The 55158-nt window shown below is 56.3% G+C and carries 59 protein-coding genes, 2 pseudogenes and 2 riboswitches (1 of these 63 only partly in view); of the genes and pseudogenes, 54 read left to right on the forward strand and 7 right to left on the reverse strand.

Features of this window, described 5'->3' with window-relative positions:
• On the forward strand, positions 1 to 16 hold the 3' portion of the coding sequence (gene lysA, locus NST29_RS06860) for a diaminopimelate decarboxylase (protein WP_033844954.1). 1304 nt of this gene lie to the left of the window's left edge; the window shows 16 of its 1320 coding nt (coding positions 1305–1320); the start codon falls outside the window, past its left edge; it ends in the stop codon at positions 14 to 16.
• A gap of 67 nt (positions 17 to 83) precedes the next feature.
• On the opposite strand, the gene NST29_RS06865 is transcribed toward lysA, so the two are convergent.
• On the reverse strand, positions 84 to 974 hold the full coding sequence (locus NST29_RS06865; RefSeq protein ID WP_033844109.1) for a DUF1002 domain-containing protein: 891 nt from the start codon (positions 972 to 974) through the stop codon (positions 84 to 86).
• 137 nt (positions 975 to 1111) lie between these two features.
• Between NST29_RS06865 and NST29_RS06870 the strand changes: the two genes are divergently transcribed.
• From NST29_RS06870 to NST29_RS06900, 7 genes are all read left to right on the forward strand, one after another.
• Positions 1112 to 1552 carry a peptidylprolyl isomerase gene (locus NST29_RS06870; protein WP_033023507.1) on the forward strand — a complete coding sequence of 147 codons (441 nt, stop codon included), beginning with the start codon at positions 1112 to 1114 and terminating at the stop codon, positions 1550 to 1552.
• Positions 1539 to 1667: a hypothetical protein gene (locus NST29_RS06875; RefSeq protein WP_255516077.1), complete on the forward strand. Its 129-nt coding sequence runs from the start codon at positions 1539 to 1541 to the stop codon at positions 1665 to 1667. Before NST29_RS06870 ends, NST29_RS06875 begins: the two co-directional genes overlap by 14 nt.
• 44 nt (positions 1668 to 1711) lie before the next feature.
• Positions 1712 to 1845: riboswitch (FMN riboswitch) on the forward strand.
• A 211-nt stretch (positions 1846 to 2056) separates the two neighbouring features.
• The gene (ribD, locus tag NST29_RS06880; protein WP_081917083.1) at positions 2057 to 3157 is read left to right on the forward strand and encodes a bifunctional diaminohydroxyphosphoribosylaminopyrimidine deaminase/5-amino-6-(5-phosphoribosylamino)uracil reductase RibD; all 1101 of its coding nucleotides are present in this window, start codon (positions 2057 to 2059) and stop codon (positions 3155 to 3157) included.
• The gene (gene ribE / locus NST29_RS06885) at positions 3157 to 3804 is read left to right on the forward strand and encodes a riboflavin synthase (RefSeq protein ID WP_033023506.1); all 648 of its coding nucleotides are present in this window, start codon (positions 3157 to 3159) and stop codon (positions 3802 to 3804) included. Before ribD ends, ribE (NST29_RS06885) begins: the two co-directional genes overlap by 1 nt.
• Before the next feature lie 27 nt (positions 3805 to 3831).
• Complete coding sequence (locus NST29_RS06890; RefSeq protein WP_033023505.1) at positions 3832 to 5025, forward strand: bifunctional 3,4-dihydroxy-2-butanone-4-phosphate synthase/GTP cyclohydrolase II; 1194 nt, start codon at positions 3832 to 3834, stop codon at positions 5023 to 5025.
• An 18-nt stretch (positions 5026 to 5043) separates the two neighbouring features.
• Positions 5044 to 5508 carry a 6,7-dimethyl-8-ribityllumazine synthase gene (gene ribE / locus NST29_RS06895; protein ID WP_033023504.1) on the forward strand — a complete coding sequence of 155 codons (465 nt, stop codon included), beginning with the start codon at positions 5044 to 5046 and terminating at the stop codon, positions 5506 to 5508.
• A gap of 111 nt (positions 5509 to 5619) precedes the next feature.
• Positions 5620 to 5976, forward strand: a complete 357-nt coding sequence (locus NST29_RS06900) for a GNAT family N-acetyltransferase (protein WP_033023503.1) — start codon at positions 5620 to 5622, stop codon at positions 5974 to 5976.
• Between the two features lie 40 nt (positions 5977 to 6016).
• On the opposite strand, the gene NST29_RS06905 is transcribed toward NST29_RS06900, so the two are convergent.
• The gene (locus NST29_RS06905) at positions 6017 to 6529 is read right to left on the reverse strand and encodes a DUF309 domain-containing protein (protein ID WP_033023500.1); all 513 of its coding nucleotides are present in this window, start codon (positions 6527 to 6529) and stop codon (positions 6017 to 6019) included.
• A gap of 209 nt (positions 6530 to 6738) precedes the next feature.
• Between NST29_RS06905 and NST29_RS06910 the strand changes: the two genes are divergently transcribed.
• Both NST29_RS06910 and scpB read left to right on the forward strand, forming a co-directional pair.
• Positions 6739 to 7494, forward strand: coding sequence for a segregation/condensation protein A (locus NST29_RS06910; protein ID WP_033023498.1), 756 nt, complete (start codon positions 6739 to 6741; stop codon positions 7492 to 7494).
• A gap of 142 nt (positions 7495 to 7636) precedes the next feature.
• Positions 7637 to 8263 carry an SMC-Scp complex subunit ScpB gene (gene scpB / locus NST29_RS06915; RefSeq protein ID WP_033023497.1) on the forward strand — a complete coding sequence of 209 codons (627 nt, stop codon included), beginning with the start codon at positions 7637 to 7639 and terminating at the stop codon, positions 8261 to 8263.
• 206 nt (positions 8264 to 8469) lie between these two features.
• Here scpB and NST29_RS06920 read toward each other — a convergent pair.
• A pseudogene (locus NST29_RS06920) lies at positions 8470 to 8810 on the reverse strand (hypothetical protein); the annotation flags it as partial.
• A gap of 133 nt (positions 8811 to 8943) precedes the next feature.
• On the opposite strand from NST29_RS06920, the gene NST29_RS06925 reads away from it, so the two are divergent.
• The 30 genes and pseudogenes from NST29_RS06925 to NST29_RS07070 all read left to right on the forward strand — a co-directional run bounded on the left by NST29_RS06925 (position 8944) and on the right by NST29_RS07070 (position 38145).
• A complete protein-coding gene (locus NST29_RS06925) occupies positions 8944 to 10203 on the forward strand; it encodes a superoxide dismutase (RefSeq protein ID WP_324699385.1) in 1260 nt (419 codons plus the stop codon).
• Positions 10204 to 10488: 285 nt separating this feature from the next.
• Positions 10489 to 11634, forward strand: a complete 1146-nt coding sequence (locus NST29_RS06930; RefSeq protein WP_235207623.1) for a D-alanyl-D-alanine carboxypeptidase family protein — start codon at positions 10489 to 10491, stop codon at positions 11632 to 11634.
• Complete coding sequence (locus tag NST29_RS06935; protein ID WP_033021080.1) at positions 11627 to 12223, forward strand: nucleoside recognition domain-containing protein; 597 nt, start codon at positions 11627 to 11629, stop codon at positions 12221 to 12223. Before NST29_RS06930 ends, NST29_RS06935 begins: the two co-directional genes overlap by 8 nt.
• Positions 12223 to 12756 (forward strand): spore maturation protein, encoded by a 534-nt coding sequence (locus NST29_RS06940; protein WP_033021081.1) that lies wholly within the window; start codon positions 12223 to 12225, stop codon positions 12754 to 12756. Before NST29_RS06935 ends, NST29_RS06940 begins: the two co-directional genes overlap by 1 nt.
• A 120-nt stretch (positions 12757 to 12876) precedes the next feature.
• The gene (locus NST29_RS06945) at positions 12877 to 13608 is read left to right on the forward strand and encodes a pseudouridine synthase (protein ID WP_033021083.1); all 732 of its coding nucleotides are present in this window, start codon (positions 12877 to 12879) and stop codon (positions 13606 to 13608) included.
• 264 nt (positions 13609 to 13872) lie between these two features.
• Positions 13873 to 14397, forward strand: coding sequence for a thiol-disulfide oxidoreductase ResA (locus tag NST29_RS06950; RefSeq protein ID WP_033021084.1), 525 nt, complete (start codon positions 13873 to 13875; stop codon positions 14395 to 14397).
• A 13-nt stretch (positions 14398 to 14410) separates the two neighbouring features.
• Entirely contained in the window at positions 14411 to 16069 is a 1659-nt protein-coding gene (locus NST29_RS06955) for a cytochrome c biogenesis protein ResB (RefSeq protein ID WP_033021086.1), read from the forward strand.
• Positions 16056 to 17243 carry a c-type cytochrome biogenesis protein CcsB gene (gene ccsB / locus NST29_RS06960; protein WP_033021087.1) on the forward strand — a complete coding sequence of 396 codons (1188 nt, stop codon included), beginning with the start codon at positions 16056 to 16058 and terminating at the stop codon, positions 17241 to 17243. The genes NST29_RS06955 and ccsB overlap by 14 nt, the downstream gene beginning before the upstream one ends.
• 94 nt (positions 17244 to 17337) lie before the next feature.
• Positions 17338 to 18063: a response regulator transcription factor gene (locus NST29_RS06965; RefSeq protein ID WP_033021090.1), complete on the forward strand. Its 726-nt coding sequence runs from the start codon at positions 17338 to 17340 to the stop codon at positions 18061 to 18063.
• Positions 18063 to 19856 (forward strand): ATP-binding protein, encoded by a 1794-nt coding sequence (locus NST29_RS06970; RefSeq protein ID WP_033021091.1) that lies wholly within the window; start codon positions 18063 to 18065, stop codon positions 19854 to 19856. The genes NST29_RS06965 and NST29_RS06970 overlap by 1 nt, the downstream gene beginning before the upstream one ends.
• 239 nt (positions 19857 to 20095) lie before the next feature.
• The gene (gene nagA, locus NST29_RS06975; RefSeq protein WP_033021094.1) at positions 20096 to 21316 is read left to right on the forward strand and encodes an N-acetylglucosamine-6-phosphate deacetylase; all 1221 of its coding nucleotides are present in this window, start codon (positions 20096 to 20098) and stop codon (positions 21314 to 21316) included.
• Positions 21288 to 22049, forward strand: a complete 762-nt coding sequence (gene nagB / locus NST29_RS06980; protein ID WP_033021097.1) for a glucosamine-6-phosphate deaminase — start codon at positions 21288 to 21290, stop codon at positions 22047 to 22049. Before nagA ends, nagB begins: the two co-directional genes overlap by 29 nt.
• On the forward strand, positions 22046 to 22777 hold the full coding sequence (locus NST29_RS06985; RefSeq protein WP_033021101.1) for a GntR family transcriptional regulator: 732 nt from the start codon (positions 22046 to 22048) through the stop codon (positions 22775 to 22777). Before nagB ends, NST29_RS06985 begins: the two co-directional genes overlap by 4 nt.
• Positions 22778 to 24141, forward strand: a pseudogene (gene nagE / locus NST29_RS06990) (N-acetylglucosamine-specific PTS transporter subunit IIBC).
• 169 nt (positions 24142 to 24310) lie between these two features.
• Positions 24311 to 24925 carry a PH domain-containing protein gene (locus tag NST29_RS06995; RefSeq protein ID WP_033021246.1) on the forward strand — a complete coding sequence of 205 codons (615 nt, stop codon included), beginning with the start codon at positions 24311 to 24313 and terminating at the stop codon, positions 24923 to 24925.
• A gap of 303 nt (positions 24926 to 25228) precedes the next feature.
• Positions 25229 to 25428: riboswitch (cobalamin riboswitch) on the forward strand.
• 141 nt (positions 25429 to 25569) lie between these two features.
• Positions 25570 to 26529, forward strand: a complete 960-nt coding sequence (locus tag NST29_RS07000; protein ID WP_033021111.1) for an ABC transporter substrate-binding protein — start codon at positions 25570 to 25572, stop codon at positions 26527 to 26529.
• 7 nt (positions 26530 to 26536) lie between these two features.
• Entirely contained in the window at positions 26537 to 27550 is a 1014-nt protein-coding gene (locus NST29_RS07005; protein ID WP_108209755.1) for an iron ABC transporter permease, read from the forward strand.
• A complete protein-coding gene (locus tag NST29_RS07010) occupies positions 27547 to 29022 on the forward strand; it encodes an adenosylcobinamide amidohydrolase (protein WP_033021115.1) in 1476 nt (491 codons plus the stop codon). The genes NST29_RS07005 and NST29_RS07010 overlap by 4 nt, the downstream gene beginning before the upstream one ends.
• On the forward strand, positions 29019 to 29990 hold the full coding sequence (gene cbiB / locus NST29_RS07015) for an adenosylcobinamide-phosphate synthase CbiB (protein ID WP_033021116.1): 972 nt from the start codon (positions 29019 to 29021) through the stop codon (positions 29988 to 29990). The genes NST29_RS07010 and cbiB overlap by 4 nt, the downstream gene beginning before the upstream one ends.
• Positions 29947 to 31017 carry a threonine-phosphate decarboxylase CobD gene (cobD, locus tag NST29_RS07020; RefSeq protein ID WP_033021119.1) on the forward strand — a complete coding sequence of 357 codons (1071 nt, stop codon included), beginning with the start codon at positions 29947 to 29949 and terminating at the stop codon, positions 31015 to 31017. Before cbiB ends, cobD begins: the two co-directional genes overlap by 44 nt.
• Positions 31014 to 31571, forward strand: a complete 558-nt coding sequence (locus tag NST29_RS07025) for a bifunctional adenosylcobinamide kinase/adenosylcobinamide-phosphate guanylyltransferase (RefSeq protein WP_033021121.1) — start codon at positions 31014 to 31016, stop codon at positions 31569 to 31571. The genes cobD and NST29_RS07025 overlap by 4 nt, the downstream gene beginning before the upstream one ends.
• Positions 31568 to 32356 carry an adenosylcobinamide-GDP ribazoletransferase gene (locus tag NST29_RS07030; protein WP_033021123.1) on the forward strand — a complete coding sequence of 263 codons (789 nt, stop codon included), beginning with the start codon at positions 31568 to 31570 and terminating at the stop codon, positions 32354 to 32356. Before NST29_RS07025 ends, NST29_RS07030 begins: the two co-directional genes overlap by 4 nt.
• Positions 32314 to 32964, forward strand: coding sequence for a histidine phosphatase family protein (locus NST29_RS07035; protein ID WP_339232853.1), 651 nt, complete (start codon positions 32314 to 32316; stop codon positions 32962 to 32964). Before NST29_RS07030 ends, NST29_RS07035 begins: the two co-directional genes overlap by 43 nt.
• Positions 32898 to 33314, forward strand: coding sequence for a bifunctional adenosylcobinamide kinase/adenosylcobinamide-phosphate guanylyltransferase (locus tag NST29_RS07040; protein ID WP_033844085.1), 417 nt, complete (start codon positions 32898 to 32900; stop codon positions 33312 to 33314). The genes NST29_RS07035 and NST29_RS07040 overlap by 67 nt, the downstream gene beginning before the upstream one ends.
• Before the next feature lie 18 nt (positions 33315 to 33332).
• Positions 33333 to 33911: a cob(I)yrinic acid a,c-diamide adenosyltransferase gene (locus NST29_RS07045; RefSeq protein ID WP_033844084.1), complete on the forward strand. Its 579-nt coding sequence runs from the start codon at positions 33333 to 33335 to the stop codon at positions 33909 to 33911.
• Positions 33908 to 34396 carry an ECF transporter S component gene (locus tag NST29_RS07050; protein ID WP_033021138.1) on the forward strand — a complete coding sequence of 163 codons (489 nt, stop codon included), beginning with the start codon at positions 33908 to 33910 and terminating at the stop codon, positions 34394 to 34396. Before NST29_RS07045 ends, NST29_RS07050 begins: the two co-directional genes overlap by 4 nt.
• Complete coding sequence (locus NST29_RS07055) at positions 34389 to 35105, forward strand: hypothetical protein (protein ID WP_033021140.1); 717 nt, start codon at positions 34389 to 34391, stop codon at positions 35103 to 35105. The genes NST29_RS07050 and NST29_RS07055 overlap by 8 nt, the downstream gene beginning before the upstream one ends.
• A 193-nt stretch (positions 35106 to 35298) precedes the next feature.
• Complete coding sequence (sigX, locus tag NST29_RS07060; protein ID WP_033021249.1) at positions 35299 to 35844, forward strand: RNA polymerase sigma factor SigX; 546 nt, start codon at positions 35299 to 35301, stop codon at positions 35842 to 35844.
• On the forward strand, positions 35813 to 36934 hold the full coding sequence (locus NST29_RS07065) for a GerMN domain-containing protein (protein ID WP_231559842.1): 1122 nt from the start codon (positions 35813 to 35815) through the stop codon (positions 36932 to 36934). The genes sigX and NST29_RS07065 overlap by 32 nt, the downstream gene beginning before the upstream one ends.
• 398 nt (positions 36935 to 37332) lie before the next feature.
• A complete protein-coding gene (locus NST29_RS07070; protein ID WP_061912302.1) occupies positions 37333 to 38145 on the forward strand; it encodes a histidinol-phosphatase in 813 nt (270 codons plus the stop codon).
• Between the two features lie 193 nt (positions 38146 to 38338).
• Here the strand turns inward: NST29_RS07070 and serA are convergent, their stop codons facing one another.
• The 3 genes from serA to NST29_RS07085 all read right to left on the reverse strand — a co-directional run bounded on the left by serA (position 38339) and on the right by NST29_RS07085 (position 41086).
• Entirely contained in the window at positions 38339 to 39913 is a 1575-nt protein-coding gene (serA, locus tag NST29_RS07075; RefSeq protein WP_061912304.1) for a phosphoglycerate dehydrogenase, read from the reverse strand.
• A gap of 203 nt (positions 39914 to 40116) precedes the next feature.
• The gene (locus NST29_RS07080) at positions 40117 to 40620 is read right to left on the reverse strand and encodes an inorganic diphosphatase (RefSeq protein WP_033021150.1); all 504 of its coding nucleotides are present in this window, start codon (positions 40618 to 40620) and stop codon (positions 40117 to 40119) included.
• Between the two features lie 217 nt (positions 40621 to 40837).
• Positions 40838 to 41086: a ferredoxin gene (locus tag NST29_RS07085; RefSeq protein ID WP_011231729.1), complete on the reverse strand. Its 249-nt coding sequence runs from the start codon at positions 41084 to 41086 to the stop codon at positions 40838 to 40840.
• Between the two features lie 305 nt (positions 41087 to 41391).
• Between NST29_RS07085 and NST29_RS07090 the strand changes: the two genes are divergently transcribed.
• The 5 genes from NST29_RS07090 to NST29_RS07110 all read left to right on the forward strand — a co-directional run bounded on the left by NST29_RS07090 (position 41392) and on the right by NST29_RS07110 (position 45576).
• Complete coding sequence (locus tag NST29_RS07090; protein ID WP_061912305.1) at positions 41392 to 42441, forward strand: helix-turn-helix domain-containing protein; 1050 nt, start codon at positions 41392 to 41394, stop codon at positions 42439 to 42441.
• Positions 42426 to 43934: an ATP-dependent DNA helicase RecQ gene (locus NST29_RS07095; protein WP_061912306.1), complete on the forward strand. Its 1509-nt coding sequence runs from the start codon at positions 42426 to 42428 to the stop codon at positions 43932 to 43934. Before NST29_RS07090 ends, NST29_RS07095 begins: the two co-directional genes overlap by 16 nt.
• Positions 43918 to 44502 (forward strand): CPBP family intramembrane glutamic endopeptidase, encoded by a 585-nt coding sequence (locus tag NST29_RS07100; protein WP_061912307.1) that lies wholly within the window; start codon positions 43918 to 43920, stop codon positions 44500 to 44502. Before NST29_RS07095 ends, NST29_RS07100 begins: the two co-directional genes overlap by 17 nt.
• 4 nt (positions 44503 to 44506) lie before the next feature.
• Positions 44507 to 45046, forward strand: a complete 540-nt coding sequence (locus NST29_RS07105; RefSeq protein WP_061912308.1) for a LysM domain-containing protein — start codon at positions 44507 to 44509, stop codon at positions 45044 to 45046.
• Between the two features lie 83 nt (positions 45047 to 45129).
• Positions 45130 to 45576, forward strand: a complete 447-nt coding sequence (locus tag NST29_RS07110; protein ID WP_061912309.1) for a YpbF family protein — start codon at positions 45130 to 45132, stop codon at positions 45574 to 45576.
• On the opposite strand, the gene NST29_RS07115 is transcribed toward NST29_RS07110, so the two are convergent.
• A complete protein-coding gene (locus NST29_RS07115) occupies positions 45551 to 45772 on the reverse strand; it encodes a manganese catalase family protein (protein WP_061912310.1) in 222 nt (73 codons plus the stop codon). The genes NST29_RS07110 and NST29_RS07115 overlap by 26 nt on opposite strands.
• 43 nt (positions 45773 to 45815) lie before the next feature.
• On the opposite strand from NST29_RS07115, the gene NST29_RS07120 reads away from it, so the two are divergent.
• The 9 genes from NST29_RS07120 to NST29_RS07160 all read left to right on the forward strand — a co-directional run bounded on the left by NST29_RS07120 (position 45816) and on the right by NST29_RS07160 (position 55109).
• On the forward strand, positions 45816 to 46208 hold the full coding sequence (locus NST29_RS07120) for a hypothetical protein (RefSeq protein WP_061912311.1): 393 nt from the start codon (positions 45816 to 45818) through the stop codon (positions 46206 to 46208).
• A gap of 159 nt (positions 46209 to 46367) precedes the next feature.
• A complete protein-coding gene (locus NST29_RS07125) occupies positions 46368 to 46958 on the forward strand; it encodes a genetic competence negative regulator (RefSeq protein WP_061912312.1) in 591 nt (196 codons plus the stop codon).
• Positions 46959 to 47296: 338 nt separating this feature from the next.
• The gene (locus NST29_RS07130) at positions 47297 to 48568 is read left to right on the forward strand and encodes a Glu/Leu/Phe/Val dehydrogenase (protein WP_033021167.1); all 1272 of its coding nucleotides are present in this window, start codon (positions 47297 to 47299) and stop codon (positions 48566 to 48568) included.
• 87 nt (positions 48569 to 48655) lie between these two features.
• Positions 48656 to 49636, forward strand: coding sequence for a YpdA family putative bacillithiol disulfide reductase (locus tag NST29_RS07135; protein WP_033021169.1), 981 nt, complete (start codon positions 48656 to 48658; stop codon positions 49634 to 49636).
• A 77-nt stretch (positions 49637 to 49713) separates the two neighbouring features.
• Entirely contained in the window at positions 49714 to 50682 is a 969-nt protein-coding gene (locus NST29_RS07140) for an asparaginase (protein WP_172418507.1), read from the forward strand.
• Positions 50683 to 50766: 84 nt separating this feature from the next.
• Entirely contained in the window at positions 50767 to 51444 is a 678-nt protein-coding gene (gene prsW / locus NST29_RS07145) for a glutamic-type intramembrane protease PrsW (protein WP_172418508.1), read from the forward strand.
• An 83-nt stretch (positions 51445 to 51527) separates the two neighbouring features.
• Entirely contained in the window at positions 51528 to 52322 is a 795-nt protein-coding gene (gene sleB / locus NST29_RS07150) for a spore cortex-lytic enzyme (RefSeq protein WP_172418509.1), read from the forward strand.
• 14 nt (positions 52323 to 52336) lie between these two features.
• Positions 52337 to 53680, forward strand: a complete 1344-nt coding sequence (ypeB, locus tag NST29_RS07155; RefSeq protein ID WP_172418510.1) for a germination protein YpeB — start codon at positions 52337 to 52339, stop codon at positions 53678 to 53680.
• 772 nt (positions 53681 to 54452) lie between these two features.
• The gene (locus NST29_RS07160) at positions 54453 to 55109 is read left to right on the forward strand and encodes a flagellar brake domain-containing protein (RefSeq protein WP_172418511.1); all 657 of its coding nucleotides are present in this window, start codon (positions 54453 to 54455) and stop codon (positions 55107 to 55109) included.
• The last annotated feature ends 49 nt before the right edge of the window (positions 55110 to 55158 follow it).

Below are 55158 nucleotides of genomic sequence, written 5' to 3' on the forward strand. Positions count from 1 at the left end.
GAAAGTGAAAAAGTGAAGGCCGCCGGTTTGGGAAGCGGCCTTGACAACCGATCGGCGCCCGTTGTCCTTGCGGGCGCCGATTTTCATTGCTGATCTTGGCTGTAGCTCGAGGAAAATGCTGATTTAATCGCGTTCCAAATCTCTTTCAAGATGTCGATCACGTTTTGAATGAACGTTTTTCCTTCTTTCGACTGCAAAAACGCTGACAGCTGTTCTTTCGCTTTGCTCAGCTGGTCATTGACTTGATCCCAGTTGATATTGGCGTTTTGCATTTTATGAAGGAGAGACATAAGGCTGTTGATTTCATTCTCGCTCAGCGTAATGCCGAGGTCAGCGGCGATTTTTTCGATCAGAGCCCGCAAATCGGCATCCGTTTGCGGCGGATTGGCGGCCATTTCTTCTTTGATTTTTGCCAGCAAAGCGACCGCCTTGTCCGGACCGATCGAATCAGCCAGCTTCGCCGTTTGCACCATTTCCTCGTTCGCCACTTTTTTGACATCATCAGGGATGGCTTGGTCCGAGGAAATTTCATACGCCTTCATCAATCCGGTCAGCGCCGCGGTGCCGGAAACGGGAAACGGAGCGGTGATGTAAATGTCCGCGTCTTTCACCCCGGCGGTAATCAAGGCGTTCGTATACATCTCTTTCGTCACCCATGTGATGTTGTGGGTTTCAACACGCAGCCCTGAGCCGGGTTCGCGAATCGTGATCATGGACGAAGAAATGGCGCGCGTTCCGATTTGGGCTTTCGGGATGAGCCCGCCCAAATATTTATGCTCTTCGGCGTTCGAGACGGTGATCGTTTGCGCCCCGTCCGGCGCTTTCATTTCTTCAAGCACTTTTTGCTTTTGGTCGCTTGTTAAATTTTCGCCGAGCGTCACAATGACGTCGCCCGGTGCCGCATCGGCCGCAGCGATCGCCGGCAACATCAGCATGATAACCGCCAGCAGCGATGAAGCGATCATTCGTTTCACCTAGCTCGCCTCCTGTTCATGGAACATGCACTATCATTATATCGTATCCCCGCCGTTTTTGTCTTTGACTTTCTTTCCCCCAATCATCCATGGTATGATAGAAGCGATTTAGGCACAAGCAAAGGAGCGAAAGCATCATGGCGAAAAAAGGGTATATTTTGATGGAAAACGGCGGGAAAATTGAATTCGAACTGTTTCCGAATGAGGCGCCGGTGACGGTGGCCAATTTTGAAAAATTAGCGAATGAAGGATTTTATGACGGATTAACCTTCCACCGCGTCATTCCCGGGTTCGTCAGCCAAGGGGGCTGCCCGCGCGGCAACGGGACGGGCGATGCCGGCTATACGATTCCGTGCGAGACGGACAACAACCCACACCGCCATGTCGCCGGGGCGATTTCGATGGCGCACCGCGGCCGCGACACCGGCAGCTGCCAGTTTTTCATCGTTCATGAGCCGCAGCCGCACCTCGATGGGATGCATACCGTCTTCGGCCAAGTAACGTCTGGGCTGGACGTTGTCAAGGCGATGAAAAACGGCGATGTGATGAAGGAAGTGAAAGTGTTTGACGAACAATAAGCGGCCGACGGGGGACGATGAGCGGACAAGGCGCAACAACTGGCGGCTGTTTTTCCTATTGGTAGCGGCCAGCCTGTTATGGGGGGCAGCGTATTGGATTTGGATTGTCAAATGATGACGCTTGGAAGCTGACATGGTATAATAAAAACAGCATGGTGATGCATCCTTCGGGGCAGGGTGAAATTCCCGACCGGCGGTGATGAGGCGACGCGCCTCTCAGCCCGCGAGCCTGATTGGCACGATCCGGTGCGATTCCGGAGCCGACAGTATAGTCTGGATGGGAGAAGGATGGCGATGTGCGCATGGTGGCTGATGGCGCTGTGCCGAAAGCGGGCAGCCCTCGGCGGCCAACAGGGCAACGGTGTCTAGACGGCACGTGCAGCCATAGGAGGCGAACGAATGTTTTGTTCGCTGTTATGCGCATCATGACTCATTCTCTCGCATCCCAAAGCCCCGGAGTCGTTCCGGGGATTTTTATTTTTGCGAAAGAAAAAGGTGAAAGCCGTGTATCGAGACGAAGATTACATGCGCTTGGCGTTGAATGTCGCGAAAGCCGGCAGCGGACAAACATCGCCGAACCCGCTTGTCGGCGCGGTTGTCGTCAACGGCGGGGAAGTGGTCGGGCTTGGCGCCCATTTGAAAGCCGGACAGCCGCACGCCGAAGTGCATGCGATTCGTATGGCCGGCGACAAAGCGCGCGGCGCCACGGTGTATGTGACGCTGGAGCCGTGCAGCCATTACGGCAAAACGCCGCCGTGCGCCGATTTGCTTATCGAAGCCGGCGTCCGCCGCGTCGTCGTCGCCACGACCGATCCGAATCCGCTTGTGGCGGGAAAAGGAATTGACAAGCTGCGCCAAGCGGGCATTCACGTCGACGTTGGCATCTTAAAAGAAGAAGCGGATGAACTCAACCGGATGTTTTTCCATTCCATTGCGACAAAGACGCCGTTTGTGACGCTGAAATACGCGTGCAGCCTCGACGGCAAAATCGCGACGGCGACAGGGGAAAGCCAATGGATCACATCGAGCGCGGCCCGTGAGGATGTCCATCGTCTCCGCGCCCAGCATGACGCCATTTTGGTCGGCGTCAACACCGTGATCGCGGACAACCCAAAGCTCACCGTTCGCATCGGGGAACAGCGGAAAAACCCGCTGCGCATTATTTTGGACACCCGCTTGCGCACCCCGCTTGACGCCCACGTCGTCACCGACCGTGAGGCGGAGACGTGGATCATCGCCGGCCGAGGCGCCAGTCGGGAAAAAGCGGCGGCATACGAGCGTCGGGGCGTGCGCGTCGTGTCGCTGCCGACCGATCGAGTGGAGGTCGGCGATGTGCTTCGCTTGCTCGGCGAACAGAAGGTGATGTCGCTGTTTGTAGAAGGCGGTTCGCGCGTCCATGACAGCTTTCTCCGCGCGGGAGCGGTCAATGAAGTGGTGGCCTACATAGCCCCGAAGCTGATCGGCGGGCAGGATGCCCCTACGCCGATCGGCGGCCTCGGCTTCCCGCGTCTCGCCGAAGCGCTCGAGCTTGACATCCGGCGGGTCGAAAGGATCGGTCCGGACGTGAAAATCGCCGCTGTTCCGAAGCGAAAGGAGGAAGCGTGATGTTTACCGGCATCATCGAAGAGATCGGCACGATCGAGCGGATGAACGCAACCGGGGACGCCATCGTCATGGCCATCAGCGCCAAGCGGGTGCTTGAAGATGTGCAACTTGGCGACAGCATCGCTGTCAATGGCGTCTGTCTCACCGTCACATCGTTTGACGACCGCCGGTTTACGGTTGACATCATGCCGGAGACGGTGAAAGCGACGGCGCTGAAGACGCTAAAGCCCGGATCGAAGGTGAACTTGGAGCGGGCGATGGCGGCCAACGGGCGGTTTGGCGGCCATTTCGTCAGCGGGCACGTGGACGGCGTCGGACGCATCATTCGCCAGTGGCCGAAAGCGAACGCGGTTTATTATGAAATCGAAGTGCCGGCTTCACTGCGCGCGTATATGATGGAGAAAGGATCGGTGGCGGTCGATGGCACAAGTTTGACCATTTTCGGGTTGAGCGAGCGCACGTTCACCGTTTCGCTGATCCCTCATACACGGGCGGCCACCATTTTAGGTGAAAAGCGGCCCGGCGACCTCGTCAATATTGAGTGCGACATGATTGGCAAATATGTCGCCGCTTTTCTTGCCGCCAAAGCAGCGCCGCCAGCGCGCGGGTTGACGGTTGACTTTTTAGAGCAGCACGGGTACAAATAAGCCGGAAAAAGGGGGGGCACTGGGCTGATGTTTGATTCCATCGCAGCGGCGCTGACCGCGCTTGCCAACGGAGAAGTGATCATCGTCTGCGACGATGAAGACCGGGAAAACGAAGGGGATTTTGTCGCGCTGGCCGAAAAGGTGACGCCGGATATCATTAATTTTATGATTACGCACGGTCGCGGGCTCGTCTGCGTGCCGATCACGGAAGAGTTGGCGGAACGCCTCGGCTTAGAGCCGATGGTTGCCCATAACACCGATGCGCACGGCACGGCGTTTACGGTGAGCATCGACTACAAAACGACAACGACCGGCATTAGCGCTCATGAGCGGGCGGCGACGATTCAGGCGCTGCTTGACCCGAATGTCAAAGCGAGCGATTTCAAGCGGCCAGGCCATATTTTTCCGCTCATTGCGAAAAAAGGCGGCGTGCTGCGGCGCGCCGGCCATACGGAAGCGGCTGTTGACTTGGCCCGGCTGTGCGGGGCGGCGCCGGCCGGCGTCATCTGCGAAATCATTAAAGAAGACGGAACGATGGCGCGCGTTCCCGATTTGCGGCAGATGGCTGACCAGTTTGGCTTGAAGATGATCACGATCAAAGACTTGATCGCCTATCGGAGCGAGCGGGAAAAGCTTGTCAAGCGCGAAGTGGACATCTGGCTGCCGACCGAATTTGGCGAATTCCGCGCCATCGGTTATACGAATGTGCTCGACGGAAAAGAGCATGTGGCGCTTGTCAAAGGAGAGATCACCCCGGACGAGCCGATTCTCGTGCGCGTCCATTCCGAATGCTTAACGGGCGATGTGTTCGGCTCTTACCGGTGCGATTGCGGACCGCAGCTGCACGCGGCGCTTCGGCAAATCGAGGCGGAAGGGCGCGGAGTGTTGCTGTACATGCGCCAAGAGGGGCGCGGCATCGGCCTTATGAACAAGCTGCGCGCCTACAAGCTGCAGGAGCAAGGCTATGACACGGTCGAAGCGAACGAAAAGCTCGGCTTCCCGGCCGATTTGCGCGATTACGGCATCGGGGCGCAAATGTTGAAAGACCTCGGCGTGACGAAAATGCGTCTGCTCACGAATAACCCGCGCAAAATCGCGGGCTTAAAAGGGCACGGGCTCGAGGTCGTCGAACGTGTGCCGCTCGAGATGCCACCGAAAAAGGAAAACGAACAGTATTTGCGCACGAAATACGAAAAATTAGGGCATATGCTTCATTTTTAGATGAAAGGGGAACGAATGATGAACGTCATTGAAGGCCATCTCGTTGGTACAGGACTGAAAATCGCCATCGTCGTTGCACGCTTTAACGAATTCATCACCGGCAAACTGTTGTCCGGGGCGATTGACGGTTTGACGCGACACGGCGTCAGCGATCATGACATCACCGTCGCCTGGGTGCCGGGCGCGTTTGAGATTCCGCTTGTGGCGAAAAAACTGGCCGAATCGAAGCAGTTCGACGCCGTCATTACGCTTGGCGCCGTCATCCGCGGCGCCACGAGCCATTTTGACTACGTCTGCAGTGAAGCGGCCAAAGGCGTTTCTCAGGCCGCGCTTGCGAGCGGCGTCCCGGTCATTTTCGGCGTTTTGACGACCGACACGATCGAGCAGGCGATCGAGCGGGCCGGCACCAAGGCAGGCAATAAAGGCTGGGAAGCGGCCGTGTCGGCCATCGAAATGGCAAACGTGTTGCGGGCATTTGCGTAAAAAAGCAGGAAACGGTTCACAATATCGGTGAGAATGTTTATAATACGTATAGAGAAAATGACAAAAACGTTTCCTGTTCGGAAGCATGTTTGTCGATAATGAGGGATTTTTATGTTCATCCGCTATCGAAAAAACTACGAGAAAATCGCCATGGGGTTGCTGTCGTTTATGCCGACGGAAAAGGACTTGAAACGGCTCCAGCAGACGATCAAACAGTATGAGACGAACGATGACTGGCAGCTGTTTTTATGGAAAGAGGACGAGGATATCGTCGGCCTGATTGGCGTCCTGTTGCGCGCTCCCGATGTGGTGGAAATTCAGCACATTAGCGTCAACCCATCGCACCGCCACCAAGGGATCGGAAAGCAGATGGTCAAAGCGTTGAAAGAGACGTATCCTGACCGTCGACTGTGTGCGAACGAGTGGACGGCTTCGTTTTTGGATAAATGCAACGCCTGCCATGAATAAGGGAACGAGTGCGGCGCGGCTGCGGGCAGCGGAGGGGCATCTATTTCCCCTCCGCTTTCGCCCGTTTTTTTCGTTCGCGCTCAGCGAGAATGCCCGAACGGTCACGACGTTGATGTTTGTTGACCACATCGACGTTGCCAAGGTCGCTTGGCTGCCCCCAAGCGAGCTGCTGTTTGGCGCAGGCGGCGAGGCATTGCTCGTAAAGCGAGCGGTCGCGAATCGGAAGCTCGACGCTTCGGTACGGTTCGCCGCGGACGATTCGCGCGGCGGTGTCGCCAAGGAGCGCTTCGAGCGCCTGATCATCGAGGCCGAGTTGGCGAATCATTCCGCGGGCCTCCTCAAGCAACGCCTGCGCTCGCCGAATGAGGCGGAGCGCCCCCGACATGTTGCCGCGCCGATAATGGTAGAAGGCGACGGCGATTTGAATGAGCACGAGCCATCCGTTTGGCCGTCCGTCTCGCTTCCATTGTTCTTCTAGCAGTTCATGACATTCAAAATAATCGCGGTCGCCGTGAAAATGGACCAAATAGTCGATATACGCTTTCGGGTACACGCCTCACCGTTCCTTTCCCCATCGCCGCCTTCGCCTTCCCTCGTTCAGCCGGGAAGCGCGGGCGCCGTTTTTCTTTCATTATACGCCGCATCGCTGCCGAGGGCAAAAAAGCAACCGATTTCTGCTCGCCCCGCCGCCTGATTATGATACAATAAAATGGGCTGTACGTACGGAAGCCGCTGAGGCGGCGCGCCGAAAAAAATGGTGGGATGGATGTGCAATTGTCATACAATGTGAAAATTGAAGCGTTTGAAGGGCCGCTCGATTTGCTTTTGCATTTGATTCATCGTTATGAAATTGATATTTATAACATCCCTGTGGCGCAAATCACCGAGCAGTATATGGCGTACATTCACGCCATGCAAGAGCTGGAGTTGGACATGGCTAGCGAATATCTGGTCATGGCGGCCACACTGCTCGCCCTAAAAAGCAAAATGTTGCTGCCGGCGCCGGAAGAGGAGGCTGGCGACGGCGAACTGGAGTTCACCGACGACGTGGATCCGCGCGAAGAACTGATGCAGCGGCTGCTCGAATATAAAAAGTTTAAAGAAGCGGCGCGTGCGCTGAAACAGCGCGAAGAAGAGCGGGCGCTCTTGTTTACGAAACCGCCGAGCGATTTGAGCGCCTATGCCGATGAAAAAAAGGCGGCGCCGCTCGATGTAAACGTGTATGATATGCTTGGCGCCCTGTCAAAACTGCTGCGCCGCAAGAAGCTGCAAAAACCGCTGCGGGCCAAAATCGCCCGCCAAGATCTTTCTGTTGAAAAGCGAATGGCAGAGATTTTGCAGGAGCTGCGAGAGACGAACGGGCGGAAAAACTTTTATGATTTATTTCCCGTCTATGACCGCGCTTATATCGTGGTGACGTTTCTAGCCGTTTTGGAGCTGATTAAGCAAAACGAAATCATTGTGGAACAAGAGCGAAATTTCAGCGATTTGTTTCTCGCGGCTAGGCCGAGCGGCTGAGACGCCCATCCGTCGCTTTCTGTTTACGGCTGCAGGCGAGACCGCACCGGATGGGGGCAACGCCGCTAGGTGATGACGGAGCGCAAACAACGGGAAAGGAGGAGGTTGCGCCGGCTCGACGGCCGGACGCGACGGACGAGTGATGGAAGAAAAAGAAGCAGGAAAAACGGGGACGGCTGGCTCACAGCCAGCGGCGCAAGCGATTGTGGAGGCGCTCTTGTTCGCCGCCGGCGATGAAGGGTTGTCGCTCGCCCAAATCGCCGCCGTGCTCGAAATCGACGAGGCGGAGGCGAAAGCGGTGCTCGCGAAGCTGCAAGAAGACTGCGAGCGCGAAGAGCGCGGCATCCAACTCATCGAACTGGGGGGCGTATTCTTGCTGGCGACAAAAAAAGAGCACGCCCCTTATTTAAAGAGGCTTGTCGAAGCTCCGGGTGCATCGCCGCTGTCGCAGGCCGCGCTCGAAACGCTGGCCATTATCGCCTACCGCCAGCCGATTACGCGCGCTGAAATTGAGGAGATTCGCGGGGTGAAAAGCGACAAGCCGCTGCAGACGCTGATGGCGCGGGCGCTCATTAAAGAAGTCGGGCGCGCGGAAGGAACAGGGCGCCCGATTTTGTATGGAACAACGGCCGAATTTCTCGATTATTTCGGGTTGAAAACGCTCGAGGAGCTGCCGCCGCTGCCGGAATGGGCGGACGATCACGAGCCGGAGCGGGAGGCGGATTTGTTTTTTGAAAAATTGACAGAACAATGGAGCGATGAACCATAGCCGTATGGTAAAATAAAGAAAAACAGCTGATCGAGGAAGGGGAGCGCTCATGGACGTTTGCCGCCTGCCGGAGTGAGCAGCGCGGCTTTTTGGTTTGACCGGAGAGAAACGTTCCGTTTGACGTGAGAGCGTGCGCTTTCGTTTTCGTTTGCGAACCGCTCTTTTTTTCTGTCTAACCGAGCCGCTGGAGAAACGGTTGCCGCCAGTTATTCGGTTCGCGGTTTGGTCGGATCGCACGTTGGCGGTTTCACTTCACCGGTCGTTTCCGCAAGTTTTTGTAAGTAGTAGCACTCTTCACGGGCCATATGGTCGGCCATGAGCTTGCATCGTCTTCCACGCCGAGCATGTGCCGATGAAAACTTTACGGGCCATATGGTATGAGCGGCGACAGCACGCCAAGCACTTCCCCTTGCCATGCCATTTCTTCGAGCTCATGAAAAAAGCGTTGGCAGATGGCCATCTCGAGTTCGATTTGATGGTGGAAGCGGGAGAGCGCCGGGAATTGGTGAATGTTAGCCCGCAAGTAGCCGGCCATGTCAATTGCTTTTGCGATGTCTTTGTTTGTTGCCTCGCTCCTATAGGTATGTGTGGCCGGGAATTTGGGTGAATGCGGACAAGAACGATTTCGATGAACCGGCATACGATATGGCGAAAAAAGAGGAGGAGGAGGTTTTTTCCAAATGGACGATCAAACGTTGTTGGCCCAGTATGTGGCCGAGTTGAGCGAATGGGGAGAACAAGTCAGGCAGGCGCTGGCGTGGCGCGGGGCAAGCACGGAGGGAGTCGCGGCGCTGCTGTCCGTAATCGCCGAACATGACGGGGCGTGGACAAAAGAGGAGGTTCGCGAGCTCCAGCGCCGCGCCGATGCGGTGTATGCGGCGGCGCTCCGCCATTACGCCTTCGAGGCGGCCGAGTGGGGAAAACAGGTGGAGCAGGCGCTGGCGTGGCGCGGGGCTGCCGGGGATATCGGGCTTTCCGCCTTGTCTGCTTACATTGACCAACACAACGATGCATGGACCGAAGAAACGATCGCTGCGCTGCAGCAGCTTGTCGATGAGGTGTACGAGCGGGCCGTCCGTCTCATTGGTGCGCCGTCCGGCGAACAAGGGCAAGCGGCGGGGCTAGCCGCTGCCCAGACAGCGGGGGTGATCGTGGCCGAAGCGCGGACGGAGGTGGACGGCGAACGGGAGGATGAACAACGATCAACGCTTGTCGATGAGAAGGAAGAAGCGAACGCGTTGGTGGCGGATGCTGGGAATCAAATCCTATTTCCGGATTCATCATGGGACTCTCTCGGGCGCGAACGACAGCCGGCCGTTCCTCCCGGCAAACATGTTTTGCCGCCGCTGCCGTACAAATATGATGCGCTTGAACCTCATATTTCCGAAGAAATCATGCGCCTGCACCACACGAAACACCATCAAAGCTACGTCGACGGCCTGAATCAAGCGGAGCGGATGATGGCCGAGGCGCGCCGCACGAACCGATTTGAGCTGCTCAAGCATTGGGAGCGGGAGGCGGCGTTCCACGGTTCCGGCCACTATTTGCATACTATTTTTTGGTATAATATGGATCCGAACGGCGGCGGCGAGCCGCGCGGGGAACTGCGGGCGCAAATCGAGCGCGATTTCGGCAGTTTCGCTGCCTTTCGCCGCCATTTCACCGAAGCGGCCAAAAGCGCGGAAGGGGTGGGCTGGGCGCTGCTCGTTTGGGCGCCGCGAGCGCATCGGCTTGAAATTTTGCAGGCGGAAAAACACCAGCTGATGGCGCAATGGGATGTGATTCCGCTTCTTGTGCTCGACGTTTGGGAACATGCGTATTATTTGCAATATAAAAACGACCGGGCGGCGTATATTGCCAATTGGTGGAATGTGGTGAATTGGCGCAATGTCGAAGCGCGCTTTGCTAAGGCACAGAAGCTGCGCTGGCCGCCGTTTTAACCGGATGTCCAAACAGGGAGGGTGTTCCAAAAGGGTGGGACACCCTCTTTCATATCGTACTGACCGCTTCTGTCACGCGATAAGTGGTCCCGATCTGCACGGTAGACACCCTTTTTGGTCAGCCGCTATTTTTTCATCATATTTGTCCGCGCCCCGCATACACTTGTACCAAGCACGGCTTGGACGTTTCAACGGTTTTCCTCGCTCGCGCTCATGTCAGCCCAACTTGGAAAGGGGGACAGGCGGTTTCCCTCGCTCGCCGAAGGGAGAGCCTCGCCGATACGCGTGGACAAATGGAAGCGGCTCATAGCTTTGATGGCCCTCGCTGCGGGGATCATCGCATTGATCCCGGGACGGATGGATGCGATGAACGGGGTGAGCGCGAAAAGCGCGATTTTAATGGAGCAGCATTCCGGACGGGTTTTGTTTGCCAAAGACGCCTATACAAAGCGGCGCATTGCCAGCATTACGAAAATTATGACCGCCGTTTTAGCGATTGAGTCAGGAAAAATGGATGACCTCGTCACGGTCAGCGCCCGCGCCGTTCGAACGGAAGGGTCGTCGATTTACTTGCGTCAAGGGGAAAAAATCAAGCTGCGCGATTTAGTGTACGGATTGATGCTTCGCTCCGGCAACGACGCGGCGGTGGCGATCGCCGAACATGTCGGCGGCAGCGTTGAAGGGTTTGTGTTTTTAATGAACAAAAAAGCGGCTGAAATCGGGATGCGCGATACGGAGTTTGCCAATCCGCACGGCTTGGATGACGCGGAAAACCATTATTCGACCGCTTACGACATGGCGCTCTTGATGCAATACGCGATGAAAAACAGCGAATTTCGCCGCATCTCCGGGACGAAAGTGTATCGCGCGCCCGCCCCTCCGGGAGAGGAAGGTGCAAGGGTGTGGCGGAATAAAAACAAGCTGCTCACCGGCCTTTACGAATATTGCACCGGCGGAAAAACCGGCTATACGAAGCGGGCGCATCGCACGCTGGTGACGACGGCGTCCAAAGATGGGGTCAATTTGATTGCCGTCACGTTGGACGCTCCAGACGATTGGAACGACCACATCGCGATGTACGAATACGGGTTTTCCCATTATCATATCGCGAACGTGAGCGGAAAGCGAATCGTCGGCAAAATCACTGATCCGTTTTATGAAGGACGGCTGCGCGCGGCCCGCGATTTGCAATATCCCGTGACCAGCGAGGAAGAGAACGAATTGCGGGTGAACGTGTATTTGCTGAAGCCGCGCGCCGAGTGGAAAGAAGATCCGGATCGCGTTCCAGCGGCGGTCGGAAAGGCGGTGCTTTATTTGCACGATAAAGCGGTGGATGAGACGCCGCTGCTGTACGAACATAAGAAGGAGAAAAGCGGCGAAAACTCGTTTTGGGATTTATTTTCCTTTTTAGGTGTGAGAAGCGATGGTTAACCTCATTTGGGTCATGATGGCGGTCGTCGGCATCGTCTTTGCAGCGATCAACGGCACGATGGAAGAAGTGAACAAGGCGGTGTTTGAAAGCGCCAAAGAAGCGGTGACGATCAGCATCGGCATGATCAGTGTGTTAGTATTTTGGCTTGGATTGATGGCCATCGCCGAGCGGGCCGGCCTGCTTCATAAAGTCGCGCGCCTGTTCATGCCCATTGTGCGCCGGCTATTCCCAGAGGTGCCGCCCGGCCATCCGGCGCTCGGCTACATCGTTTCGAATATGGTCGCGAACATGTTCGGCCTTGGCAATGCGGCGACGCCGATGGGCATCAAGGCGATGGAACAGCTAAAACAGCTCAACGGCGGCCGCGATGAGGCCAGCCGGTCGATGGTGACGTTTTTGGCCATTAACACGTCAAGCATTACGCTCATTCCGGCGACCGTCATTTCGATTCGCATGACGTACGGTTCGGCGGCGCCGGGCGAAATTATCGGCACGACCGTCGTCGCCTCGACGATTTCGACGATCGGGGCAGTATTGATCGACCGGTATTATTACTGGAAACGGACGCGGAAAGGCGGGAAACGGTGATGGCCATCGTCCAGCTTCTTTCCACATGGTTGATCCCGGCGCTCATCGCTTTTATTTTGCTTTACGGTACAGCAAAGAAAGTGCCGACCTACGAAACGTTTGTCGAAGGCGGCAAAGAAGGAATCGAAATCGCGTTTTCGCTTATTCCGTATTTGGTCGGCATGCTGGTGTCGGTGGCGATCTTTCGGGCATCGGGGGCGCTTGATGCGTTGATGGCAGCTATCGAACCGTTCGCCGAGGCGGTCGGGATGCCGGCGGAAATCGTTCCGCTGGCGGCTCTGCGCACGATTTCCGGCACGGCGGCGCTCGGCATGACGACCGATTTGATCGCCACCTACGGCCCCGATTCGTTTATCGGTCGCCTCGCTGCTACGATTCAAGGAAGCACGGAGACGACGCTGTACGTGCTTACGGTGTATTTCGGCGCCGTCGGCGTCAAAAAAATGGGCGACGCGTTAAAAGTCGGCGTTTTAGCGGACATTCTTAGCTTGATCGTTTCCTTTTTCATCGTCTTGCTCGTTTTCGGGCGCTGACAGCGTCCGCTTTCCCGCCCAAGCGGCGGGTTTTTTTTCGTTTGTGATGAAGAAAAAGAGAAGCGCTGCGCTTGTATCTATGTCGCGGAAAGGGTAAGATGATGAAAGAGGTGAGGAACAATGGAACGGTTGCAAAAAGTGATCGCCCGCGCCGGCATCGCATCAAGGCGCAAAGCGGAAGAACTCATCTTGCAAGGGCGGGTGAAAGTCAACGGCCGCGTCGTCACCGAACTCGGCGCCAAAGTCGGGCCGCGCGATGATGTCGAAGTCGACGGCATTCCCGTCGAGCGTGAGGAGCCCGTTTACTATTTGTTGTACAAGCCGCGCGGGGTGATCTCGAGCGTCAAAGATGACAAGGGGCGCAAAGTGGTGACCAATTTTTTCAAAGATCTGGACAAACGGATTTATCCGATCGGACGGCTCGATTACGATACGTCCGGCTTGCTTTTGTTGACGAATGACGGCGATTTCGCCCATTTGCTCATGCATCCGCGCTATGAGATCGAGAAAGTATACGTCGCTAAGGTGAAAGGCATCCCGACAGGCGAACAGCTCAGGCAGCTTGAGCGCGGAGTGAAGCTCGAAGACGGCATGACGGCGCCGGCGAAAGTGAAGCTGCTTTCCACCGACCGGAGGAAAAACACCGCCATCGTAGAAATCCGAATTCACGAAGGCCGGAACCGACAAGTGCGCCGCATGTTTGCGGCAATCGGCTGCGACGTGCTGAAGCTGAAGCGAGAGCGGTACGGGTTTCTCGATTTAAAAGGGCTGCGCCCCGGTGAATACCGCGAGCTGACGCCGCACGAGGTGAAGCTGTTGCGCGCGATAGCGCTTTCCGGGGGAAGAAAATGACAAGTATTTGTTACATCACAGCTAGATGGGCCTTACTGTCATGGAATAAAATTACAAATATTGTCGCATCACAGCTAGTTCCGATACCGCATGGACCTAACTGTCGCTAAGGAAAATGACAAACGTTGTCACATAACGTTCATATCTCCGCGCATAGAAACGAGACGAGTTTTGCTATAATGAAAAATGGGAGATTGTGAACTTCCATGTCCAATCCTTGCGGCCGGTGCCGCGGGGGGATGAGAAATTAAAGGGGTTTGAACGATGAAAAAGCAGCAGCGCTTAGTGGTGAGGACGGCGATTTTGCTCGTGTTGCTTGCCGCGGTTGGCTACACGATTTACGCCAACTTTTTCACCGAAAAAACGGCGGTGGCTGTCGGTTCGACAGCGCCGGATTTTGTGTTGACCGATTTGAACGGACAGAAGCACCGCCTCTCCGATTACCGCGGCAAAGGCGTGTTTTTGAACTTTTGGGGGACGTGGTGCAATCCGTGTAAGCGGGAAATGCCGTATATGAACGATTGGTATCCGGTGTACAAGCAGCAAGGAGTGGAAATATTGGCGGTCAACGTCGGCGAACCGAAGCTGAGCGTCAAAAAGTTTGCCGAGCGTTTCGGGTTGACGTTTCCGATCGTCATCGACCAAGAAGATCAAGTGTTGAACGCGTACAATGTCGGGCCGTTGCCGACGACGTTTTTAATTGATAAAAACGGCAAAGTGAAACAAATCATTACCGGAACGATGACGAAAGAAGACATCAGACGGCATCTGGAAAGCATCAAACCGTAAGGAGTTTTGCGTCATGGAACAGGTGAAATGCGAATGCGGCCACGTGAATCCGCACGGCACGGCGTTTTGTGAATCGTGCGGCAAGCCGCTTCAAGATGTGGGCGAAAAGCGGCTTTTAGACATGCGCTACGAAGGGAGCGCGCGCCGGTCGCAAACGTACAAACGGACGATCATCGATCAAATTTGGGCGTTTTTTTCATCGGTCAAAGTCGGCGTCGCGCTCATTGTCATCACGCTCATCGCGTCGGCGATCGGGACGATTTTTCCGCAGCAAATGTACATTCCGCCAAACGCCGATCCGGCCGAATACTATGAAAAGCAGTACGGCTTGGCGGGGAAGCTGTATTACGAGCTTGGATTCAACAATTTATACGGTTCATGGTGGTACATTTTGCTCATCGCCTTGATCGGCGTCTCGCTCGTCATCTGCAGTCTCGACCGCGTCGTGCCGCTGTATCGCGCCTTGAAGCGGCAAGGGGTGAAGCGCCATCCGCACTTTCTCGAGCGCCAGCGGCTGTTTGGCGTTTCGCGGGTGAACGATCCTGACGACGCGATCGCGACGTTGAAAGAGCGGCTTGCGAAACAGCGCTACCACGTCCGCGAAGAAGACGGCCATTTGCTCGCCGAAAAAGGGCGGTTTTCGCGCTGGGGTCCGTACGTCAACCATATCGGCCTCATCATCTTCTTGATCGGGGCGATGCTCCGTTCCGTTCCCGGGATGTACATCGACCGCGCCATGTGGATTCCGGAAGGCGAAACGAAGGAAATTCCCGGGACAAACGGCCGCTATTTTTTAAAAAGCGAACAATTTATTTTTGAAACGTATCAAAAAGGGAAAGAGAACGAAGCGTTCAACGCCGCTATTGACCGCGTCGGCAACGGAATGATCGCGAAAAACTACCAAACGAACGTCGTGCTGTATAAGCGCGTCGGTCCGGTGATCGCCGGCGCTGAACCGAAGCTGAAAAAAGTTAAAGAATACGCGATTCGCGTCAACGAGCCGTTGAAATTTGACGGTTATGCGCTTTATCAGGTCGACTTCCGCCTTGGCGAACCGAAGGCGATGTCGTTTCAGCTCACCGATAAGCGATCGGGCGCGTCGTTCGGCACGGTTCACATCGATTTGTACAACCCGAAAGAAGAATATGATCTAGGGCGAGGGTATCGCGTGAAGCTATTAAGCTATTTCCCTGACTTCGAGTTTGACGAAGACGGCAACCCGTCGACAAAATCGCGCGTGCCGAACAACCCGGCGTTCGTGTTCAAAATGTATGCTCCGGATCGTCCAAAAGGGGAGACGAGCTTTGTCGCCATCCAGCAGACGATCGAGCCGTTTGGCGACAACAAGTACAAAATGGCGTTTGCGGGGCTGGAGACGCGCAACGTTTCCGGTTTGACCGTCCGCCGCGATTTCACGCTGTGGATTTTAGGGATAGGCGGGGCGATTTTCATGATCGGGCTGATCCAAGGCATGTACTGGAACCACCGCCGCGTTTGGGTGCAGCGGGTCAACGGCGAACTATGGATCGCTGCGCATACGAACAAAAACTGGTTTGGCTTAAAAAACGAGCTGCGCCGCCTGCTTGACGGCACCGGCTTGACAATGCCGGCCGATCGGCTCGAGGAAGGAAAGAAAGCCCGACAAGGGGGACAAGCGCATGGTACAGCTTAGCAGCACATTGCTCTATACGGCGTTCATTTTGTATTTAATCGGCACCTTTTTCTTCGGCGGTTCGATTCGCGACAGACGGAAAGAGCGGGAAGGGAAAGACCGCTGGTCGCAGCTTGGCATCGCGGTGACGATCATTGGTTTTCTTGCCCAGCTTGGCTATTTCATCACGCGCTGGATCGCCGCCGGGCACGCGCCGGTCAGCAACTTGTTCGAGTTTACGACCTTTTTTGGCATGATGCTGGTCGCTGCGTTCATTATTATTTATTTTATTTACCGGCTGAGCGTGCTCGGGCTGTTTGCCCTTCCTGTCGCTTTGCTCATCATCGCCTATGCGAGCATGTTTCCGCGCGAAATTTCGCCGCTCATTCCCGCTTTGCAAAGCGACTGGCTGCACATTCACGTTACGACGGCGGCAGCCGGCGAAGCGATTTTGGCCATCAGCTTTGTCGCCGGGCTCATTTATTTGATCCGCGTCGTCGATCAGTCAAAACCGTCAAAGCGTACGCTTTGGCTCGAAGTCGTCATGTTTTGCTTAATTACTACGCTCGGCTTTGTCGTCGTTTCGACCGCGTTTGGTCTTTCCGGCTATGAAGCGAAGTTTACATGGGTGGATAAAAACAAACAGAAGGATGAGATGATTTACGAGCTGCCGGCGCTTGTCGGCCCGCATGAAGGCAAGCTCACCAAAGACAGCGCCGACCGCATGGAGCCGTTTTTGGAAATGCCCGCCATCATCAACGCCAAAAAGCTGAACACGGTTCTTTGGTCATTGATGGCAGGGACGGTGTTGTACATCGCGCTTCGGCTTCTTTTGCGCAAACGCATCGCCGCGGCGCTCCAACCGTGGGTAAAAAACGTCAACCTCGATTTGGCGGATGAGATCAGCTATCGGGCGGTGGCGATCGGGTTTCCAGTCTTTACGCTCGGAGCGCTCATTTTCGCCATGATTTGGGCGCAAATCGCTTGGACCCGCTTTTGGGGCTGGGATCCGAAAGAAGTGTGGGCGCTCATCACCTGGCTGTTTTACGCTGCCTTTTTGCATCTTCGTTTGTCAAAAGGCTGGCACGGCGAAAAGTCGGCATGGCTCGCCGTCATCGGATTTGCCATTATTATGTTTAACTTGGTGGCGGTCAACCTCGTCATCGCCGGGCTGCATTCGTACGCCGGAACATAATGGAACAACAACCGGATGCTCTGTTGGCGAGCATCCGGTTTTTCGGTAAACTAGAAAATAGGGATGTTTCCATTGATGATGGGGGTGCAAAGCATTGGAAAAACAAGAAAAAACCATCCGGATATTAGTGGTTGACGATGAAGAGCGCATCCGCCGGCTCTTGAAAATGTATTTGGAGCGGGAAAATTACGTGATTGACGAAGCGGGCGACGGCAACGAAGCGCTGGAAAAGGCGCTGGCGAACGACTATGACGTCATTTTGCTCGATCTGATGCTGCCGGGCAAAGACGGCATTGAAGTGTGCAAAGAAATTCGCGAGCAAAAAACGACGCCGATTATTATGCTGACGGCAAAAGGCGAAGAAGCGAACCGCGTGCAAGGGTTTGAAGTCGGCACCGATGATTACATTGTGAAACCGTTCAGCCCGCGCGAAGTCGTGTTGCGGGTGAAAGCGTTGTTGCGCCGCGCCGCGAACGCCGCCTACGCGCCGGTGGAAACGACGGCGAAAGACGTGCTCGTGTTTCCCCACTTGACGATTGACAACGATGCCCACCGGGTGACGGTCGATGGGAAAGAGGTGAGCTTGACGCCGAAAGAATACGAGCTGCTCCTTTTTTTGGCTCGTTCGCCCGATAAAGTGTTTGATCGCGAGCAGCTGCTGAAAGAAGTCTGGCATTACGAGTTTTTCGGTGACTTGCGCACGGTCGACACCCATATTAAACGGCTGCGTGAAAAGCTGAACAAAGCGTCGCCGCAAGCGGGAAAAATGATCGTCACCGTCTGGGGTGTCGGCTACAAGTTTGAGGCAGTGAGCGACTGATGTGGCTGTTTCGCAGTGTTGTCGGCAAACTGTGGTTCACGATTTTGCTGCTCGTCTCGTGCGTGCTGTTTATTTTAAGCATTTTGCTCATTAAATTTTTGGAAGACTATTATGTGCAGGAAGCGGAAAACGACCTCACCCGCCTGGCGACAAAAGTGGCCGAGGTGATGCACGATCACCGCGATGAAGAGCTCGCCCGCTCGATCGCTTGGACGCTGGTCGACAATCGCACGAAAGCGATCATCGTCGCCGATGAGGCGCATTATTGGTATTCGCCCGGCGGGGCAGACTCCGATGATGTGCCGCTGTCGTTCATCCGCCGCGATCGGGACTTGCGGCGGGTGCTGACAGACGGGAAAACGGTGAAAAAGCGTTTGTATATGCCAAAGTGGCAGCCAAAAGAAAAGCTGCCCCGTGATGTGATTATAGTTGGCGTGCCGATGACGATGCCGGACGGCAGCCGCGGGGCCGTGTTTATTTATCAATCGCTCGAAGCGATCGCCGACGCGACAAAGCAGACAAAGGAACTCATTTTCCTTGCCGCCTTTATCGCCATTATCATGACGACGTTTTTTGCCTTTTTCTTGTCGACGCGCATCACCGCTCCGCTTCGGAAAATGCGGCAAGCCGCGTTCGAAATGGCGCGCGGCCACTTCGATATGAAAGTGCCGATTTTAACGAATGACGAAATCGGCGGGCTGGCGATGGCGTTCAACCAAATGGGGCGGCGGCTGCAGTTTAACATTAACGCGCTCAATCAAGAAAAAGAGCAGCTCGCCAGCATTTTAAGCAGCATGGCCGATGGCGTCATTACGTTTAACCGCGATGGGGAAATGTTGATTACGAATCCGCCGGCCGAGCGGTTTTTGCAGGCGTGGTATTTCGAGCAAGGGAACGGTGGGGAAGCGATGGCGCCGCTGCCGCCGCAAGTGAAAGAGCTGTTTGCCCGCGTCGTCCGCGAGGAGAAGGAGCAATCGATAGAAGTGACGCTGCAAGGGCGGACGTGGGTGATTTTAATGACGCCGCTGTACGGCAAAACGATGGTGCGCGGCGCGGTCGCCGTTTTGCGTGACATGACCGAAGAGCGGCGGCTTGACAAGCTGCGCAAAGACTTTATCGCCAACGTTTCGCACGAATTGCGCACGCCGATCGCTATGCTCCAAGGCTACAGCGAGGCGATCATCGACGATATCGCGGCGAGTGAAGAAGAGAAGAAAGAGATGGCGAAAGTTATTTACGACGAATCGTTGCGCATGGGCCGCCTTGTTAACGAGTTGCTTGACTTGGCGCGCATGGAAGCGGGCCATATCGAGCTAGAGTACGAACAAGTCAAGCTCGTTCCTTACATCGAGCGGGTGATCCGCAAGTTTTACGGGCTGGCGAAAGAAAAGCAGATTGAGCTGACAGCCGAGTTTCGTGATCGGGACATCGAAATCTCTCTCGATCCCGATCGGATCGAACAGGTGCTGACGAACTTGATCGACAACGCGATCCGCCACACGGAATCAGGCGGCACCGTTCGCCTCATTGTCGAACCGAGCGGCGATGGCGTGACGATTCACGTTCAAGACTCCGGTTCCGGCATTCCGGAAGAAGACTTGCCGTTTGTGTTTGAGCGCTTTTACAAAGCGGACAAAGCGCGGACGCGCGGACGCGCGGGCACCGGACTCGGTTTGGCCATCGCCAAAAATATCGTCGAAGCGCATAAGGGGCTCATTACCGTCCGCAGCAAGCTGAACGAAGGAACGACGTTTTCTTTTTATTTGCCGAATCACGGGTCGAAACGGACGTAGGGCCGTTGGAACGAAAGGGGCTGACCGAAAAGGCGGTCTCCCCTCAAGAAAGACACAACATAATAGTGTGTCAAGGAAGCGGATGGCGCTTATTATATAGCGATGAAAGAGGGTGTCCCAGTCCGTTTGGGACACTCCTTGCCTTCGTTCGCGCTACAGCGAACGGTGGATTCATTTTAATGGTATAGACAACTAGAATATATAATGTTATAATAATAGACAGAAAGTGGGGAAGTGCGATGAAGCGGTGGATATTGAAAAATGCCGCGGTGTATGCAGAAACAGGAACCATTGAACAAGGGTATGTGCTGATCGAAGGGGAAAAAGTGGCCGCGATCGGGCCAATGTCGTCATGCCCAACTGATGCAGGGGCGGAAGTGATCGAGCTTTCTCCGCGGTTTTCCGTCGTGCCGGGATTCATCGACATCCATATTCATGGGGCAGCTGGGGCGGATGTCATGGATGCGACCCTAAAGGCGCTTCGCGCGATGGCCGAGGCGCTGCCGGCGGAAGGGACGACGAGTTTTTTGGCGACGACGATGACGGCGCCAAGCGAACAAATCGAAGCCGCGCTTCGCAACGTCGCTCGCTATATGGCGGAGGCGAACCGGCCGGGAGCCGCCGAAGTGCTCGGTGTTCATCTGGAAGGGCCGTTTTTGTCGCCGAAGCGCACCGGGGCGCAGCACCCGCGCCACCTCGTCGACCCCAATGTCTCGCTGTTTCAGCGCTGGCAAGAGGCGGCCGGCGGCCACATCCGCCTTGTCACCCTTGCCCCGGAGCGCGAGGGGGGGCTTGAGTTGGCCGCTTATTTAAAGCAAACGGGGGTCATCGCTTCGATCGGCCATTCCGATGCCGTTTACGACAAAGTGAAAGCGGCGATTCAAGCAGGAGTGACGCACGCCACCCATTTGTTTAACGGGATGCGCGGCATCCATCACCGCGAACCGGGGGTTGCCGGTGCTGTGCTGATGTTTGAAGAAGTGATGTGCGAACTGATCGCCGATGGGCTGCATGTCGCGCCGCCGATGGTCCGCTTTGCGTATCGGAATAAAGGAAGCGATGGGCTCATCTTAATCACCGATGCCATGCGGGCCAAATGTCTAGGTGATGGGCGGTATGAACTTGGCGGCCAAGAGGTGACCGTCCGCGGTCAAGAGGCGCGGCTTGCCGACGGTACGCTGGCGGGAAGTGTACTCAAGCTTGCCGACGCCATCCGCCGTGTGCTTGATTACACCGGCTGCACGATTGAAGAGGTGATCCGCATGGCGAGCTGGAATCCGGCAAAACAGCTTGACATCCTTGATCGAAAGGGCAGCTTGCGACCCGGCAAAGACGCCGATGTCGTCGTGTTGAATGAACGATATGAGGTCATGATGACGTTTTGCCGCGGCGCTCTTGCTTATCGCCAGCGGGGTGAAAGGGGGAAGAGCGATGGCGTTGCAGCTTTTGGAAACCGCTGACTATACCGAGATGAGCCGCCGGGCAGCGGACATCATCATCAAACAAGTCAAGGAAAAGCCGAATGCCGTTCTCGGCTTGGCGACCGGCTCGACCGTGCTCGGTGTGTACCGCCAATTGGCCGCCGATCATCGGCAACATGGGACATCGTATCGGCTCGTGCGCACGGTCAATTTGGATGAGTATGTCGGGCTCGGTCCGGATCATCCGAACAGCTATCGCTATTATATGAATCAGCATTTGTTTGCCCACTTGGACATCCCGCTTCACGAGACGCATGTGCCGGATGGCTTGGCTGCTGATCTTGACGAAGAATGCCGCCGCTACGAGCGGCTCATCGATGAATTGGGCGGCATCGATTTGCAGCTCTTAGGCATCGGCCGCAACGGCCATATCGGCTTTAACGAGCCGGGAACGCCGTTTTCATCGCCGACTCATGTCGTCAAGCTCGCCCCGTTGACGCGCGAAGCGAACGCCCGCTTTTTCCCGTCGTTGGATGATGTGCCGCGCTATGCCATAACGATGGGAATTGCGACCATTTTGCGGAGCCGCCGCATCGTGCTGTTGGCGTCAGGGGAGGAAAAAGCGGAAGCCATTGCCCGGCTTCTCGAAGGCGTTGTCACACCGGATTGGCCGGCTTCGGCGCTTCACCTTCATCCGGACGTGACGATCATCGCCGACTGCGCGGCGCTCTCGCTCATCCCAAAGGAAAAGCGGAAAGGGGATGCGCCATGATCGATAAACAGTCGCCGATTCCGATTTACTATCAGCTCGAGCAATATATAAAAGAAAAAATCGAAAAAGGAGAGTGGCGGCCGGGCGAGATGATCCCGTCGGAGCGGGAGTGGGCAGAAACGTATGACATCAGCCGGATGACCGTTCGGCAGGCGGTCAACAATTTAGTGAACGATGGCTATCTCGTCCGCCGGCGCGGGAAAGGAACGTTTGTCGCCGCCAAAAAAATCGAGCAGCCGCTGAAAGGGCTGACGAGCTTTTCCGAAGATATGCGGGCGCGCGGCATGGAGCCCGGCACGATCGTCCTCCGCTTTGAGACCGTTCCCGCTTCCGAGAAGCTGGCTGAAGGACTTGGCGTCACAAAAGGCGATGACCTTTATGAAGTCCGCCGCCTCCGGTTGGCCGATGGCTTGCCGATGGCGCTGGAGACGCTCTACATTCCCGTCCATCTTGTTCCCGGGCTGACGCGTGATGTTGTAAGCGGTTCCGTCTATGAATTTATCGAAAAGGAAACAGGATTGATCATCGGTTCTGCTGTTCAAACATTGGAAGCGTCCGTCGCCCGCAAGCTGGAGGCTGAGCATTTGCAAGTGAAAGAAGGGGCGCCGGTGCTGCTGCTTGAGCGCCGCACCTGCCTTGATGACGGCCGGCCGTTCGAAGTCGTCAAATCGGTGTACCGCGGCGACCGGTACAAATTTATGATTGAAATGGAAAGGGGAGGAGTATGAATGTTAGGCTTTTTGCAGCGGCTTGGAAAAGCGTTAATGCTGCCGATTGCCGTTTTGCCGGCGGCTGGATTGTTGCTTCGACTCGGCAAGCCGGATTTATTAGATATTCCATTTATCGCTGCTGCAGGTGATGCGGTGTTTTCCAACTTGGCGTTGATTTTCGCCATCGGCGTGGCGATCGGTTTTGCCAAAGACGGCAACGGCGCCGCCGCTCTGGCCGGCGCGATCGGCTGCTTTGTGCTAACGAAGGGCGCTGCCGCGATTGATAAAGACATCAATATGTCTGTATTAGGTGGCATCATCTCCGGGGTGATCGCCGGACTTTTATACAACCGCTATCATGATATCAAGCTGCCCGACTGGCTCGGCTTTTTCGGCGGCCGGCGGTTTGTGCCGATCGTGACATCGCTTGTCTCGTGTTTGCTCTTGTTTTCGGCTACATTTGGCCGCCGATTCAAGACGGCATCAACGCGGTTGGCCATTGGATCGTTGGCGCTGGGGCTGTTGGCGTCGGCATTTTCGGGTTCTTAAACCGGCTGCTGATTCCGGTCGGATTGCACCATGTGTTAAACAGTTTTGTCTGGTTTGTCTTTGGCGAATATAACGGCAAAACCGGCGATTTAAGCCGCTTTTTCGCCGGTGACCCGGATGCGGGCATTTTTATGGCCGGCTTCTTCCCGGTGATGATGTTCGGTCTCCCGGCGGCAGCGCTGGCGATGATCGCCGCGGCGAAAAAAGAGCGGCGCAAAGCGGTCGCGGGCGCGCTCCTTGGCGTGGCGTTAACATCGTTTTTAACTGGGATTACGGAACCGATCGAATTTTTGTTTATGTTTTTATCGCCGCTCTTGTACGTCGTTCATGCCGTGTTGACCGGCTTGTCGCTCGCAGTGGCGACGGCGCTTGACATCCACCACGGGTTTACGTTCTCGGCTGGGGCGATTGACTTTTTCTTAAACTACGGCATTGCGAAAAAACCGTATTTGTTGATTGTTCAAGGACTCATCTATGCCGTGATCTATTTCGTTGTCTTCTATTTCTTGATTACGAAGCTGGATTTAAAAACGCCGGGGCGTGAAGACGACGTAGAAGGCGAGTTTACCGACAGCGAAGCGGCGCAGTCGGGCGTCAAATACGAGGACCTTGCTGCAAACTATATCGAAGCGTTGGGAGGAAAGGATAATCTCGCACAAATTGACAATTGTGTCACACGCTTGCGCCTAAAAGTGAAAGACATGTCAAAAGTCAACGAAGCAGAATTGAAACGTTTGGGAGCGAAAGGTGTGCTTCGCCTCAACCAAACGGACTTGCAAGTGATTGTTGGCACGGATGTTGAATTTTTAGCCAATGCGATGAGAAAACGGTAAAAAGCGAAATGGTTGGGCCGTTCAATGGTTGGCAAACATGAAACTTTTTTTTGCCCTCCACGTATGACTATAGAGGATGCGGTGCTCTGCCAAAACAACGTGCGTTGCTGCTCGTTGCGGAGCGGCGCGAGCCAATGAAAAATGGAAGGGGTCGGGGCGAGAAATGAGCATGTTTGGAAAAGTCGCGGCCGATGTGCTTGGATTGAGCGACATCGGTTCGGTCATTCAGCCGAAAGACTACGACAAAGTCGATGCCGATGATTATGTGATGCACGAGGATGGAGAAAAAATCTACTTCCTTATTAAATCGAAATCCGATGAGTATTGCTTCACCAACCGTGCGCTCATTCATCTGGACGGCACGAGCGCAACAAGCAAAAAACGGACGCTGCGCCGCTACGATTACTACAAGCATCCGATTTCCGACGTGTCGCTCGAGACGGCCGGAACAGTCGATTTGGACGCGGAAATCAAATTCAAAATCGGGTCGCACGCCTACTCGATTGATGTGCATAAAAAACATATCGAGGAACTGAAAGATTTGTATAAATCGCTGCTTGCGATCGCCGACATTTGCCGCGAAAATGAAATGAAGCTCGACTATGCCGAGCGGAGCCTCGAGCTGGCGACCAAGGTGTTTGCCAATATGCGCGGCGACGGCGCCAATGTGTCGGCTGATTTTCAGGCCGTGAATGAATACGCGTTTCGATGGCTGACGGAAGCGAAAAAGAACTATACGGTGAAAGATTTCGGCTTTGTGTTTGAAAAATACATCGAGCAGTGAGGAGATGAAACTTGCATTCGGGAAAGACGCCGGGCCAGAGGGGCGTCTTTCCTGTTTTTCAAAGGAACGCGTCGTTGCCAAACGGTGAAGGGGAGAAAGTGGAGGTAGGCAACGTGGCGGCATTGGACATCGCGGCGTTCGATGCAACGGTGCCTGCGGCGTTCCGTACAAAACACGGACACTGGAGCCGAGCTGCCTGACCGCAAAAATGGATCGATGACCGCCGGCCGCCAGCCTGCTGTAAATTCATAGTTGTCAAATGCCAAGCCTTGCTTTAATATAAAAATGTCCATATCCGATAACTCAATCAACTCGCAGCAAGGTGCCGAAAAGGCTTAATAGGGAATCCGGTGGGAATCCGGAGCTGTCCCCGCAACTGTCAATGCGGACGAAATGAAATCGCCACTGTACGGACGGATGGCTTGTGCTGTTTTCCGTACGGGAAGGCTTCAGAGTAGGATGACGCATGAGCCAGTAGACCTGCCTTGCTTGCTGCGGTTTCCGAATCTTCGGGGGGTGAGACGCGGAAACAGTCGCATAGGGCATAGTTGTGCCCATTGGTGGTCTGTTTCCCGCTCATTCCCCGACCGGACGGAATGGGCGTTTTTTTATTGTCCATACATCATTGAAGGGGGGACGTACGGATGAAGCGTTGGAAATGGTCTGCGGCGCTCGCTGCTCTCCTCCTTTTGGCCGCTATGCTTGTTGGTTGCAGCAGCGGAGCGGGCAGCAGCGCCCAGCCGACAAAAAAAGAGGAGCCGAAAGCGGAACAATCGGCGTTTCCGGTGACGGTGAAAGACGGCTTGGGGGAAGAGGTCACCATCAAAGCGGAACCGAAAACGATCGTTTCGCTCATCCCGAGCAATACGGAAATCGCCTACGCGTTAGGGCTCGGTGAAAAAATCGTTGGCGTCAGCGATTTTGACAATTACCCTGAAGACGTCAAGACGAAAACGAAAATCGGCGGCATGGAGTTTAACGTTGAGAAAATTCTTTCGTTGAAGCCGGATCTCGTCTTAGCTCATGCGTCAAGCGCCCATAACTCGCGCGATGGCTTGCAGCAATTGAAAGACGCCGGCATCACTGTGCTTGTCGTCAATGATGCGAAATCATTTGCGGATGTGTACGCCTCGATCGAGCTCATCGGCAAAGCGACAGGAACGGTGGACAAAGCGAAGCAAGTGATTGAAGGGATGAAAGAAAAGCTTTCGCAAATCGAAGAAAAAGCGAAACAAATTCCGGCGGACAAGCGGGCGAATGTGTGGGTGGAAGTGTCGCCGCCGCCGCAGCTGTATACGGCCGGCAAAGGAACGTTTATGGATGAGATGCTGCAAGTGATCGCGGCCAAAAACGTCGCCGGCGATTTGGAAGGCTGGCCGATGGTGACCGAGGAAAAAGCGGTGGCCTATAAGCCAGATGTGATCATCACGACATACGGCGGGGCGAAACAAGTGCTCGAGCGCGCGGCTTGGAAAGATGTGCCGGCGGTGAAAAACAAGCGGGTGTATGATGTCAACACCGATTTGGTCAGCCGGCCGGGTCCGCGCCTCGCCGAAGGGGTCGAGGAACTTGCCAAAGCCATTTACCCGGAAGTGTTTCAGTAAACTACCGATGTATATCATGGCCGTTACGGCGGCTGTATTTTCGCTGCTCGCAGGGGTATCGACAGGGTCGCTGTCGATTCCCTTTTCTTCTATTATCGAGATTCTCGCGTCGCAATGGCTCGGAATGCCGCTCTCGTCGGACGTTCCTTCCGACTGGGTGCCGATTGTGATGGCGATCCGCCTGCCGCGCGTCGTGCTCGCCTTTTTGGTTGGCGCTTCGTTGGCGCTGGCTGGGGCGGCGTTTCAGGGGCTTTTGAAAAACGCGCTCGCCGACCCGTACACGCTCGGTGTTTCATCCGGCGCGTCAGTCGGCGCGGTGCTCGTGATCTTCCTTGGCTGGCAATGGCCGTTGTTCGGCACGTTTACACTGCCGATCGTCAGCATCTTATGCGGCATGGCGACGCTTGCGGCCGTCTTGGCGTTCACCCGCGCCGTCGATCGGCGGATGGCGGTGGAGACGATCATTTTAGCCGGCATTATTTTCGGGGCCTTTTTTAGCGCCTTCATTTCGCTCATGATCGCTTTGACCGGCGACGAATTGCGGCAAATCATCTCTTGGCTGATGGGAAGCGTGGCGATGCGCGGATGGAAATACAGTGGATTGCTGTTTCCGTTTTTCCTCATCGGTGCCGTGGTGTTGATCGCCAACGGCCGCGAGTTGAACGCGTTCGCGTTCGGCGAAGCGGTGGCGCTTCATGTCGGCGTTGACGTTGCGCGCCGGAAAATCGTTATTTTGACGGCGGCCGCCTTTCTCACCGGAGCGGCGGTGTCGGTGTCGGGGACGATCGGCTTTGTCGGGCTTGTCGTTCCCCACATCGTGCGGCTTTTATGCGGGCCGGACTACCGGGTGCTTTTGCCGCTATCGCTCTTGTACGGCGGGGCGTTTCTTGTGTTCGCCGATCTGGCGGCGCGGACGATCATCGAGCCGCGCGAACTGCCGATTGGCGTCATCACTTCGCTCGTCGGCGCTCCGTTGTTTGCCGTTTTGTTTTTCCGAAAAACGAAGCGAAAGTTGGGATGACGATGCTGCAAGTGCGAGAGGTGTCGCACCGATACGGGACGACTCAAGTGCTTGACCGGGTGACGTTTTCCGTGGAGAAAGGGGAGCTGTTTGGCATCATTGGGCCGAACGGCAGCGGCAAGACGACATTGCTCAAGCTCATCAGCAAAGAGCTGCCGCTGGCAAGCGGCGAGATTGCCATCAGCGGTCGGCCGCTTTCCGAATTGTCGACAAAACAGTGGGCGCGCTTGGCCGCCGTCCTGCCGCAAACGTTGGAAACGGCGCACGGCTATACGGTGAAAGAAACGGTGGCGCTCGGCCGCTACGCCCATCAGCGCGGCTTGCTTCCAGCGTGGACGGCGGAAGATGAAGCCGCCGTTCAAGAGGCGCTCGCCGTTGTCGGCCTCGCCCACAAAATGGATGCGCCGCTGGAGCGGTTAAGCGGCGGCGAGCGGCAGCGGGCTTATTTGGCGCGGGCGCTCGCTCAAGAGCCGCAGCTGCTCTTGTTGGATGAGCCGACCAACCATATGGATTTAAGCGGGCAAGTCCGGCTTTTGGACCGGCTTACTGCAGCGGCTCGTGCCCGCGGTTTGACGGTGGTCGCGGTCTTTCATGAGATGAACGTCGCCAGCCTGTATTGCGATCGGGTGCTCGTTTTAAAGGACGGGAAAACAGCCGCGCTCGGCGCGCCGGCGGACGTCATGACGCCAGCGCTGCTGAATGACGTGTTTGCCGCTCCGGTCGTGCGCCAAGCGCATCCAGCGGCGGCCAAGCCGATGTTTTCGTTTGTGCCGCAACATCGCGAGGAGAAAACGCCGCTCCTCGGTGGGCTGCGCCCGGTTTTTTTGGCCGATGCGGTCGTTCTTGCTTCACCAAGGCCGCTGCGCGTCTTGTCGTCCGCTTTGGTTGGCGCCGGATTTCAATGGGCGACCCATTTCGTCAACCGCCAGGTCGGGCTGGATTACGACTGCGGCGACGCGGAAGAGGAGATGCGCCGCTATTTGAAACGGCACGGCTTTTCCCCGGAGCGGACGATCGGCATGATGACTGCCGTCGATGTCCATGACGCCGTTTGGCTTCAAGAGGAAAGGAAAGGGTGTTCGGCCGCGGTGTTAGTCACCGCCGGCGTCGGCAATGCGGTCGACGCGGCCCGAGCGTGGCGGCATCAGCCGGCCGCCGCGAAGCCGGGAACGATCAATATGATCATTGTCGTCGATGGGACGCTAACGGAAGCGGCGTTCGTGCAAGCGGTGATGACGGCGACGGAGGCGAAGGCGAAGGCGCTTGCCGAGCGGTCGGTTTGCGATCCGGAAACGCGAACGCTGGCTACCGGCACATCGACCGACTCGCTGGCGGTGGCGGCGACGCAAACAGGGCGGTCGTTTCCCTACGCTGGAACGGCGACCGAGCTTGGCCGCACGCTTGGCCGGCTTGTGTATGAAGCGACCATCGAGGCGCTCGATCGCTACGAGCGGCGGAGGGGAAAGCGATGACCCATTTGACGGCATTGGCGTTAGCCTTGTTTTTGGATGCGCTGGTGGGCGACCCGCGCTGGCTTCCGCATCCGGTGCGAGGCATGGGAAAACTGATCGCTTCGCTCGATCGCCGCTGGAATAACGGAACAAAGAGAAAAGCGAAAGGGGTAGCGGCTTTGGTCGTCGTGTTGGCTGTTGTTTACGGGCTGTCGGCGCTCGCGGTGGCGGCAGGGTATGCGGTGTCTCTGTACGTAGGGGTGGCGGTCGAGTCGGTGCTCATTTTCACCGCCATTGCCACGAAAAGCTTGGCTGTTGCGGCGGAAGAGGTGCGTCGGCCGCTTGAAGCGGGCGATCTTTCCAAGGCGCGCCAGGCGCTGTCGATGATCGTCGGCCGCGACACCGAGCGGCTCGATGAAGCCGGCATCACTCGCGCCTGCATCGAGACGGTGGCGGAAAATACGAGCGACGGCATCACGGCCCCGCTCTTTTACGCCGCCATTGGCGGCGCCCCGCTCGCTTTGTTGTATCGGGCGGTAAACACGTGCGATTCCATGATCGGTTACAAAAACGAGAAGTATCGCGAATTTGGCTGGGCGGCTGCCCGGTTCGATGATGTGTTGAACTATGTTCCGGCGCGGCTGACGGCGCTCGTGATGGTGCTTGTTTTCGGCGGGCGCCGCCTCCGTGCGGCGCTGGCGATTTTGTTTCGCGACGCCCGCCGCCATCCGAGCCCGAACAGCGGGTGGCTGGAAGCGGCGATGGCCGGTCTGCTTGGCGTGCAGCTTGGTGGAACGAATACATACGGCGGCCTTGTTTCCGTCCGGCCGACGCTCGGCGATGCGGTGGTGCCGCTTTGTCCCGCTCACATTCGCCGGGCGGTCGCGATCATGATCGGGACCGTGCTCGTGTTCGCGTTTTTATTATGGATAGGAGGGATGATCGTTGCCATGGCCAGCGCATGGGGCGAATCCGCGCGCGCTTTATGAGCAATGCGGACTGAAGCCCCCCGATCAGTATATCGATTTCAGCGTCAATACGAACCCGTACGCGTTGCCGCCGTCCGCCTGGCCGACCGGAGAAGATTGGGCGCGTTGGGCGAGCGAATATCCCGATCCGGAAGCCAAAGCGCTCAAAGAGAAAGTGGCTGAGCGAGAGCGCATTCGCCCTGAGCAAGTGCTTGTCACCAACGGGGCGGTGGAGGCGGTGTATTTGTTGGCAGCCATGTTTGCCGGCCGCCGCGTCGGCGTCTTGGAGCCGGCGTTTTCTGAATATCGGCGCGCCTCTCTTGCTTACGGTTGCGAAGTGACGTCATTGATGGCGGAGGAAAGCCGCGGATTTTTGCCTGATCTTGACGAAGCGGCTGCGTGGGTGGCTGAGCGTGAAGCGGTGTTTCTTTGCCATCCGAACAACCCGACGGGAACGGTGCTCTCAAAGGGGGATCTTCACGCCCTCATTGCCGCCGCCCATTGGGCTGGAACGTACATCATCGTGGATGAGGCGTTTTACCCGTTTTGGTGCGGCGGATTTACAGCGGTGCGTTGGCTGGACCGCTACCCCCGCTTGATCGTGCTTCGCTCGCTGACGAAAATCTACCACTTGGCCGGGGCGCGCCTCGGCTATGTGGCAGCCGATGAAGCGGTCATTGCCTCGCTGCGGAAACGGCAGCCGCCATGGAGCGTAAGCCGCGTCGCCCAGCAGCTCGGGCTTCGCTTTATGGAGATGGAGTCGTTTGCCGTTTGGACGAAAGAGCGGATCGCCGCCGAGCGGGAGCGGGTGTTTCGCTCGCTGCCGCTGAATCGGTATCGCGTGTTGCCGTCGGCCGTCAACTTTTATTTGCTGCGGCCGCTGTCCGGCCGGACAATGGAGCTGTTTTGGCATCTGTTGGAGCGCGGGATCGTTCCGCGCCATACGATGAATTTTCCCGGCTTGGATGGGCGCTACTTGCGCTTCGCTGTCAAAACGCAGGTGGAAAACGATCAGCTGCTTGAAGCGTTGGCGGGGTGGGACGGTTGATCGTTTTTGTGAGCGGCGCGGTGCGGAGCGGGAAGAGCGAGATTGCGGAAGCATGCGCCATCCGGCTCGCTCCTGTCGGAAGGATTCATTATATCGCCGCTGCGCCGGCGGACGATGAAGAAATGGCTGGGCGCATCCGCCGTCATCAAGAGCGGCGGGCGGCCACCGCGGCGCGGTGGGTCGTGTGGGAAGTCCCGTTTTCATCGCGGGGGCTGACCGCTTCTTTGCGGGCGGACGATGTTGTCCTGCTAGATTGTTTGACGACTTGGTGGGCGGCAGAACTGTTTGTAGGAGATGATTGGAAAACGATGAAAACGGCTGACGAAGCCGCCCGTCGCCTGCTTGATGAGGTGCGGGCGTGGGCCGGACGGTGCCGGGCGGTGGTGGTCGTATCCAATGAGCTGTTTTCCGGCGGGGTGCCGGATGATGAGGGCACGTTTCGCTACATGAAAACGCTTGGGTGGCTTCATCAGCAGTTGGTTGCCGCTGCCGGGGCGGCCGCTGTAGTCGAATGCGGCCTTCTGCGCGTGAAAAAAGGACGGTGGCCGCAATGAAGAGGGCGTGGAGCGGTTGGCGGCTGGCGCTCCAGCTGCTGACCGTCTTTCCGATCCGGCGCGCCGTCGAATGGAATGAGTGGCACGTCCGTTGGCTCGTGCGGTGCATGCCGTTGGTCGGGGGGCTGATCGGCGCATGTTCGGCTGCGCTGTATGCGCTTTATCTGTCGCTTTCCTTCGGTTCGCCGCTTTTTTGGTCGTTTCTCCTTCTTTGGCTCGGCGTTTGGCTGGCCGGAGGGCTGCACGCCGATGGGCTGATGGATGTCGGCGATGCGTTTTTTTCCTACCGCGATGTGAAGCGGCGGCAAGAAATTATGTCCGATTCGCGCGTCGGCGCATTTGCGGTGCTCGTGCTTTTCACCGTGCTGTCGTTCCGTTGGCTGTTTTTGTACGAATCGCTGCAAACCGGTGTCCCATGGGCGCTGTTGGTGGCGGTTCCTTGTTTATCGCGGGCTGGCGCCGCCTCGCTTCTTGTCGTCGCAAAGCTGGCAAAGCCGACAGGAATGGCGGCTTCGCTCCGCGAATACAGTTCATGGCGCGATGCGGTGGGCGCGCTGATGGCTGCTTTGTTCGTGCTCGCGTTATTGGCGGCGATCGGCGCTGTCCCGCTCCCAACCGGCTTGGCGTTGTTGGCGGCGACCGGATTGTTGGTGGCGGCGGCTCGGCGTTGGGCGGAAACCCAGTTTGGCGGCATTACCGGCGATGTGCTTGGCGCGTTCATTGAAGGGGGGGAAACGGTGCTGTGGGGCGTCATTTGGCTCTTACACTCATCCGGCATGGCATGACGGAGGAAAACCGGCGCCGCGCTTACATCGGTTGGCTTGATGTTCCGCTGGCGGCCGAGGAGCGCGAGCGGCTTCGCCGGCTGCGCACAGAACGGTTCGCTCCGCTCGATCTGTTAGTGGGCAGCGATCTTCGCCGCTGCCGCGAGACGGCCGCTTGCTTGTTTCCGGGACGGGAGGCGGATTGGTGCGCCGCGGAATGGCGTGAGCTGTCCTTCGGGGCTTGGGAAGGGCGGACGTTTGCGGACTTGAAAGACGACCGTGCGTATCGGCGCTGGCTGGAGTCTCCCGAAGCAGCGGCCCCGCCCGGCGGTGAATCGTATGCCGAGTTTCAGAGGCGCATCATGCAGGCGCTCGCAAAGACGCTTGCCTTGGCCGAACGATCAGGGGCTTGCCATGTCGTTGTTGTCACTCACGGCGGCCCGATCCGCCTTTTGCTGGAGCGGTATGCGCCGGCTCTTCGCCCGTTTTGGGAATGGGAGGCGCCGTTTGCCGGGGGCTATACGTTGGAATCAACGCTTGAGCGTTGGAAGGAGGGGAAACGATGCATTTCGTTGTCGGCGGTGCGTTTCAAGGAAAGCGAAAATGGGTGCGGGAACGGTACGGAGTAGGCGATGGCAGCCACATCGTATGGCAGGACGGCTATCAAGCACCATACCAAGCGCCCGATGATGTCCACGGGGCGAAAACAGTCGTCCTTGACGGGCTCGAAGCCGCCATTCGTCGCGTTCCGGATGTGGACGAATGGGAGAAGCGCTTTGGCGACTGGCGGCGCTGGGAGGCGGCGGCACCCGGCCGCGCCGTCGTTTGGATCGGCACCGATGTGACGCAAGGCATCGTCCCTGTCGATAGGGAAGAGCGGCGTTGGCGTGATGCGGTCGGCCTCTGTTACCAACGGCTGGCCGCTATGTGCAGCCGCGTTGACCGACTTTGGTGCGGGCTGGTTGAACGATTGAAATAAGGAAAGGGGAGAGGGCGAATGAGGCTGTATACACGGACAGGAGATCAAGGAAAAACGAGTCTAGTCGGCGGGCGCGTCGACAAAGACCATTTGCGCGTCGAGGCGTACGGGACGATCGATGAGGCCAATTCGGTGATCGGTTGGGCGTTGGCTTTGCTTGTGGACGATGAACGGTTTCGCGACCTTTGCGCCGAGCTGCAAACGATCCAGCATGAGCTGTTTGACTGCGGCGGCGACTTAGCCATTGTCAACGGCAAGCTGCCGTATAAAGTGAACGATGAGATGGTCGCTCGTTTGGAGGCGCGCATCGACGCGTATGTCCAAGAAGCGCCGCCGTTGCAAAAATTCATTTTACCGGGCGGGTCGAAGGGGGCAGCGGCGCTTCATATGGCGCGCACCGTGACGAGAAGAGCGGAGCGCTGCATCGTTTCTTTGCAAAAAGCCGAGCCGATCAACGATGTGGTTCTCAAATATATGAACCGCCTATCCGACTATTTGTTCGCTGCCGCGCGGGTTGTGAATGCGCGGCTAGGGGTGAACGATGTCGAGTACGAACGAAGCGCCATCGTGTTTCGCGACAAGGAGGAGACACCATGAGCCGTCGCTTGGCATGGCTGGCCGTTTGTTTGGCGTTGTCCGCCGTCGGGTCGTTCATCAAGCTGCCAACGTTTGTCGGCAGCATCGCCTTAGACAGCGCTCCGGCTCTTGTCGCCGCAGCCATCCTCGGTCCGCGTGCCGGGGCGGCGGTGGCGGGAATCGGGCATTTGATTTCCGCGTGGCTCGGCGGTTGGCCGCTCGGACCGTTTCATTGGCTGATTGCGTTGGAAATGGCCGCGCTTGGCGCCCTGTTTGCCTTGCTCTATCAGCGGGGCTGGAAAATAGGAAGCGCTGCGGTCTTTATCATTGGCAACGCTTGTTTCGCCCCGTTGCCGCTGGCCGCTTCGTTCGGTTGGTCGTTCGTGTTGGCGGTCATTCCGCCACTGTCGATAGCGGCGCTCATCAATGTCTTGATCGCGATGGCGGTCATCCCGTCTGTCGAGCGTGTCGCGGGAAAAGCAAGGGGGAAAGTGCCGCATGCGTGATGTGCTGTTTCTACCGCTGGCGGACGGCGTGGAGTTGGCTGTTGCCGCCGATGGTTCAGCGGCGGTTGGAGACAAGCCGGGCGATGTCGTGTCTGCTCCGACTGATGTCGTCGCCTATTTCGCCGCCCGCGTCGCTTTGCTGGAGCTGTTGAGCGTCGGGGCCGAAGCGAGGGCGGTCGTGCTGCAAAATTTCATCGCCGACGACCGTTGGGAGGCGCTTTGCCGCGGTGTTGAGCGAGCAGGCCGAGAGCTCGCTCTTTCCCTTCCGATCACCGGCAGTACGGAATCCAACTTTCCAACCGTACAGTCGGCGCTTGGCGTGACGGCGCTCGGGACGGTGGCCAGCCAGCGAAAGCGGATCGGGATGACGCCGGAGACGGCGCGGTTTGCCGTGATCGGCCGCCCGCTCGTCGGGGCTGCGGTGTTGGCCCAACCCGAATGGGTGCTGCCGCTTTCCCTTTTCGCCGAGCTGCTTGTTTCGCCCTATGTGTATGAGCTCGTGCCGATCGGATCGAAAGGCGTTTTTTACGAATGGACAGGGCTGTTGGCCGCCAATCGCCTCCGCTTCCGCAGTTGTTCGTGTCCACTGTCGCTTTTTTCATCCGGGGGACCGGCCACCGCCGTGCTGATCAGCTATGACCCAGCCGGCGAACCGAAGCTGAAGCAGCAAGCTGGGCGGCTCTTTTTCCCGTTGTTTGCCGAACGGTAGCCATGCCCCCATTTCTGTGCAAAAAGTGGTTTTCTTTTTCATCGTCACCCGTTATCATGAAGATAATGGGATTTTTTTTGGTTCGGCTGTCAAGCGGAACAAGGCGATGCCGCCGCTTTCGTACGGGAGCAGCCCGATGGTCAAAAGCAGACGAATGGCCGCGGTCCATGGGGAAGATAGGGGGAGAGAAACGATGGACCCCGTCTTTGAGCAGTTGTATGAAAAATATCACGATGACTTGTTTAATTTTTTGTTTTACATGGTGCGGAATCGAGAGCAGGCCGAAGATTTAGTCCAAGAAGTCTACGTCAAAGTGCTTCGCTCATATAAGCGGTTTCAAGGGCAATGCAGCGAAAAAACGTGGCTGCTGTCCATTGCGCGCCATGTGGCGATCGATTTTTTCCGCAAGCAAAAACGCCGCCGTCAGTGGGTGGGGGCAGCGGATTGGAGCGAGGAACAAATCAGTGCGGATGGTCCGCAGCCTGAGGAACTCGCCATTCAAAACGAGGAAATTCAGCAGCTGTACCGTTGTTTGGCCCGCTGTACGCTCGATCAGCAGCTCGTGCTAGTGCTTCGTTTTATCCAGTCGTTGTCGATCGCCGAAACGGCGGAAGCGCTCGGCTGGACGGAAAGCAAGGTGAAGACAACACAGCACCGCGCCTTGAAGGCGCTGAAGCACTATATGGAGGAAGAGGCGGAACGGGAAGGTGGGGCATGTGAAAAAGTTTCAGTGGAGTGAGCAGTGCATTGAACATGGGTTAAAGCAGATGCCGACCGTGAAAGACCGCCGTTCCAAAGAAGACGTTTATCAGCAATGGCGGCGCGCTCAGCAGGCGCGCTGGAAACGTCGGTGGCGCGCGGCAGCGGCGGTAGCGACGGTGCTGATCGCCGTTGCGCTCGGTGGCCATCGGTGGATCGCGCCGGAGCAGGAGGAGAAACAGAAGGCCGCATCGCCGGCGGAAATGACGCCGACCAATAGCGCTTCGGCGCCGACGGAAATGATGATGACGGCGGATGCGGCTTCAAAGGCGGCGGAACAAAACGAAACCGTGGCGGTGATCGCCTTGCCCGACCGGCGCAGCGGTTTTGTGGTGCCGGTCGCGGTGCCGCTCGATGACCGGCTTGCCCCGGCGGAGCGGGTGGCGGCTGCCATCGATGAATTGAGCCGCACTCGGCTTCGCGATGCGGCCCGCTGGTTTGATGGCGTTACCGTGGTGCCGGAAGCGGAGGACGGGCGCACATGGGCGGTGGACGTTCCGGCCGGGCATCGTGTGTTTGCGGCCAGCGGCAAAGAACAGCAACTTTTTTTGGCGGCGGTGACGGAGACGGTGCGGCAAATGGGCGGACGGCGCCTCCACTTTTTCACCGCCGGGAAAGAAGGATTGAATTTGCCGGCGGTGGGGCGGTTGCACCTGTCAAAAATCGGCGGGCAAAAACGAATGTATTATATTAGCCGTACGTCTTCGTTTCCAGCCGTCGTGCTCATTCCAGCCCCGAGCGGAGCCTCGACGCTTCTTGAGGCGCTGCAGCGGATGACCAAGCCGGGGGGAAGCGGGCTGGAACCGGCTGTTCCGCAAGGGGTAGAGATCACCGGAGTGAAGGTGGATGAACGCCACGCGACGATCCGCCTCCGCGTGTCCGTTTCGCTTGACACCCAAGACGCAGCGCGCATGGTGGAAGCGATGTTGCTGACGGCGAAAGAGTTTGGAATACATGACGTGACGCTGACCGCCGCTGGCCGTTCCTCCCTTGGTTCGTATCGGCTTGGAGAGCGAATCGCCGTGCCGCCGGGGCCGAACTCGGAAGTAGTGGCGGCAGCAGGGCGGTAGCGGGGTGGCGCTGTTTTGTTATCGTTTTGTAAATGGCGGCGCGGTTCTGTTCTAGCGCCGATCGTTTTGACATAAGACTTATATGGTGTGAGAGGAAGAGGTCGTCACCGCGCGGCTCTCTTCTCGATTTGCCAAGCCTCTTTTTGAGCGCAGGAGGCGGCTTAGCCGTTGCGGGGAGCTTCGGTCCGCGCCAGCATGCGGAGCAGGGGATGAAAAAGGAGGGATGACCATGGGGGATGTGACAAGACGAATTTTAGCGGTCGCCGGCGTAGCGGCATGCGTCGGCCTGCTTTTTCTCATCGGCGCCAACGGCTGAAGCCTGAATATTCAACCAATGGTTGTCCTTTCTTGCGTTGCTGCGTTATAATGAGAAAAACAGCAAGAGAGGGGAAACGGAAATGTTGACGGATTATCACAACCATTTGGAGCGGGGGACGTTGACGCTCGATTATTTGCGCCAGTTCACCGATGAGGCAGCCAAGAAAGGGATTCAGCACTTCGGCATCTCTGAGCACGCGTATCACTTTTATCAGACAAAAAACATTTTGTCGAACCCGTGGGTCGAAGCGCGCCGCTGCTACGATATGGCCGATTATGTCCGCCTGTTTCACGAAGCATGGGATGCGGGCATCGATGTCAAGATGTCGATCGAGATGGACTATAAGCCGGGCAAACATGGGGAAATGGCTGCCTTCATCCGCTCGTACGAGTTTGACTATGTCATCGGTTCGATCCATTGGGTCGACGATTTCGGCATCGATTTAGTCGAGTACCGCCACGAGTGGGAGCGGCGCGATTTGTACGATACATATCGCAAATATTTCGATCAAGTCGTGACGCTCGCCGAGTCAAATTTGTTTGATATTATCGGCCACTTGGATTTGGTGAAAATTTTCAAGTACGTCCCCGAGGACGAGGAGTTTTTGCTTGAACAATATGACCGAGCGACCACCGCGCTCGCCAATTCGAAAACGTGTGTGGAAATCAGCACCGCGGGGTTGCGCAAACCGGTCGGCGAACTGTATCCGGATCCGCGCTTGTTGAAAATGTGCTATGACAAAGGCATTCCGATCGTATTATCGTCCGATGCGCACGTGCCGGAACATGTCGGTGCCGATTTTGACAAAGCGGTGGAACTCGCCCGCAGCATCGGCTATACCGAGCTCATGACGTTCTCGAAAGGCGAGCGGAAGGCGGTGCCGCTCGGTTAAGTGAAACGATATGGCGAAAAACGCAGGCTTCTGATCTCTTGGCGCCTGCGTTTTTCATGGACGGACGGCTGGATGTGCGGCGGCTTGCAAGGGAAATCTCAACTGGGGGCGGTGGACGCCTTCTCACCGTTTGGCGTTGCAAACGAACAAAAAAACGCAGGCTTCCGAATTTTGAAGCCTGCGTTTTTTATGGCTACGCCTCAAGCCGTTTGACGGTCTCAATATCATCAATTTGCGCCAGTGCGTGTAACACCGCCTCATCCACCGGTTTGTCGAGCGAGAGGATCATCATCGCTTTTCCGCCGGCCTCTTGCCGCCCGACTTGCATGGTGGCGATGTTGACATCGTGCGCCCCGAGCACGTTCCCGACTTTGCCGATCATTCCCGGCCGGTCATGATGCTGAATGTACAACAGATGTCCTTCCGGGGCAAAGTCGATGGCGACGCCGTCAAAGTGGACGATGCGGTCCCCGTAGTTCGGCACGTGCGTTCCTTTGATGGTGAACGTTTTGTTTTCACCGTGGACGGTGAGGGAAATGCAGTTCGCATAGCCGTGCGTTTCATCGGAAAATTTTTCGCCGTATGTGATGCCGCGTTCTTTGGCGATCATGGCGGCGTTCACCTCGTTGACCGTAGAGGCGACGCGCGGCCGCAGGAAGCCGGCAAGCAGGCTGCGGGTGATGTACGTCGTCTCGAGATCGGCGACCGTGCCGGCGTAGGTGACCGACAGCTCTTGCACCGGGATGTTCATAAACTGTGAGGCGATCAAGCCGAGCTTCCGGCCTAAATGATAGAATGCGTGAATTTTTTCATAGACGTCTTTCGACAACACCGGCAAGTTGATCGACGAGGTGACCGGCCGTCCTTCAAAAAAGTGGAGCAGCTCTTCGGCGACTTGGGTGGCGACGTTCAGCTGCGCTTCGACCGTTGACGCCCCTAAATGCGGCGTGACGATCACATTGTCAAACGAAAGCAGCGGATGATCGCCCGGCGGCTCTTGTTCAAAAACGTCGAGGGCGACGCCGGCGACATGGCCGTTTTCCAAAAATGGAATGAGCGCTCGCTCGTCGATGATGCCGCCGCGGGCGCAGTTGACTAGATAGACTCCTTTTTTCGTTTTCGCCAAGTTGTCCGCGCCAAGGAGTCCCCGCGTTTCTTTTGTCAGCGGTGTATGGACGGTGATGATGTCGGCGGAAGCCAGCACTTCATCGAGCGAATGAATGGAGACGCCGAGTTTTTCGGCCCGATCTTTTGTTAAAAACGGGTCGTACACGTGCACGCTCATGCCAAAGGCGCGCGCCCGTTTGGCGACTTCCGAACCGATGCGGCCGAAGCCGATGATGCCCAATTTCTTGCCAAACAGCTCATTGCCGACAAACGCCGAGCGGTTCCATTCCCGCGATTTGACGGAAATGTGCGCCTGCGGGATGCGGCGGACCAGCGCGGCCATCATGGCAAAGGTATGCTCGGCGGCCGAAATCGTATTGCCGTTTGGCGCATTGATGACGACGATGCCGCGTTTCGTCGCGGCATCGACATCAATGTTGTCGACGCCCACACCAGCGCGGCCGATAATTTGTAAGTTCGGCATGTTTTCCAATAGTTTTTCGGTCACTTTGGTGGCGCTGCGCACGAGCAAAGCGTCAAATGTGTGCAATTCCTCTTCCGCTTCGCTCACGTTCTTTTGCACGATGTCAATGTGCGCCGATGCGCGGAGCGGCGCCAGCCCCTCTTCGCTGATGGCGTCGGAAACAAGTACGCGAAACACAGTCGGTGCCCCTTTCTGTTTCAAGGATGTTAAATTTCTGATAATTTAACACGGGAAAGCGGTTTCTGTCAATGGGGAAAAAAGAAGTCATACCAATGAAAACGTTTTTTTACAAAAGAAATGTTCGGGTTTCACAAAAAAAAGCGCCCATATCAAACGATACGGGCAAAATTGTTCGGAAATAACAAATATTCGCAGGTTGATTATCGGTTTTTCTGTTCATTGTAGCGGGCGATGCATTCATCAATAAGTTTGGCCGCGGCTTCCGGGCCTTCCCATGTGCCGATTTCCGTCCGCTTGCCTTGCAAGTCTTTGTAGCGCTCAAAGAAGTGGGCGATTTCTTTCAGTTTGTGCTGCGGAAGATCTTCGATGGAGCGCACCTCGTCAAAGCGCGGATCTTCGACCGGAACGCCGATCAATTTCGCGTCCTCTTCGCCGCTGTCGACCATGTTCAAATAGCCGATGACGCGCGTGTCGATGACGCAGCCCGGGAACGTTGGGTTTGTCGTGATGACCAAAATGTCAAGCGGGTCGCCGTCGAGCGCCAGCGTATTTTGCAAGTAGCCGTAGTCGGCCGGATAAAACATCGGTGAGTACAGAACGCGGTCGAGCTTGAAAATGCCGCGCTCTTTGTCGAATTCGTATTTGTTTTGGCTGCCGGTTGGAATTTCGATAAACGCTTCGACAATTTTATTTTCGAATGCCATGACCCGTTCCTCCCTTGTTCGTTATGTATACATGAAAGCTTGTCCGCCGGTCGGCGGCGGACAAGCCAATTTTATTGTAGCACGTTCGCTCAAGATGCGCCACTTGTGATAGGCCATTTTTTCACGCTGGCATCAAAAAACCCCTCCTGCCGCCACGGCAAGAGGGGGCGATCCACAGGCCTTTGCAAGAAAGACGCGATTCCGCCCACCATAAATGTCAATCGAATTTGTTCGGATCACCATCAAACGGTTCATCCGCGACTTTAATCGATTCGGTCGGACAGCCTTCAAAGGCATCCATCATATCGTCAATCAAAATCTCCGGCACTTCGACGATCCCTTGGTTGTCGTCAAGGGTGACGTAGGCAATGCCGTCCTCGTCGTAATCGTAAATGTCCGGGGCGGCGGCGCCGCACGCTCCGCAGGCGATGCACGTCTCTTTATCCACAATCGTATACTTTGGCATAAACATCGAACCTCCCCAAGTTTATTGGAAACGGACGGGCCATCTCCGTGTTGCCTGCTCGGAAATGAACGTTTCACTTTTATAATAAGACCGTCCCGCCGGCTTTTCAATAAAAAAAATCGCTCGCTTGTATTTTTACACATATGCATCTTCTTTAACACATTCACCGAGAAGTCTCCCACCTCGAAATGGAAGGTAGGTGGGAGAGGTTCATTTTTGTGATCATGTGGTGGAAATGTCAACGACGCGATTTTTTGCCGATCGGCCCGCTTTTTTTGCTACAATAAAGGCAGGGAGGAAGGGCCATGCAGCACAGTTATGCGTCGTTTTTGCTCGCTTGGTGTCTTCGCCAGTTTCGCGGTGAGCGGACGCTGGCGGCTTCGTATCATTTATTTTCGGGAAAAAAATCGGCGCAGACACTCCAAGACAGCAAATGGTTTCAGCTTGAACCGTTTTTTGGCGTGTGGAAAAACGTGACGATGTCTTCGCTTGAAGCGGCGGCGGGCTGGCTGGCTGAACAGCGGCTCGCCATGGCGGTCGGGGATCGGGCGTACCGGCTGACCGAAGCGGGGGAGGAGTGGCTTTCCGAGCGGGAGGCGCTTTTTCCCCGTCATATGAACGGCTGGCGCTACCACGAGGTGGAGCTGCCGTTTTGGCAGCGGCTTTCCCTCATTGGACAGACGTTGTCGAACTTAAACGCCGGCCGGCGGTTTGCGCCGATTTGCCGCGATGAACGGACGCTTCGCTGGGTGAAGCGCTACTTGATGGATAAAGGCGGCCGCGTCGCGCTGGCGAGAGAGTTGTACGAAGAGCTTCTCCAGCTGCTTGCTGCCGTTTCAGAAGAAGCGGCGATCGTGTTTACGCTGCGGTTGACGAGCGCGGACCGCATCGGCTGGACGGCCGAGCAAATCGCCGCCCATCTGCAAAAAGAGGCGCTGTATGTCGAATTTCTATTTCGCGATGCGCTTCATTACATCATGGCAGAGGCGGAAGCGGGGCGCTCCCCAGCGCTGGCCGAGCTGATGGACGGCTTGGCGCCGGTGGCGTTGACCCAATCGGCGCAAAAAACGTACGAATGGCTGCAAAAAGGAAAAACGATCGAGGAAATCGCCGCCATTCGCCGTTTGAAGCGGAGCACGATTGAAGACCATCTTGTCGAAATCGCCGCCAATGTGCCCGCTTTTTCGATCGCCCCGTTTGTTGCCGCCGAGAAAGCCGCGGCGGTTCAGGCGGCGGCCAAGACGCTCGGAACGCGCAAGCTAAAGCAAATTCGCGAGGCGCTTGGCGGAGCGGTCAGCTATTTTGAAATTCGTCTTGTATTGGCAAAGGAAGTGGGACGTTGGATGAAATCGTGAACACGCTGCGCAAGCAGTTTGGACATCATTCGTTTCGCCCGGGGCAGCGGGAAGTGATCGACGATGTGCTGGCCGGGCGCGATGTGTTGGCAATGCTGCCGACCGGGAGCGGCAAGTCGCTTTGTTATCAGCTGCCGGCTTACGTGCGGCCCGGCCGGGTGCTCATCGTTTCCCCGCTTGTGTCGCTCATGGAAGATCAGGTCGAACAGCTGCGCCGGCGCGGGGAAAAGCGAGTTATCGCCTTTCACAGCCTGCTCGACGAGGAGGAAAAGGGGCAGGCGCTTGCTTCGCTGGCCGATTTTCGCTTTATTTACGCTTCCCCGGAGATGCTCCAGTCGGCTTCGTTTTTGGCCGCGCTGCGACGCGCGCCTGTCTCGCTCTTTGTCGTCGATGAAGCGCACTGCATTTCGCAATGGGGCTATGATTTCCGTCCCGACTTTTTAAAGCTCGGGGACGTTCGTCGCGCGCTTGGGAACCCTCCGTGTCTGGCGCTGACCGCGACAGCGCCGCCGCAAGTGCGCGACGACATCATCCGCACGCTCGGGATGAGAGAGGCTAGACGCCACATTTATTCTGTCGATCGGCCGAACATCGCCTTAAAGGTTGAGCATTGCCGTTCGCCGGAAGAAAAGGCGGAGCGGATCATCGAATACGCGCAGCGGCTCAAAGGCCCGGGCATCATCTACTTCTCGAGCCGGCAAGGGGCGGAAGAGATCGCGCGGCGGCTCGAACGGAGCGGGGCCGGGCGGGTCGCTTACTATCACGCCGGCATGGATGGGGAGCAGCGGCTGCTCGTGCAGCAGCAATTTTTGCACGGCCAGTTGGATCTCGTCTGCTGCACGAGCGCATTTGGCATGGGCATCAATAAAGAAAATGTCCGCTTTGTCCTGCATTTTCATATGCCGGCGCAGCTGGAAGCGTACGTGCAGGAGATCGGGCGGGCCGGTCGTGACGGCGCGCCCAGTTTGGCTGTGCTGTTTTACGCCGATGGCGACGCAGCGATGGCCCAAGCGGTGGCCGAAGCGGAGCTTCCCCATCCGCACGAGCTGCGTGAGTGGTTTCGTCGGCTGCCGGAAGGGGCGGGATTGGATCGTTTTCGTGTATGGGTAGAAACGAGTCGGTTTACCGACATACAAAAACGGCTTTTATCGTACGTTTTAGAACGGGAGCAGTCGCTCGTCTTTGGGGCGCCGGCGCTGCTTGGCGAACGGGTGGCGGCCGCCGTGGAAGAGCGGCGCCGGTGGAAACGGAAAAAAGTCCGGGAGATGGAAGGATGGGTGCACGAGCTTTCGTGCCGCCGCTCCCGCCTTGTTCATGCGTTCGGCGAAGAGTTGGCCGTCCGCCCGGACCGCTGTTGCGACCGCTGCGGCTTGTCGCTCGACGACTATGTAGGCCGCGAGAGCCGTCAGACGGCCGTTTTTGTTCGCGATTGGCGCGAGGAGCTGTGGAATCTATTTTTTGGCGGGAGGCCTCCCCATGAAGCGGCAAAGTGAACAAATTCGTCATATGACCGAACGCGAAGTGCTGTTTCATCTTTACTTGACGCAAGCGCTGCTTCTGGCGGCTGCCGGCATCGCTTCGCTGTTGTTGTTTGACGGGGCCGAATGGCGCCGGCTTTGGCGGTTTGCTGCGGACGATGTCTTGATCTACGGAGTGGGCGGAGCGGCGGCGGTGCTCGCTGTCGAGTTTTGGGCCATGCGCTGTTTGCCTAATGACTGGTATGACGATGGCGGGGTGAACGAAAAAATTTTCCGCCGGCGGTCGGTTCCGCACATCGTTTTTTTATGTGCGCTCATCGCGCTGGCGGAGGAGTGGCTGTTTCGCGGTGTTGTGCAGACGCATGGGGGGCTTTGGGCGGCGAGCGCCATTTTTGCGCTGCTGCATGTTCGCTACTTAGAAAAATGGTTTTTGTTTTTGCTGGTCGTTCTGCTCAGTTTGTTCCTTGGCGTGCTTTACGAGCAAACCGGCAGTCTATGGGTTCCCGTCACGGCCCATTTTTTGATTGACGTTGTGCTTGCCCTCGAAATTCGCTTACACCGGGGGATGGAGGAAAGGGAGTGAAGCGATGGAACGGACACCGGAGCGCTCCGCCCGAACACGGCGGTCGGAATCGGAGGAACGTGCGCCGTCTTCCCGCCTGAGACGGCGGCGGCAAAAAGAAGAACAAAAACGAAAATACATCCCTGCTCGCCTGCTGATGTTTCTGTTTTTGACGCTGCCGGCGGCGGTGCTCGCGCTTCATCACGTCCAATCCGAGTCGGGGACGGTGGCGATCGTCCGCCATGACGAAAACAGCAGCCGGGAGACGGTGCGCATCATTCGCGAAACGGACAACGAAGACACCCTGTCTCCGTCAACGGCAAGGCAGGATGAACGACCGGCGGGCGAGCAGCGGGGCGGCTCAGCCGGCAACCGCAAGACGATCACCCACGTCGTGGCGGCCAATGAAACTCTCTACAGCATCGCCATGAAATATTACGGGACGCCAAGCGGCATGGACATGATCAAAAAGGAAAACGGGTTGTCCTCAAACCGGCTGCAGCCGGGACAGACGTTGCGCATTCCGCTCGCCGAAAAACAGGAGGAGCAGCCGTCAGAAAACTAGGGCCGGCGTCCCCCTTTCGGTTCTACCCTCATTTGCTGCTGCATAGGATGGACAATAGAGAGGACAAGGAAGGGGGGAGCGCCATGGCCCATTTTCCCGCTGAATTTTCCCTTGACGAAGTGACGAAAGAAATGTTGCTCGCGGTCATCGAGCGGAAAAGAAAGTGGGAATATTTAAAAAAAAGAACATTGCTCTTGCAGGTGGCGGCTTTTGCCGGCTTGGCTGTCTTCTCTCTTTATATAGTGCTCAACGGGGCGGCGTTTGGCACATGGAGCGAGCGGTTCGCATGGTTTTTTGCCGCGCCCGTTCACGTATCGTTCCTTCTTTTTCTATGTACCTTGTATTGGGCGGCTGTTTATTATAAAGGAAAAAGTGAAAAGGCGGAAGAGGAGTTTCACGCGCTCCGCTGTGAAATTATCCAAAAAAGCATTGATTTATGGAAAGAGGAGGAACAATGGAACAAGCGCCATCAGGTGTTTGCATGGATGAAGCGCGAATATGACATCAATCTCTATTACGAACATCGCTGATCTTCTCCTGCTGTCCGCTTGGGCCCCGCTGTCGGCGCTTGGCGGCCGGAACTGTGGCCGAGCGCGGGAAACGGCTAAGCGCCGCAGCGAGCTCTCCGTCCGCTCCGCCGTACTGTTCGATTAAGTATTTGGCGAGCCGCGGGTTGCACGTGCTGACGCGGACCGGATATTGCAGTTTGTTTTCATACATCCACATCATTCGTTCCCCCTTGTGTGCAAGAAAATCGCGGAGGAACGTTATGCGCCGGTTATGGATGACGTCGATGGTCGCGGTCTTGTGCAGTTACTTGTTTTTGCATTGGCTCCCGCCGCTAGAGCCGTTTTCTCCCACTTTGTTTTGGACGCAGCTGTTGTTCTCCCCGTTAAGATCATGGCTTGCTTTCGGCTGTTTTTTTCTCGGGGTCGCTGCGAACGGCGCGCTGCTTCGCCGGGCGATGATCGGGGCGGTGAGTTGGTTGGCCGGACGGCGGGTTCGCATTGGTGAGTGGTTGATAAGCATAGCGGCGCTTAGCCATTTTTACTGGGTGTTTCAGTTTCATTGGCGGCTGGCGGCGCTTTTTTTCGCTTTTTCCTTCTTTTATGGTATGATGACGTTACGAGGACGCCGGCTGCTTGAAGACGGCCGGCTTTAGCAGGAGGAAGTATGGTTATCGGGGGAGCAACCGAGAAAAAATGCTTGTCTAAAACCCGGGAAACGATGTAAACTCATTAATAACAACAAACGAACCAATTGCCAGTTCCGACATACAATAACGGTAAGAGATGGCTCTGTAGGTAAGGAGGGGTTGCCGATGCGTCTGGAGCGCTTGACCCACAACAAGATAAAAATTTTCCTGACATTCGACGATTTGTTGGACCGCGGGCTGACCAAAGACGATTTATGGAAAGACACGTTGAAAGTCCATCAGCTGTTCCGCGATATGATCGAGGAAGCAAGCGAAGAGCTCGGCTTTGAAGTGAACGGATCGATCGCGGTCGAAGTGTACTCTTTACCGGCGCAGGGCATGGTCGTTATCGTTACGAACGAAGGCGACTACGATGACATGGAAGAAGAGTTCGCCGACGATTATATCGAAATGCAAGTAACGCTCGATGAGAGCGATGACATATTTTACGAATTTCAATCGTTCGAAGATGTCATCCAGCTCGCTCATCGCCTGCATGCGGTCGGCTGCCTTGACGGCGCGCTTTATTCGTATCAAGACCGCTTTTACTTGCATGTTCCACAAGAGCCTCCCATTCCGCTCGATAACTTTGTCGCCTTGCTGGCCGAGTTCGGCAATCCGGCCACGATTACGATACACCGTGTGCAAGAGTATGGAAAACGGCTGATCGAACACCGCACCATCGAGCAGCTCGTCCGTTATTTTCGCGCCCACTGAGGCGGGCAAGAGGGTGTCCCAAAAAGGATCGGGAGGCCCTTTTTTCGTGACGGTTATACGTGCTCACGGCTTTGTTCGAGCGATATGTTGCGCCGGCCGAAAAACACCCGAATTCGAAAATGGGCCAAGGAAGCGCGTCATCGTTGGCCTGCCGCTTGATGAAAGCTGATGGGGGCACCTTAGAAGGTTTCCAGCCGTAAATTTTCCAGCCGTAAATAATGTCGCGAGGAACGCTTGCTGTTTTCTTATGATTTTTCCTTTGCATCCGCTCACAGAAGGTGTATACTATGACATGGAAGGCGACAAACTATTCTAGCGAGCTTATAGGAGGTTTACGTATGGCAGCCGATAAGCATACGGAAGAAAAGGAACAACAATACGACGTGCTGGCGTCGACACAGATTGTTATACATAGAGCGTTAGAGAAGCTCGGTTATCCAGAGGAAGTATACGAGCTGTTAAAAGAGCCGATTCGCGTGTTGACGGTTCGCATTCCGGTGCGCATGGATGACGGAACAGTGAAAATTTTCACCGGCTACCGCGCCCAGCATAACGATGCGGTCGGTCCGACGAAAGGCGGCGTGCGTTTTCACCCGGAAGTCACGGAGCGCGAAGTGAAAGCGCTATCGATCTGGATGAGCTTAAAATGCGGCATCGTCGATTTGCCGTATGGCGGCGGCAAAGGCGGCATTGTCTGCGATCCGCGCACGATGTCGTTCCGCGAGCTGGAGCGGCTAAGCCGCGGCTACGTGCGCGCCATCAGCCAAATCGTTGGCCCGACGAAAGACATCCCGGCGCCGGACGTGTTTACGAACTCGCAAATTATGGCGTGGATGATGGATGAGTACAGCCGCATCCGCGAGTTTGATTCCCCGGGCTTTATTACCGGAAAACCGCTTGTCTTGGGCGGTTCGCACGGCCGGGAAACGGCGACGGCCAAAGGGGTGACGATTTGCATCCGCGAGGCGGCGAAAAAACGCGGCTTATCGCTTGAAGGGGCGCGCGTCGTCGTTCAAGGGTTCGGCAACGCCGGCAGCTATTTGGCGAAATTTATGCACGACGCCGGAGCGAAAGTGGTCGGCATTTCCGATGTGTACGGCGCGCTGTACGACCCGAACGGGCTCGATATCGACTATTTGCTCGAGCGGCGCGACAGCTTTGGCACGGTGACGAAGCTGTTTAAAAACACGATTTCGAATAAAGAGCTGCTTGAACTCGATTGCGACATTTTAGTGCCGGCGGCCATCGAAAACCAAATTACGGCGGAAAATGCTCCGCGCATCAAGGCGAGCATCGTTGTCGAAGCGGCGAACGGGCCGACGACGCTCGAAGCGACGGAAATTTTAACGCAGCGCGGTATTTTGCTTGTCCCGGATGTGCTCGCTAGCGCTGGCGGCGTGACGGTGTCCTATTTCGAGTGGGTGCAAAACAACCAAGGCTATTATTGGACGGAAGAGGAAGTCGAGCAGCGGCTGGAAAAAGTGATGGTCAAAGCGTTCAACAACGTGTATGAAATGGCGCAAACGCGCCGCGTCGATATGCGCCTTGCCGCTTACATGGTCGGCGTCCGCAAAATGGCGGAAGCGTGCCGATTCCGCGGTTGGGTATGACGCGGCGAGCGTTGACGTTTGCAAGCTTTCGCGAAATCCCCTATCATAAGATAGGGGATTTTTTGCTTCGTGCGAGGTGACAAAAACATGAGAGAAGAAACGATCATCATCGTCGGCGGCGGCCCATGCGGGTTGGCGGCGGCGATCGCTTTGCAGGATGCCGGGTTTTCGCCGCTTGTGATTGAAAAAGGCAACATCGTCCATTCGATTTACCGGTTTCCGACGCATCAGACGTTTTTCAGCACGAGCGATCGGCTCGAAATCGGCGGGGTGCCGTTTGTCACCGAAAACCGGAAGCCGACGCGGAATCAAGCGCTCGCTTATTATCGGGAAGTCGTTGTTCGCAAGCGCGTGCGCGTCAACACATTTGAGGAAGTGAAAGCAGTTCGTCGCCAACAAGATGGAACGTTTTCGCTGGAAACGTCGAAAGCCGAGTATCGCGCCTCGTACGTCGTGATCGCCACCGGGTATTACGACCATCCGAACTATATGAACGTGCCGGGGGAAGAGCTGCCGAAAGTGATGCATTACTTTAAAGAAGCGCATCCGTACTTCAACACCGACTGCGTCGTCATCGGCGGGAAAAACTCGAGCGTCGATGCGGCGATGGAGCTGGTGAAAGCGGGAGCGCGCGTGACCGTGCTGTATCGCGGCAGCGACTATTCGCCGAGCATTAAGCCGTGGATTTTGCCCGAATTTGATGCGCTCGTCAAAAAAGGCGTCATTCGCATGGAGTTTCGCGCCCATGTGAAAGAAATTACCGAAGACGCGGTCGTGTATGAAGTCGACGGAGAAACGAAAACGATCAAAAACGATTTTGTGTTCGCCATGACCGGCTATCATCCCGACCATCGCTTTTTAACGAGCATCGGCGTCCACGTCGATCCGGAAAGCGGCCGCCCGCATTACGATCCCGAGACGATGGAAACGAACGTTCCCGGGCTGTTTATCGCCGGCGTGATCGCGGCGGGCAATAATGCCAATGAGATTTTTATTGAAAACGGACGGTTTCATGGAGAGGCGATCGCTGCCTGCCTCGCCCGTCGTGAGCGGGGCGCGTCTTCTTAACGCGCCGACCTTGCCGCCTTGTCGCGGCGGGGAGGCGGGGGCTTTAGTGGAAATAGAAAGCGCAGGTGAACGATAGGATGAAACGAAAAGTCGTTTTGTTGACGACGGGGGGCACGATCGCCAGCAAGCGGAGCGAGCGCTCCGGCCGTCTCCGGGCAGGGGCGCTAAGCGGCGAGGAGTTGGCGGCGATGTGCCATTTGCCAAATGATATAGAAATCATCGTCGAAAGCGTATTTCAATTGCCGAGCATGCATTTGACGTTTTCCCATTGGCTCGAACTCAAACAGCGGATCGAAGCGCATTTCGCCGATCCGACGGTCGACGGCATCGTCGTCACCCATGGGACGGATGCGCTTGAGGAAACGGCGTACTTTCTTGACTTGACGATCGATGACCCGCGGACCATTGTCGTCACCGGTTCGCAGCGCGCTCCGTCCGATTTGGGCAGCGACGTGTACATCAACATTCGCCACGCCGTTTACGCCGCCTGCGCCGAGCCGCTGCGCGGGACGGGCACGGTCGTCGTGTTCAATGAACGCATTTTTGCCGCCAAATACGTAAAAAAAGAGCATGCCTCGAACATTCAAGGATTTAACGCGTTTGGTTTCGGTTATTTGGGGATTATTGATAACGATGAAGTGCATGTGTATCAAAAGCCGGTTCGCCGCGAACATTACCAACTCATCCGCCCGCTCCCGCCCGTCGATATTGTGAAATGTTATTTGGAAGCGGACGGGAAGTTCATCCGGGCGGCGCGCGAGAGCGGGGTCGCCGGTTTGGTGCTTGAAGGAGTCGGCCGCGGCCAAGTGGCGCCCAAAATGGTCGATGAAATCGTCAAAACCATTGAAATGGGGATCAAAGTCGTGGTGACGACGAGCGCCGAAGAAGGAGCGGTGTACACGACGTACGACTATCTCGGCAGCGCCTATGATTTGCATAAAAAAGGCGTCATTCTCGGCAGCGATTACGACGCGAAAAAGGCGCGCATCAAGCTGGCCGTCGCCCTTGCCTCCGATGCCCCGCTCGACGGTTTGTTCGCCTTTTAGGCGGACGGCCGACGCGATTTCTCTTTTTTTGCCTCGGTTTTCATGATACGATAGAGATAAAAATACAGAGAAACGGGGATCGATATGTTTTCGCTGATTTCCGCCGGCGTCGCTCCCGGAGTGGCGCTGCTCAGCTATTTTTACTTGCGCGATGAATACGAGGCGGAGCCGCTCTCATTTGTGTTGCGCATGTTTTTGTTCGGCGCTTTGCTCGTCTTTCCGATCATGTTCATCCAGTACGTGCTTGCCGAAGAGCGAATCGTTTCGTCGCCGATGGCCGAAGCGTTTCTTTCCGCCGCGTTGTTGGAGGAATTTGTGAAATGGTTTGTCGTCTATTTTTTTGTGTATGATGATGATGAATTTGACGAGCCGTATGATGGCATCGTCTACAGCGCCAGCGTCTCGCTCGGATTTGCGACGTTGGAGAATTTGCTGTATTTGTTGGCCAACGGAGTGGAGACAGCGTTCGTCCGGGCGCTGCTGCCGGTGTCCAGCCATGCGCTCTTTTCCGTCATCATGGGGTTTTACTTTGGCAAGGCGAAATTCGCCCGCCAAAAGCGCAGCTATTATTTATGGCTGTCGTTTTTGCTGCCGTTTTTCCTCCACGGCGTCTATGATTGGCTGCTGCTCGCGAAAGAGCGATGGGGTTACTACATGGCGCCGTTTCTGCTCGCTTTATGGTGGGTGGCGCTGCGCAAAGTGAAACAGGCGAAAGGGGCGGTTCGAACTGCAGCGCTGCCGTCCGTCAACAGCCAAGCGTGATCGCTTGGCTTTTTTTTGTATAAAACGAGCAAAACGAAGGAAAATAGGGATAAAAACGGCAAGTGCTGACGGGAGGTTTGCAGATGGCAAGGAAAACGTTGCTGTTGCTTTGGCTCGGTGTATGGGCGGCGCTGTATCCGATGGACCACGCCGCGGCCTTTTCGCCGCAAGTAATTCAGCGCGGGGCGGTTGGCGATGATGTCATCGAGCTGCAGGCGCGGCTCCAGTATCTCGGTTTTTACAACGGCAAAATTGATGGGGTGTTTGGCTGGCGCACGTATTGGGCGCTTCGCCATTTTCAGTATGAGTACGGCCTGCCGGTCGATGGATTGGCCGGTGCAAAGACAAAACAAAAGCTGGTGAGAGCTTCGAAATATGACGAGTCGTTTGTCAAAGAACAAATCCGTCAAGGAAACGACTTCACTCACTACGGAGGCATTCCGCTCAGCCAGCAAGTGAAAAAGCGGAGCGGCGGAGGGGGGCGGACGGTGAAAGCGACGGCGTCCAACGTCCCTAAAGGATTTTCGCAAAACGATATCCAATTGATGGCAAACGCCGTTTACGGAGAAGCGCGCGGCGAACCGTACATCGGACAAGTGGCCATCGCCGCGGTCATTTTAAACCGCCTCGAACATCCATCGTTTCCCGATACGGTAGCTGGGGTGATTTTCCAGCCAGGAGCGTTTACGGCGGTCGCTGACGGACAAATTTGGCTGACGCCGAACGAAACAGCGAAAAAGGCGGTGTTGGACGCCATTAACGGCTGGGATCCGACCGGCGGGGCCATTTATTATTTCAACCCGGCGACGGCGACGAACGCGTGGATTTGGAGCCGGCCGCAAATTAAGCGGATCGGGAACCATATTTTCTGTAAATAAAAGGAGGGAGACGGATGATTCGAACCGTTTTGCTGGCGGTGCTTGCGCTTGCTGTCATCGGCACCGGCTATTGGGGGTATCGCGAGCACCAAGAAAAAAACGCGATTTTGATTCACGCGGAAAACAACTATCAACGCGCGTTTCACGACTTGGCTTACCAAATCGACTTGCTTCATGACAAACTAGGAGCAACGTTGGCGATGAATTCGCACGCATCGTTGTCGCCGGCGCTCGCCGAGGTGTGGAAAATCGCCTCGGAAGCCCATTCCGATGTCGGCCAGCTGCCGCTGTCGCTTCTGCCCTTCAATAAAACGCAGGAGTTTTTGTCGCGCATCGGCGAGTTCAGCTACCGGACAGCGGTGCGCGATTTGGAAAAAGAACCGTTGACAAAGGAAGAATACCATACGCTGCAAGCGTTGTATCAAAACGCTGGCAAGATTCGCCAAGAATTGCGCAACGTCCAACATTTGGTGCTCAAAAACAATTTGCGTTGGATGGATGTCGAGCTCGCGTTGGCGACGAGCGACCAAAAAGGGGACAACATCATCATCGATGGGTTTCGAGCGGTCGAGAAAAACGTGGATACGTTCTCCAGTTCTTCGGAGTTTGGCCCGTCGTTTGTCGGTCTTGCCAATGAAGAAAAAGGGTTCGTGCGCGCGAAGGGCGGCCCGATTTCGAAGGCGGAAGCGCGGCGGATCGCTCGCGATTTCCTCGGGTTAAAGGGAACGGAAGACATCAAGGTGACGGAAAGCGGCAAAGGGGCGGACGACCGCTTTTACAGCGTAACGATTCATGATCCGAAAACAAAGGGCGATATTTACATGGATATCACCAAAAACGGCGGCTACCCGATTTGGGTGCTGAACAGCCGTCCGATCGGCAAACCAAACATCGGTTTGCATGAAGCGGCCAACCGTGGGCTGGCGTTTTTGAAACGCCATCGCTTTACCGGATTTGAGCTGTATGACAGCACGCAATACGACAATGTGGCGGTGCTTACGTTCGTCAAAAGCGAAAACGGCGTTCGCATCTACCCGGAAGCGGTGCAAATGAAAGTGGCGCTCGATAACGGCCGTGTGGTCGGTTTTACCGCGCGCGACTATTTATCATCGTCCATTCCGCGTCCGCTGCCGAAGCCGAAACTCACCGTCGAGGCGGCGAAGAAAAAGTTGAACCCGCATTTAAAGGTGATGGAGCAGCGTCAAGCGGTTATTATGAACGATTTGCAAAAGCCGGTGCTTTGCTATGAATTTTTAGGAACGATGGGCGACGATACGTACCAGCTGTTCATCAACGCCTCAACAGGACTAGAGGAAAAAGTGGAAAAATTAGAAAGCGTCGAACCCGCTTACGGATAAAGGAGGAAAGGCGCCCGAAAGCACGGGCGTCTTTTCTTGCTTTTTTGAACACGCACCGCCCTTCGGTTCATTCCCGGACGGCGGGCCAAACGTTGTCCATGAGGTTATTCTCACCCTTGGATGGCGGACCAAACACTGTCGATGGAACGTTTCTGTGAAGTAGAATTGCGCGGATTTTCATCCTCGGAGGGAGGACAAACCATGGCTTGCGGAACGTTTCCGTGAAAATGCAGGACTGGCGTAGGATTTTCATCCCCGGGTGGAGGGCAGATCACGCTGCCCATGGATCTTTTCCGTGAAAATGCCGCACTGGCGCAGGATTTTCATCCCCTGGGTGGAGGGCGAATCCACTGTCCATGGATCTTTTCCGTGAAAATGCCGCACTGGCGCGTGATGTTCAGCCCTAGATGGAGGGAAAACGCTGCCCGTTGAATTTTCCGTGAAAATGCCGCACTGGCGCGGATTTTCATCCCCGGGTGGAGGGCAAACCATTGCCCATGGATCTTTCCGTGAAAATTCCGTCGGCAAGCGTTGTTTTTCATCCTCGGGTGGAAGGCCAAACGTTGTCCATGGGGTTATTCTCACCCTCGGATGGCGGGCCAAACGTTGTCCATGGAACGTTTCCACCGCCATCCCGTGCGGCGCGCGATGATTTTCATACCGGAATGGGTAACAAGTCTGAAGGGCGATATGGTATAATTGTCTTGAACAACCATTCAAAGACAGAGACGAATGTCTCAGCGAAGCTGGCTGAAAAGGGGAAAAGAGAACGATGACGATCAAAATCGGGGATTCGATCCGCCTCGAACCGTTGGACGGCTCGGCGCGGCAATATCAGAGCAAGGTGCTCGACATCGGCGACGGGGCGGTTCACATCGGTTATCCGGTCGATCAAACAAACGGAAAAACGGTGTATTTGTTAAACGGCATGCAATTCAAGGCGAGCGTGGTCGGGCAGGATGGGGGCTTATACTTGTTTGACACAGAAGTGAAAGGGAAAGTGCGCGTTCCGCTGCCGATGATTGTTTTATCTTATCCGGGGGAGGAAGCGCTTCTGCGCGTTCAACGCCGCCGTTACGTGCGGGTGAAAACGAACGTCGATGCCGCTGTCCATCCGCTCAACGGCGAGTTCGCCCCTTTTGCGACCATGACCATGGATCTTAGCGCCGGCGGCGCGGCGCTCGTTGTTCCGCCGGCTGTTGCGCCGCTTTTGCATCCTGGAATGCCGGTTGAACTTTGGCTTGTGCTGCCCATGCGCTCGGGGGAGTATCATTATGTTCAGACGAAAGCCGCCGTCGTGCGCACAGTGACGAACGGGCAACATACGGCGAAAACGTCGGTCGAATTCACTGAACTTGACCCGCAGGACCGCCTTCGCCTTATTCGTTACAGCTTTGAGCGGCAGCTCGAAGAACGGAAAAAGGAATAAAGCGGCAAGGGAGGTGGAATACTGCTAGAAAAAGGGAGGCGGGTGAACG

This window comes from Geobacillus sp. FSL W8-0026 (assembly GCF_037966255.1).
GTDB classification, from domain to species: Bacteria; Bacillota; Bacilli; order Bacillales; family Anoxybacillaceae; genus Geobacillus; species Geobacillus icigianus.

Excerpts from the sequence above, each read along its gene's own strand:
- NST29_RS06870 (WP_033023507.1), top strand. The coding sequence starts at position 1,112 with ATGGCGAAAAAAGGGTATATTTTGATGGAAAACGGCGGGAAAATTGAA.
- ribE (WP_033023506.1), top strand. The coding sequence starts at position 3,157 with ATGTTTACCGGCATCATCGAAGAGATCGGCACGATCGAGCGGATGAAC.
- NST29_RS06890 (WP_033023505.1), top strand. The coding sequence starts at position 3,832 with ATGTTTGATTCCATCGCAGCGGCGCTGACCGCGCTTGCCAACGGAGAA.
- ribE (WP_033023504.1), top strand. The coding sequence starts at position 5,044 with ATGAACGTCATTGAAGGCCATCTCGTTGGTACAGGACTGAAAATCGCC.
- NST29_RS06900 (WP_033023503.1), top strand. The coding sequence starts at position 5,620 with ATGTTCATCCGCTATCGAAAAAACTACGAGAAAATCGCCATGGGGTTG.
- NST29_RS06910 (WP_033023498.1), top strand. The coding sequence starts at position 6,739 with ATGGATGTGCAATTGTCATACAATGTGAAAATTGAAGCGTTTGAAGGG.
- scpB (WP_033023497.1), top strand. The coding sequence starts at position 7,637 with ATGGAAGAAAAAGAAGCAGGAAAAACGGGGACGGCTGGCTCACAGCCA.
- NST29_RS06925 (WP_324699385.1), top strand. The coding sequence starts at position 8,944 with ATGGACGATCAAACGTTGTTGGCCCAGTATGTGGCCGAGTTGAGCGAA.
- NST29_RS06935 (WP_033021080.1), top strand. The coding sequence starts at position 11,627 with ATGGTTAACCTCATTTGGGTCATGATGGCGGTCGTCGGCATCGTCTTT.
- NST29_RS06940 (WP_033021081.1), top strand. The coding sequence starts at position 12,223 with ATGGCCATCGTCCAGCTTCTTTCCACATGGTTGATCCCGGCGCTCATC.
- NST29_RS06945 (WP_033021083.1), top strand. The coding sequence starts at position 12,877 with ATGGAACGGTTGCAAAAAGTGATCGCCCGCGCCGGCATCGCATCAAGG.
- NST29_RS06950 (WP_033021084.1), top strand. The coding sequence starts at position 13,873 with ATGAAAAAGCAGCAGCGCTTAGTGGTGAGGACGGCGATTTTGCTCGTG.
- NST29_RS06955 (WP_033021086.1), top strand. The coding sequence starts at position 14,411 with ATGGAACAGGTGAAATGCGAATGCGGCCACGTGAATCCGCACGGCACG.
- ccsB (WP_033021087.1), top strand. The coding sequence starts at position 16,056 with ATGGTACAGCTTAGCAGCACATTGCTCTATACGGCGTTCATTTTGTAT.
- NST29_RS06970 (WP_033021091.1), top strand. The coding sequence starts at position 18,063 with ATGTGGCTGTTTCGCAGTGTTGTCGGCAAACTGTGGTTCACGATTTTG.
- nagA (WP_033021094.1), top strand. The coding sequence starts at position 20,096 with ATGAAGCGGTGGATATTGAAAAATGCCGCGGTGTATGCAGAAACAGGA.
- nagB (WP_033021097.1), top strand. The coding sequence starts at position 21,288 with ATGGCGTTGCAGCTTTTGGAAACCGCTGACTATACCGAGATGAGCCGC.
- NST29_RS06985 (WP_033021101.1), top strand. The coding sequence starts at position 22,046 with ATGATCGATAAACAGTCGCCGATTCCGATTTACTATCAGCTCGAGCAA.
- NST29_RS06995 (WP_033021246.1), top strand. The coding sequence starts at position 24,311 with ATGTTTGGAAAAGTCGCGGCCGATGTGCTTGGATTGAGCGACATCGGT.
- NST29_RS07000 (WP_033021111.1), top strand. The coding sequence starts at position 25,570 with ATGAAGCGTTGGAAATGGTCTGCGGCGCTCGCTGCTCTCCTCCTTTTG.
- NST29_RS07005 (WP_108209755.1), top strand. The coding sequence starts at position 26,537 with ATGTATATCATGGCCGTTACGGCGGCTGTATTTTCGCTGCTCGCAGGG.
- NST29_RS07010 (WP_033021115.1), top strand. The coding sequence starts at position 27,547 with ATGACGATGCTGCAAGTGCGAGAGGTGTCGCACCGATACGGGACGACT.
- cbiB (WP_033021116.1), top strand. The coding sequence starts at position 29,019 with ATGACCCATTTGACGGCATTGGCGTTAGCCTTGTTTTTGGATGCGCTG.
- NST29_RS07030 (WP_033021123.1), top strand. The coding sequence starts at position 31,568 with ATGAAGAGGGCGTGGAGCGGTTGGCGGCTGGCGCTCCAGCTGCTGACC.
- NST29_RS07040 (WP_033844085.1), top strand. The coding sequence starts at position 32,898 with ATGCATTTCGTTGTCGGCGGTGCGTTTCAAGGAAAGCGAAAATGGGTG.
- NST29_RS07045 (WP_033844084.1), top strand. The coding sequence starts at position 33,333 with ATGAGGCTGTATACACGGACAGGAGATCAAGGAAAAACGAGTCTAGTC.
- NST29_RS07050 (WP_033021138.1), top strand. The coding sequence starts at position 33,908 with ATGAGCCGTCGCTTGGCATGGCTGGCCGTTTGTTTGGCGTTGTCCGCC.
- NST29_RS07055 (WP_033021140.1), top strand. The coding sequence starts at position 34,389 with ATGCGTGATGTGCTGTTTCTACCGCTGGCGGACGGCGTGGAGTTGGCT.
- sigX (WP_033021249.1), top strand. The coding sequence starts at position 35,299 with ATGGACCCCGTCTTTGAGCAGTTGTATGAAAAATATCACGATGACTTG.
- NST29_RS07070 (WP_061912302.1), top strand. The coding sequence starts at position 37,333 with ATGTTGACGGATTATCACAACCATTTGGAGCGGGGGACGTTGACGCTC.
- NST29_RS07080 (WP_033021150.1), bottom strand. The coding sequence starts at position 40,620 with ATGGCATTCGAAAATAAAATTGTCGAAGCGTTTATCGAAATTCCAACC.
- NST29_RS07085 (WP_011231729.1), bottom strand. The coding sequence starts at position 41,086 with ATGCCAAAGTATACGATTGTGGATAAAGAGACGTGCATCGCCTGCGGA.
- NST29_RS07090 (WP_061912305.1), top strand. The coding sequence starts at position 41,392 with ATGCAGCACAGTTATGCGTCGTTTTTGCTCGCTTGGTGTCTTCGCCAG.
- NST29_RS07100 (WP_061912307.1), top strand. The coding sequence starts at position 43,918 with ATGAAGCGGCAAAGTGAACAAATTCGTCATATGACCGAACGCGAAGTG.
- NST29_RS07105 (WP_061912308.1), top strand. The coding sequence starts at position 44,507 with ATGGAACGGACACCGGAGCGCTCCGCCCGAACACGGCGGTCGGAATCG.
- NST29_RS07110 (WP_061912309.1), top strand. The coding sequence starts at position 45,130 with ATGGCCCATTTTCCCGCTGAATTTTCCCTTGACGAAGTGACGAAAGAA.
- NST29_RS07115 (WP_061912310.1), bottom strand. The coding sequence starts at position 45,772 with ATGTGGATGTATGAAAACAAACTGCAATATCCGGTCCGCGTCAGCACG.
- NST29_RS07120 (WP_061912311.1), top strand. The coding sequence starts at position 45,816 with ATGCGCCGGTTATGGATGACGTCGATGGTCGCGGTCTTGTGCAGTTAC.
- NST29_RS07125 (WP_061912312.1), top strand. The coding sequence starts at position 46,368 with ATGCGTCTGGAGCGCTTGACCCACAACAAGATAAAAATTTTCCTGACA.
- NST29_RS07130 (WP_033021167.1), top strand. The coding sequence starts at position 47,297 with ATGGCAGCCGATAAGCATACGGAAGAAAAGGAACAACAATACGACGTG.
- NST29_RS07135 (WP_033021169.1), top strand. The coding sequence starts at position 48,656 with ATGAGAGAAGAAACGATCATCATCGTCGGCGGCGGCCCATGCGGGTTG.
- NST29_RS07140 (WP_172418507.1), top strand. The coding sequence starts at position 49,714 with ATGAAACGAAAAGTCGTTTTGTTGACGACGGGGGGCACGATCGCCAGC.
- prsW (WP_172418508.1), top strand. The coding sequence starts at position 50,767 with ATGTTTTCGCTGATTTCCGCCGGCGTCGCTCCCGGAGTGGCGCTGCTC.
- sleB (WP_172418509.1), top strand. The coding sequence starts at position 51,528 with ATGGCAAGGAAAACGTTGCTGTTGCTTTGGCTCGGTGTATGGGCGGCG.
- ypeB (WP_172418510.1), top strand. The coding sequence starts at position 52,337 with ATGATTCGAACCGTTTTGCTGGCGGTGCTTGCGCTTGCTGTCATCGGC.
- NST29_RS07160 (WP_172418511.1), top strand. The coding sequence starts at position 54,453 with ATGACGATCAAAATCGGGGATTCGATCCGCCTCGAACCGTTGGACGGC.